Genomic DNA, 57,671 nt, shown 5'->3' on the forward strand with positions numbered 1-57,671 from the left:
CTTCAGCAACTAAAGTTTGGGGCTGCGATGTGACTACTGATGTTGAACGCAAAACAATCAACGCTAGCGCGGAATACCTTACTATCTACGGTCGGATTCCCGCAGGAGGGGACTTAGGGATGCTAGATCAGCTAGTACCTGGTACCTACACTGATATTGTTCAAGTGATTGTCTCCTTCTAGCATGCGCTTTCCCTGCGGATGGCGGCGAGCGCTGCTGGCCGCCGTTATTGCCCTTGGCATAACTTCAAGGGTGGGGGCACAATCCTCAGAATTTTATCTCAATGCGGTGCAGGTATTTCTCTCACCGCGTCAGCGAACGGTATTGTTGACCCTAACCAATACAGGGCAGGTGCCGATTAACTTTGAGATTAGTGTCCGCCGCTGGCAGCAAACCGCCGACGGTCAAGAGGAGCTAACGGAAAGCGATGGCAATGTCGTGGCTTTCCCCGTCTTGCTGTCGGTACCGCCGGGAGAACAGCGGAGTTTACGCGTTGGGGTACGGCAACCCGCAACCACGCAGGAGCAAGCTTACCGCCTCTTGGTGACAGAATTGCCCCCGGCCAATGTGCCAGGAACTAAAGGGGCTGCCATTCGCCTTATCAAGACTCTGAGCCTGCCGGTTTTTGTCCAACCCGCCAATATCCAGCGGCAAGGCGAGATTGTGAATAGTCGCGTCGAAGGGGGCAAATTTAGTTTTGTACTGCGCAATCGTGGCAATGTTCACATTCAAACCCTTGGCTTCACCGTACAGGGGCTGAATGAGCAGGGCAGGATTGTTTTCGAGCGGACGCTAGATTCTGTGTATGTGTTGGCCGATCGCGATCGCCCCTTTAGGAATATTCCTCTGCCGCAGACCAACTGTGCCCAAGTGCGCCAACTCAAAGTACAGTCTGTGGGCACCAACCCCTCCCTTACGACCGAAATTTCAACTCCCAAAGGCATTTGCGCTTAGTAGCCTCCTGATGGCTGCTCCAGTCTCTGCCCAAGCAGAAGTCTCTGCCATTTATACCCTTGAGGTCAATCGCGTTACCAAGGGGGATGTGATTGTTTTGGTGCGTGGCGACGATGTGCTTATCCCCTTGCAAGATCTAGTGAATGCCGGTCTGAGGGAGATTGGCGGTCGCCGCGAAATCATCCAAGGCATTGAGCATGTCTCTTTGCAGTCGTTGGCACCGGAGATGACATTCCAGCGGGATAATGCCAACTTAGTGCTACGGTTACAGGTGGGGGCAGCCCAGCTGCCACAAACGGTCATTGACTTTAACCCGCGCAATGAACCGCCGGGGATTCGCTATAGCCAACCCTTAAGTGCCTACCTCAACTATGGCGTTTTCTGGGATAACTTTGAACAACTGACAGCTGCCAGTGAGGTGGCGATTAGCTTTGGTGGCAATGCCCTCACCTCAACACTCGGGTTGACTGCCGATGGTAACCTGCAACGGGGACTCACCGCTTTTACATTGAATAATCGGCGCCATCTCACCACTTTGACCTTGGGGGATGCGTTTATCAGCAGTGACCTGTTGGGGGGGGGTGGCCTTTGGGGCGGCATTGTTTGGGAGCGCAACTTTGGCCTCAGCCCTTACCTGATTCGCCAGCCCGCCTTTGACTTTCGGGGGGAGGTCCTCACCCCCAGCAGGGCAGAAATTTACTTGAATAATGTGCTAATTCGGCAGGTGACGTTACCGCCGGGGCCGTTTATTCTCAAAAATTTGCCCACCTTTAGCGGCTTTAATCGCTTGCGGATTGTGGTAACGGATGCTGAGGGCAATCAACGGGTCTTTAGCCGCAATTTTGTCCAATCGTTTACGTTATTGCGCCCCGGACGATCGGAGTTTATTGTGGCTGCCGGTGCCGAGCGGGAAAATTTTGGCACGGAGAATTTCAGCTACGGAGATCAGGGGCAATTTTTGGCGGCCTATCGGCAGGGCGTTTTGAATAACCTGACCCTGGGGGCACGTCTGGAAGGCAATGGCAATCTTTTGAATGCGGGCTTGAACCTGAGTACGGCAATTCCCATTGGCACGCTAGATTTGGCGGCGGCGGTGAGTACCACTGAGGGAAAATTGGGGAGTGGGGTTGCTGTCGGCTACTACTATCCGGGGCGGGTGGCCCTTGGCGGTGGGGTGCGCCTGCTCAGTGGCAACTATGTCAATACTGGCTTGGCTTTGGGGGACGATCGCCCGCAATTCGAGGGCTTTGCCAATGTCACCCTGAGTCTGGGGTCGCGGGCAACCATCAGTGGCCAGTACTTTTTTACCAACCCCCGCGATCAAGTGGTGCGGCAACAGGCAACAATTCTGGCCCAAGTGCAACTCCGTCGCAATCTCAGTCTATACCTCCAAGGTTCGCGCTTCGTTTCTGGCAGTGATCAGCCAGTGAACCAATTCAGTGTTACGTTTAACTACTTTCTGAACAATGCGGTGACAATTAACACCGGCTGGCAGCAACAGGGAAATCAGGGGGTTCCTTTCCTCAATGTCTCGCGATCGCTCCCAGCGGGCGTCGGCTATGGCTATCAGGGACAGGTGCTTCAGGCCAATGAGCAGGTCTTTGCCAGTGGCAGGTTCTTTTACAATGCCCCTTGGAGCCGCTACCAAATTGGCTACGCGCAGGCAGGGGATACGGGACAGGCGCAAGTGGTGGTGGAAGGGGGATTCGTCACAATTGGCGGTGAGGTCTTTGCCACACGACCGGTGCAGGGGAGTTTTGTTTTGGTGGACGTGCCCAATGTGGCGGGTGTGCGCACCTACTTAAGCAATCAGGAAATTGGTCGCACGAATCGTCGCGGTAAAATTTTGATTCCAGACTTGCTGCCCTACTACGGCAATGCCTTGCGGATTGAGGATCAGGATATTCCCATTGATTTTGCCATTGGCCGCACCGAGCTACTGATTGCACCGCCTTTTCGTGGGGGAGCGATCGCCCGCTTTGATGTCCGCCCCAGTCGCAACTATGTCGGTCGGGTGGTGATTTTGCGAGGTAGTGAGCGGATCATCCCCAATTTGGGACAACTCACCCTAGAACGCGACAAGGAAAAAATCGTATCGCTCCTCTCACCAAGGGGAGAATTTTACTTTGATACCCTAGAAGCAGGAACCTACACTGCTGAGGTGGCCTACGAGGAACTGCGCTGTACGTTCCAACTGACATTGCCCCCTAGTGACGATCTCTTTACGGATGTCGGAGAAGTCTCATGTTCGCTGCCCGACTTGCCACGATAGGATGCATCACTGGCCTTAGTTGCCTTGGCGGTTGGGTAGCCGCCCAGGCTCAGGGGGCCGGTTGTCAGTTTCAAAGTGTGACCGGGTTGAACTTTGGTAGCTATGATCCTTTTTCGCCAGTTCCCCTAGATACGACTGGTCAAGTCCAGTTTGTCTGTGTGGGTGGCTTTAATATCCGCTCCGTAACGGTTCAACTGAGTCAAGGGAGCAGCAATAGTTTTACACCGCGGCAAATGAGCAGTGGGAGCGATCGCCTGAACTATAACCTTTACCTCGATGCCAACCGCAGCATTATTTGGGGCGATGGCACTGGGGGCACCCAGCAACGGGGGCCTTTTATTCCCGGCAACAATGTCCTCAATACGCTGACGATCTACGGTCGCATTCCTGCCCAGCAGTGGGTTGCCCCTGGCCTTTACACTGATTCGTTGCGGGTGACGATTATTTTTTGATGTTTTAGAGGCGTCTAGGGGGGTGGGTTGAGTCGCGCTACCAACGTTTCAGGATGCAGCGCTGAGAGAACGACAATCTCCCCATCCAAGACCAGTACGGCACGCGTCCGCCGCCCGTGGGTGGCGTCAATGAGGTGATGATGCTCCCGTGCTTCGAGAATCAGGCGTTTAATCGGGGCAGAGTCGGGGCTGACGATCGCCAGCAGTCGCTGCGGCGAGACATAGTTGCCAAAACCAATGTTTAGCATTCCGCCCGATGGTAGTCCTGAAGTGCCCGTACCCCGAGGGTTGAGGTTTGCAGGGTTTTAATGGCGGCAGCCGTCGCCTTGGCACCAGCGATCGTCGTCACAATCGGAATCTTGTAGGCAAGGGCAGTGCGACGAATCAATTGGGCATCAGTACGGGCTTCTTGACCCGAAGGTGTATTCAGAATCAGGTGAATCTGCTCATTTTTGATGGCATCGAGGACATGGGGACGCCCTTCATGGAGCTTGAGGATGAGTTCAATATTGCTCAGACCCGCCTCGAGCAGAGCATTGCGGGTTCCTTCGGTGGCAATAATCCGAAAGCCGAGAGACTGCAACTCCTGGACCACGGGCACAATCGCTGGCTTGTCGCGATCGCTCATCGACACAAAAACGGTTCCCTTCAAAGGTAACTTTTGATTGGCCGCCAGTTGAGACTTGGCATAGGCAGCACCAAAGGTCATATCAATCCCCATCGCCTCACCGGTGGAGCGCATCTCGGGCCCTAGCACCGTATCGGTACCGGCAAATTTTTCAAAGGGCAGAACCGCTTCCTTGACAGCAACATGGTTGGGAATCTTCTCATCGAGGAAGTTGAGTTCCGCGAGGGTTTTGCCTGACATTAGCCGGGCAGCAATTTTAGCAAGGGGAATGCCGATCGCCTTGGAGACAAAGGGCACCGTACGGGATGCCCGCGGGTTGGCCTCCAAAATATAGACCTGCTCCCCTTGTACCGCCAGTTGTAGGTTCATCAGCCCCACCACTTTGAGTGCCTTGGCAAGGGCAATACTCCACCTGCGAATGGTCTCCAACACGGTAGGAGAGAGGGATTGGGTGGGCAGGCTACAGGCAGAATCCCCAGAGTGAATCCCTGCTTGTTCGATGTGTTCCATAATCCCGCCAATCACCACGGTACCGGTGGCATCAGCAATGGCATCCACATCCACTTCAATGGCGTTTTCCAGATACTTATCAATGAGAATCGGTCGCTCTGGCTCCACCTGCACCGCTTCGTTCATATAGCGTTCCAGTTCGGCATCGGAATAGACAATTTCCATGGCACGACCGCCGAGCACATAACTGGGGCGCACGACCACGGGGTAGCTAATGCGCTGGGCAATACTCAGGGCTTCGGCATAACTGCGAGCAGTGCCATTGGGGGGTTGGGGGATATTCAGCTCCCGCAAAATTTTCTCAAAGCGTTCGCGGTCTTCGGCAATATCAATGGAGTCAGGGGAGGTGCCCCAGATTTGCGTTCCGAGGCGATCGCCATGGGTTTCGAGGTACTGCTGGAGGGGTAAGGCGAGTTTCAGCGGCGTTTGACCGCCAAACTGAATAATGATGCCAACGGGGCGCTCCACCTCAATAATGTTGAGGACATCCTCCTTAGTCAGGGGTTCAAAGTAGAGGCGATCGCTGGTGTCGTAGTCAGTGGAAACCGTTTCAGGGTTGGAGTTGACCATGATGGTTTCATAGCCATCGGCCCGCAGCGCGTAGGAAGCATGGCAGCAGCAGTAATCAAATTCAATCCCTTGGCCAATGCGGTTCGGCCCTGAGCCAAGAATCATGACCCGAGGCTTGCGGTGGGGCAGCACTTCCGATTGCGGGGGCAGTAATTCAACATCACCGGTATCGGGGTTAATTTGCTCTACAGGTCGCTCATAGGCGGAGTAGTAGTAGGGGGTATAGGCCTCAAACTCGGCGGCACAGGTGTCCACGGTTTTATAGACGGGAGCAACACCGAGGGATTGGCGATAGGCACGCACCTGATCATCGGTGGTTTTGGTGGCGTAGGCAATTTGGGCATCACTAAAGCCCTGTTGTTTCACCCGCCAGAGATCATCGGCAGTGAGTTGCTCTAGTTTGCTGCGCTTGAGGAATTTTTCCGTTTCTAGGAGTCCCTGCATCTGCCGCAGGAACCACGGATCAATGGCCGTCAGTTCGTAAACCTCCTCAACGGTCATCCCCAAAAGGAAGGCGTGGCGAATGGCAAAGATGCGATCGGGATTGGGGGTGCGCAGTTTCCCCCGCAGTTGTTCAAGGCTAGGGAGTTTTTCAGGGCGATCGCACCCCCAGCCGGCGCGTCCTGTTTCCAGCGATCGCAGGGCTTTTTGCAGTGACTCTTGGAATGTGCGGCCAATGGCCATTGCTTCACCCACGGACTTCATTTGGGTGGTCAGGACTGGCTGGGAGCCGGGAAACTTCTCAAAGGCAAAGCGGGGAATTTTGGTGACCACATAGTCAATGGTGGGTTCAAAGCTGGCGGGTGTTTTCTTGGTAATGTCGTTGGGGATTTCGGGCAGCGTGTAGCCCACGGCCAATTTCGCCGCCATTTTGGCAATGGGGAAGCCGGTTGCCTTAGAAGCGAGTGCTGAGGAGCGTGAGACGCGGGGATTCATTTCAATGACGATCACTTCCCCCGTTTCCGGGTTAACGGCAAACTGAATGTTCGAGCCGCCGGTTTCCACACCAATTTCCCGAATGATCTTGATCGCGGCATCCCGCAGCCGCTGGTATTCTTTGTCCGTCAGGGTTTGGGCGGGGGCAACGGTGATTGAGTCGCCGGTGTGGATCCCCATGGGGTCGAGGTTCTCAATGGAGCAGATGATGACCACGTTATCGGCCATGTCCCGCATCACTTCCAGCTCGTATTCTTTCCAGCCAATCAGGGACTGCTCAATGAGGATTTGTGAGACAGGACTGGCCTCGAGACCCGCAGCGGCAATTTCTTCAAATTCCTCTTGGTTGTAGGCAATGCCGCCCCCAGTGCCCCCTAGGGTAAAGGCGGGGCGAATAATCAGGGGATAAACCCCAATCTCTTGGGCGATCGCCCGGGCCTCTTCGAGGGTATTGGCCAAGCCAGAGGGACACACCCCCACACCAATTCGCTGCATTGCCTCCTTAAAGAGCTTGCGATCCTCGGCCATCTCAATGGCTGGCAACTTAGCCCCAATCAGTTCCACCCCATAGCGATCGAGAACCCCCGATTTTGACAGTGCTACCGCCAAGTTCAGGGCAGTTTGTCCCCCCATTGTGGGCAGTAGGGCATCGGGGCGTTCGGCGGCAATCACCTTTTCCACCATTTCCGGGGTGAGGGGCTCAATGTAGGTGCGATTGGCGGTCTCAGGATCCGTCATGATTGTGGCGGGGTTAGAGTTAATCAGGATCACCTCGTACCCTTCCTCGCGCAAAGCCTTACAGGCTTGGGTTCCCGAATAGTCAAATTCACAAGCCTGGCCAATGACAATGGGACCCGAACCAATAATGAGAATCTTTGAAATATCAGTACGACGAGGCATAGGGACAACGCAGCCAAATAGTTTGAATAACGCCTTTCCTATCCTACACTTCCGCCTGCGATCGCGCCTGTCCTCCCCTGTCAAGAATGACTAACTGAGAAGCCTTTGGGACAGTCAGTGTTAGGGTTTACTCACATTGCAATTGGTGGAGCTTTAATGTCAAAAAAAACTCACGTACGTCTGAAGGTCTTTCAACGCTCCCTAACTTTAGAGGTGATTCTCTGCATTATTGCCGGCACGATTTTGCTGGGCATTGCCCCCTGTACAGCGATGGTACTGATGTGGGGGTTAGGGACTGACGTTGGTGATGGTGGCATCGCCACAGGAATTACCGCCTCAATTCGGGTTAGGTGTGGCAGATCCAGAACGCACCGCTGCCAGGGTTTCCGCTTGGTAGATTGTTCCTGTTGACTCCACCAAACCGGCAATGCACAACTTGACGTTGCGGTTATGCTGCACAAAAACCCGAAATCCGCCCTTGTTGGTGCCACTATCTGTCGCGCCGGACAAGGGATTGGTGCAGTTGGGACTCGTGTTGGCAATGCCATCAATCAACGCATTGGGAGTAGCGTCACCAATTTTTTGGCGATAGAGAATCATCGGGCCTCGCCACACCACATTACTCGTCTTGGGGCGGGTGTAATAGGCCACACGGGTTGTACTGGCCAAAGTGCCGTTTTCCTGCTCCTCGAGGTTATCCGCTGGTTTTTCAACAAACATCACCAATTGGTAACCCCCACTGGGAATTGTCCAGTTTGGGGGTGCCGTTGTTGAAATACGGATTGCTGAGCGAATATCATCGGAGATAAAGTCGAGGGCACGGCTCAGGTTCATGCGGGTAATTGCCTGCTCTTCAATACGGCGATTGTTTTGCAGAATGACCACCATTGCCCAACCACTCATGGCCACAACAATACCGCCAACGGCAGCCGCCACTAGTAACTCCGTCAGTGTAAAGCCGCGATTACTTCTGCGCCAGTCCTGCATCTCCCTGCTCCTTAATTGCGCGCTTGACAGTTATCGGCAGTTGTGCCTGTGGTGTCGCTTTCTCGATAGTTGCCCGTGCGCATAATCCCCAAGCCCAAAGACACTACCAAACAGCGTTGAAGCGTCGGTATACTAGTGGAGGAAAGAACAATCGTGCCCGTACTACTGGTGCGTCCCTGAAAGCCAAACCGTATAGACTCAGTACCCGTTCCTCGACGCAGGGTTACATTTTCCAGTTGGCGGGGGCCATTGGGCAGACATTGGGGTGGATTGCCCACGATAGTGGGATTGATGCCTGTGTTAATCGTCACTCGACAGGCTTGGTTGCGGCGCATTGCCTCCCGCTGTCCTTCCCGCAGTGCCCCCTCTAGGCTTTCGAGGGCTTGGTTGACTCGCTGCGTTTCCAGCCAATACAGAAAGCTTGGAATGAGAGCCACCGCTAAAATAGCTGCCACCGTTAGAACAATCAGGATTTCAATCAGGGTCATGCCCTGCTCACGGACAGCGGAAAAACGCATTGGGCACCACCTCGGTTGATAGTTGAGCAACGACGCGGTTGTTACTATTGCGCACAGAATAGGCCAGTTCTAGGGTTTGGAAAGGTGCCTCAGGACGGGTGGCGGGTGTGCGCGTCATCGTAAACGTCTCATTGACAATGGGGCGACTATTATTGCTGCTGTTCAGGGGCGAAATCAAGGTTTGCAGATAGGCACCAAAGCCACCATCAATGCCATTGGTTTCATTGGCTTGAATCCGACAGCGGGCATAGACACGAGTACCCGCCCCCCGATAGTACCCTACTGGCGAGTCCAAGGTAATGGTGTTGCCGGAGATGGAGACAATACGGCGTGTGCCCGAGTCCGAACCAATGAGCACGCGATCGCCCACTCGAAACCCATCCGTGGGTGAAGTGACTGGACAGGCACCCCCGGCACGATACTCTGGAGGCATGGCTTGATCGTAGTCACTTTCACCGGGTTGAATGAGTGCCAGTGTTAAGGTGGTGTGATTCCCTTCGGCAGGCACTGCCAGCTTGCGTTGGGCAAACTTGGTTTGGCAGAGATCGTAGGCAACAATTTTGACATTTTCGAGATCATCTTGAATCCAGTTACTGGCCTCGGCAAATTTACGGGCATCCGCTTGGAAAAAGGCGGCGACAACAATAGCTTGCATCGCCGCTAGGGTAAAGAGGCTAATCACCAGAATGGAAGCCAAGACCTCCGCAAGGGTAAAGCCTTGGGAACGTTGCTGCACCAGCCAGTGGAAATAGACCTTACTACGAGTCATCAACATTGCCTCCGCATTTAGTACTGGGCTAGGCGGTTCCAGTTGCTCGCTTCGGTGGTGCGTGCCACAACAATTGAAGCTCGGCCATAGTCGCCTCCCAAGGCTTCCGGTAGGCGATCGGGCACCCTGAGTTCAGCATTGTTGGAGCTGGAACCATTCCACGTTTTTGCCCAAACCGCCCCGAAAATATCTGGGTCACGACTGCCACCATTGATGCCTACCTCCGCATCGGGTGCATAGACAAAAACACTCCCTACTCTGGAACCACCACTAAGGGTGAATCTTTGGTCAGGTCTCGCATTGGTTGGATCTGGCGGGTTACCATAGATGCGTAGGCGATCGGGCGTGCCCACATTATCGGGAAGTCCCATATTAGCGCCGGTACCGCAGGTGGAACTATTGGGGCTACAGGTGTTGTCAATCCCTGCATTACCACTAAGGGAGATATTGCCGCTGACATAGAGGCGAATAGCATAGCGAGTTGTATTAAATGTTACCCTGCTGTTACCACTGAGGTTAATGTTGTTAATCCGATAGACATAATAGACTTTCTCTGGATTCACAATTTGCTCCCCGGGCCGTAGGGGATCAGGGATAAAGAAGGGAATGTCGGGGTTAGGGTCAACATAGGGGCGATCGCTGCTTCTGGGAAAGTTACTGTCATTGTTAATATTTCCGATGTCATAAGCGCCGTTACTATACCCCCCTACCACCTGTAGCGCTTGCTGAAAGTCAGCGACTTGACTGGGGGGTAACCAGGGGGGCAGCTGGCTCAAGGGAACCCCCGTATTCACCACATTGGGCGCTTGAGGAAAGGGGGGCAAATTAATTTTGTTAATGGCGATTGTTCCTTCAATAATTGCGTTATTGAGCGCTCCCACGGCACTGCGCAATCCGTCTCGCGTCGGCTGGCCATTTTGACACTGGGCTTGAGGGACAACACACCTGGCCGCGTTGGTGCAGATCACGTTGCCGTTGACGGTACCAAAGATATCATTGTTGCCGAGGTTAATGCCTTCAGCCAACAGTCCAGGAAAGTTAGCGGGCACACTGCGATCCGTAATCACCATCTTTTGCAAGATGAAGGCATTGGCTGGCGAGTTATTGGGCAAGCGACCTTCGATCAACAGGTGTCCTGTTTGCGTTGGCGCATCGTAGAGATAGGAGAGAATACGGTAATTGCCCTGCACAGGGGTACCAATTGTGCCGCTCAGAACAATCGTATTCAGGTTATCAAGGGTAAAGCAGGGGGGGGCATCAGCACCCAGGCTCTGGGCTGTCCACTCATTGACAGCGGGCACATTCAGACCCGTGGTATTGGGCTGACCCACTTTTGTTGCATCCGCTGCGCGACTGATCAGGTAGGGGCGAGGAGGATTAAAGTTCGTATTCGTGGCGGGGTTATAGGTGCGGCGCAGCAGAATCTGGTAGTTGCCATTGAGTAAGCCAAGGGTACGCGCCATACCGCCTTCAGCCACCGCAAAGGCCTGCTGGGTTTGTTTTTGCAAGCTAGCAGTGCTCACATCCAATTGCGATCGCGAAAGCAGGGTCAGGGCAACCACAATCATGATCAACCCCATGCCCAAGACCAAAGGCAGAGTAAACCCCCGCTGCCGATACCCCGGACGGGGATAGCGACGTTTCAGTGAGCGCAGCAGTTGCTTCATCATTGGTTTATCCTCTATTGATATCTTGACCACAAGAAGTTCGTTGCTGCGGATGCGGAGTTGAGTATGCCCTCGCTTCTTGGCTTTTATACACGGCTAATATAGTTTAGCCGCAAACTTGAGAGAGGTGATGTAATCTCGCTCACATCCATGGCCCTATCCCCATTGTAGCTTTCCTCGGAAGGCCACATTTCAAGAGTATTTCAGTATGAAATGGTCCATCTAAGCCCAAACCTGATCCAATTCACTAATACTAGGCTTCAGCGTAAATAAACTTAAATAAATCTCGCATAAAGGAGCAACCTCTTGAGGAGACATGGGTACTCACGCTTTAGGGCTTGGTTCAATTTGCAGCAAGCACACACCTCCCTCTCTACCGAGGCCCTGGCGGCATTGACCACATTTCTAACCATGGCCTACATCTTGCCGGTCAATGCACAAATTCTCTCCAACGCCATTTTTCTTGAGCAACCCCAAGATTTGCAGGCGGAGTTGGTGATTGCAACGGCAGTATCGGCAGCAGTGGCTAGTATTCTGATGGGGATTTGGGCGAATTACCCGATTGCCTTGGCTCCCGGCATGGGCATCAATGCCTTTTTTGCTTTTGCGGTGGTGGGTCAGATGGGGCTGCCTTGGCCCTTAGCGTTGAGTGCCGTACTCCTCGAGGGCATGGTGTTTGTGCTGCTGACCCTAACGGGGGTGCGATCGCTGATTGTGAATATGATTCCTATGTCCTTGAAGGTGGCGATCGCTGCCGGGGTGGGGCTATTTATCGCCTACATTGGCCTTAGCAACGCGGGAATTATCATCGCTGATGCCGCTACGAAAACTAAACTCACCACCTTTCCCACATGGCCACCCATCCTCGCTGCCCTTGGGATTCTTTTGACGACCTTTCTCTGTGCCAAGGGAATGCGGGGGGCGATTTTTTGGGGGGTGATGATTACTGCCTTAGCTGCATGGCTAGTGGGGGCAGCCCCTTGGCCGACGGGTTTGATCCAATGGCCGCAATGGCCATCCCATCTCTTTGGTCAAGCCTTGGTGGGTTTTGGACAATTGCAACCGCAGCAGTTGGGGTCTTTTCTCTTGGTCACCTTGGTACTGCTTTTCACCGATATGTTTGACACCGTAGGCACCCTTTCGGCGGTGGGGGTACAGGCGGGGTTTCTCAATCAGCAGGGACATTTCCCCCGTGCCTTGGGAGCCCTTATGGCGGATGCAGTGGGAACCATTGTTGGCGCCCTCTTCGGCACCTCCACCGTGACCACCTATATTGAATCGGCAGCAGGCATTGCTGTGGGGGGACGAACCGGGCTGACGGCGCTGATGGTGGGGGGCTTGTTCTTGCTCTCACTGCTGTTTTTGCCGATTACGACCGCTATTCCCAGTTTTGCCACGGCGCCGGCTTTGGTGCTGGTCGGTGTCTTTATGGCGCGATCGCTCCCAGACATTCCTTGGTCTGACCTCACGGAAGCGATTCCTGCTTTTTTGGTGGTGTTGGTGATGCCCTTAAGCTACTCCATCAGTGAGGGTCTAGCGGTGGGATTTATTAGCTATCCAATCGTGAAATGGGCCGCTGGCAAAGGGAAAGAAGTGCATCCTGCCCTCTGGGGATTGGCGGTTATCTTTATAGCCCACTACTTTTGGCGTTAGACAGGATCTAGGATAGGATGCTTCTGAACTGATTGGAAACACACTACCTATGGATCTCAAATCCCTGATTCGCGATGTCCCAGACTTCCCTAAGCCGGGCATTTTGTTTCGGGATTTAACCACACTGCTGCAAAATCAGGCGGGGCTGCGCTACGTCATTGACCAATTGGTGGAAAAACACGCCAACGATGGCATTCACTATGTGGCCGGCATCGAGTCCCGGGGATTTATTTTTGGCGCCCCCTTGGCCTATCGCTTGGGGGCCGGCTTTATCCCTTTGCGCAAACCCGGTAAACTGTGTGCGCCGGTCTATGCTGTGGAGTATGAGCTAGAGTATGGGCGCGATCGCCTCGAGATGCACCAAGATGCCATCGAACCGGGGCGGCGGGTGTTAATTGTCGATGACTTGATTGCCACAGGGGGCACAGCAGCCGCAGCAGCGGGTCTAATCCAGAAAGCCCAAGCCGAACTCCATGGCTTTGCCTTTATCGTCGAGCTGACGGACTTGGGGGGACGGCAAAAACTGCCCGATGTGCCAATTACTACCCTTGTGACTTATTAAGTTAATTAAGTGTGACTGACTAGGACGTTACCACGTCACGTGATCGCGCAAGCGTTCGAGGAGCTTTGGCCCAACCCCGGGGACGGCATCTAAATCCGCCAAGGATTGAAAGGGCTTCTGCTCGCGGGCACGGATAATTTCAGCCGCTAGTTTTGATCCGACCCCCGGTAGGGTCTCCAGTTCGGCGGCGGTGGCCGTGTTCAAATTCACCCGTGCGGTAGGCGCGCTGGCACGATTGCCTGAAGAGGGGGCAGGTCGGGTGGCAATCTTACCGCCGCAGGCGGTCAACTGCTGCTGAATGCGATCGCGAATATGCTGCGGCAGACCTAGACGACTATTGCTATAGAGGCGCTCAAACTCCCGTTTGTAGTGAGCCGCTACAGTGGGATGCTCAATCACCAGCAAGAATTCATCGTTACCGCGATTGGCCGCCTCTGACCAGTTGTGGGAACCCACAATCACCGTGCGATCGTCAACCACGCCGTACTTGTGGTGCAGTTTATCCCCCTCCGGCAGTAGGGGGGTGCCCACCGTTTGAATGGGCTTTTGCCAGGGGCGGTTACCCGCTTCGTAGTAACAGTTGCCTCGACGAGCCTGGGCAGTGTTTGCCATTGCCACTCCCATCATATCGAGGGCTTCGCTAAAGTCGCGGTAGATAAATCCTGAGTCAATGAGGGTGCGAATGCTAACCCCTTGGTTATGCCGTTCCTCAAGCACGTAGGACAACTCCTGATCGGAGAAGACAAAGAGCGCCATATCAATTTTTTGGCGACTGCGATTCAGAGTTTGACCAATGAGGCCGTTTGTAGAAGCCGCCCAAGGTTGCGATCGCGGGGTTGGCGAAAAGCGGACCGTGACCATGGCATCGCCCACAGCTACCCGTTGAGGGGGGCGCACCGGCTTTTTGACCCCAAAGCGACTATTGGTCTGACCACCGGGACCATCGCCCCACATAATGTTAAATTCCTCAGTAAATAGGCGTGCCACAGCAGGGCTATCAATCACCAAGAGCGAGTTGGCATTGCCACGGGTATCGGGTCGTCCCAAGTCGCCGTGGACATCACTGAGGGTAAAGTTCGCCGTCGTCGCAATCACTTGGCGATCGTCAATCACAATAAACTTGTGGTGCATGAGCATACTGCCTTTGGAGCCATCGGCAGTGTCATCAATCCAAGGGATCTTGGCCTCGTTGAGAATCGTCTGCACATCGCGATCGCTGAGTTCGGCAGCACTGAGTTGGCCATCCCCGTTGGTATCCACAAGCGCTTTCCAGTCGTTATAGCGCTCCCGCATCCTTGGATCCATCGCACTCACTTGGGCAGCACTGTATTTTGCCCAAGGAGCAGTGTAGGTATTCTCCATTACCACCCGTACCCGTACCCCTGCCTGCTGCCGTGCTGCTAGAGCCTTGGCCAGATTCGGTAGGCGAAACTCCTGCACCGCCACATCGATGGTCTTTTGAGCCTTGGCAATCTGCTCAATCATGATTGCCTCAAGGTCTTCCCCTTCACGGGTATAGGGGCGATAGGGTTCTTGGTAACTGTGGGCTTGGGAGTGATTCATGTGTACCGCGATTTGCGGATGTTGAGGCAGCGGGTCTAGGGAGGGGCGGATAATCGGGTGCGATCGCAATTGAGTGAGCACCACAGCCGCAATCAACAGCCCCAATAGAAACAACAGCAGATACACACCGTGTCGCCGCCATTTAAGCTTTTGCCACAACACGCTGACTTCCCCAATGCCTGTCCTAATTCTAGGGCTATCTTTTTCGCCTCAATGTGTTCTGCGCTGCATCGGTTGCCAAAGGCGCTGCTTGGCTAAGATAGAGGCGATGCTCTTGCTGGCCTGCCATGATCACAGTGCTGGTGTTAAATGCTGGCTCTAGTAGCCTCAAAGCCTGTTTGTATCGGTTAGCGCCTGAAATGGCGGCAACGGCTGCCACACCCCCCGCTCCCCTTTGGCAAGGCCTCCTCGATTGGGGACAAAACCCGACCGTGGCGCGGCTCAAGGTCACAACCGCCGATCAACGCTACGAAGCCAGCCTAACCCACCCAGAGGGGGGAATTGCAGGCCTACGGGACTGGCTCAAAACTCTCCTAGACACCCTCACCAGCGGCTCAACAAGGCTCCTAGAAAGCCTTGCAGAAATTACGATGATCGGTCATCGAGTTGTCCATGGTGGTAGCCGCTACCAAGTACCGGTGCGCGTGGATGCGCAGGTGAAAGCAGCGATTACCGAATTTAGTGAATATGCGCCCCTCCATAATCCAGCCAACCTACTGGGGATGGAATTAATGGCCGACATTTGTCCCCAAACGCCCCAAGTGGCTGTGTTTGATACCGCGTTCCATGCCCAACTGCCAGCGGTGGCGCGCACCTATGCCATTCCCTATAAACTGACAACTGCCGGTATTCAACGCTACGGCTTCCACGGCATTAGCCATCAATACGTGAGTGAACGGGCGGCCACCCTATTGCAGCGTCCCTTAGCAGCGTTGCGCCTGATTACCTGTCACCTCGGCAATGGCTGTTCCCTCACTGCGGTCAAGGGGGGAGTCTCCGTGGAGACGACGATGGGCTTTACACCCACGGCAGGAGTGATGATGGGAACGCGCTGTGGCGATCTTGATCCGGGGATTTTGCTCTATCTGCTGCGGCGCGGCAGGACGGTTGAAGAACTGGATCGACTGGTGAATCGCCAATCGGGCCTATTGGGGGTCTCTGGGATCAGTAATGACTTGCGGCAGATTTTAGCGGCCATTGATCAGGGAAATATCCAAGCCCAGTTGGCCTATGACTGTTTTATCTACTCCCTGCAACGGGGGATTGCGAGCCTCCTGCCGGCTCTTGGCGGCCTTGATGCGTTGGTATTCACAGCAGGAATTGGTGAAAATGCCGCCGGTGTGCGCCGCGATGTCTGCCGAGGGCTAGGTTGGTTGGGAATTGAGTTAGATAGCGCAGCTAACGAAGAGGGCAAAGGCGATCGCGACATTGCGCTGTCTACTGTTGCTGTACGGGTTCTGGTGGTTCAGACCCAAGAGGATTGGGCGATCGCTCGCGCCTGTGTGCAACTCTTATAAGCTGAATTTGCTGAAGAAAACATCAAGATTTATGCCCTAGCTTCCTGCCCTCTTTGAAAAAATTGAGGTGGGCACATGAGTAATTGTTCAGCCCTAATAAACTGATGCCGTTATTTGGCGATCGTGGTGACTTTCCCCAAGGGCGATCGGTCAAGTTTTGCATAAAGCCACTTTGCAAACCATACCAATGCATTGGAAAGAGCCGATGCACATTGGTTATGATTGCTTTAGCCACACAGGTGTTTCCATAACCCTGTCAGGTAGGGTGTGGCCTTGTTCTCGACTTCACTCTTCACGCCATATCGCTAATGCAAACTTGACCGTTCACTGGTGGGTGATATTGTGCTGGGAAATCTATTTGCAAAACCAAAGCAGGGCTTGGGGATTGAACTCACCCCAGAGCGGGTCAATATCGTGCAGCTTCAGCGGCAAAAGCAGGGCCTGAAAATGACGGCCATGGCCTCAGTGCCCCTCAGTGAAGGCGCCATTGAAGAAGGCCGCATCATTGACACCACCGCCGTTGCCGATGCCATCCGTCAAGGGATTGAGGATCAACGCATCAAACAAAAAGAGGTGATCAGTGCCATTCCCATGAATGAAGCCGTGATTCGCCTGATTCGCCTGCCTGCGGAATTACCCGACTATGAATTACGGGAAGTGGTTCTCATGCAGGAAGCCCCACTGTACCTTCCCTTTCCTCGTGAAGAGGCCGATGTTGACTATCAAAAGCTGGGAACCTCCCTTGATGAAGATGGCATTGAGCGGGTAGAAATTTTGCTCGTGGGCACGCCCCGCGAAGTCACCGATGCCTATATCAATGCCTTTACCCAAGCGGGTTTACAACTCACAGCCCTTGAAGTGACCAATTTTGCCCTCATGCGTACCCTGCGGGATTCACTACAGCAATTTGTGGGCGAAGCAGCAGCAATTATTGATATAGGCGACGAGGGCACAGAAATCAGCATCGTCAAGGATGGCATTCCCCAGTTCAACCGCAAAGTGCCCATTGGCAAAGAACGGATGCAAGAAGCCATTAGCCGCGCCATGAACTTGCCCCCTTCGATGGGCGTTGACCTGCTCGAGAATCTGACCGTTCCCCTAGAGCCGATGGATGTGACCGGAGCACTCAACCCCAGTGGTGCCGCTATTTTGCGAGTGCTCTCCGATCTCGCAGACGAAATTCGCCGCTCCATTGACTTTTACCTCAACCAAGGGGAGAGTCTAGAGGTGTCGCAGTTGCTGCTTGCAGGCCCCGGTGCCAGTATTGGTCAAGTGGATGAGTTTTTTAGTCAGCGGCTCAACTATGCCACTACTTTGGTTGACCCCATTAGTTTGCTGGGACTACAAACCCCCGAAGAAATTCCCCTCGAAAAACGCCCTGCCCTCGGCACGGTGATTGGTCTTGGTCTGCGTGGCGCTTAGGAGCATCCCCGATGTACTCAATTGAGATTAACCTCCTCAAAGAACGTCCCGAAGTGGGGGGCATGGCTGCTACCACAACCTCAGCAGCCGGAATAAACAATGTGCCGATCATTATTGGTGGTGTCGCTGCCCTCTTCTTTGTGGGGCTAGCTCTCCTCGGCTCGGTGGGTGCGAACCTCTGGCTGCAACAACTGACGAATAAGCAAAAAAGTATTCAGGATCGCCTCGCCGCCATTTCCCCAGACCTGCAACGTATGGATGAAATTAAGAAAGAGCAGGAGCAGGTTGCCGCAGAAACCAAAGCTCTAGCCACTGTGTTCAATCAAGTCAAACCTTGGTCGGCGGTGATGCGCGATATAGCCATCCAAACCCCAGCAGGGGTAGAAATTCGGCGGATTAGCCAAGCAGGAGCAACACCGCAAGAGTTGACAATTGAAGGCACAGCCATATCCTTTGATGCAGTCAGTGACTTTCTCTTGCTCTTGCAAAATCGCTCTCCCTTCCTTGATGGCAAGGCTACCCAACTCGTTAAGGCGGAGCGGACAAATCAACGGGAGGAAGAGACAACCGCAAGGATTTCCTTCAGCATCAAGACCGCGATCGCCAGCGTGCCGGCCTCGGAACTCCTTAAAGAACTTGCCGCCAATGGTGTTGAAGGACTGGTGGCGCGGATTCAATTTCTTAAAGAAAAAGGAGTGGTACAGCAATGACTCTAACTGGCGATTTTGGCGGCCCCCCAATTGAAGAACCCGCACCAAATTATCCGACGGTCTTTGGTATTACCCTGACCCCTGTGGTTAGTGGGGGACTGATTGCCCTCGTCGGTTTGGGAGCAGCGGTATATCTAGGGAGTCTTCTCATTGCCCCCAAGCTTGAGGAAGCTGCCAAGCTACAGGAAGAAATTAGCCAAGAGGAAAACAACCTCTCCCAGCGGGAAGCGATCCTTAAGCAACTCAATGATGTAGTAACAGGTTTAGAGCGAGCCAAACAGGAAAACCGTGATGTGCGATCGCTCTTTGCCACTCAGGAAGCCCTAGACACCCTTCTCCTTGACATTAACCGGCTCATCCTCAAAAGCGGCGCTCGACTCAATACCTTTGAACCCGATAGTGCAGCTTCAGGAATTGTCCAAGATGGCTCCCTTGGCCCCGAATTAAATGCCAAACTAAAAAGGCAGGCTACCAATATAACAGTTCAAGGACCATTTCCCAGCATCATCCAAATCATGCAAGAAATTGATCGGCAACAGAATTTCCTGGTCATTAACAACCTGACGATGGAAGCAGTTGCTGATAAGCCCGGTGAAGTGATTGCCACGTTTAAGCTTATGTCTTATGTACCCCTAACCCCTGAAGAAATTGCCGCTCTGGCACCACCACCCCAAGAGGGGCAGCCCCAAGGAGGTGAGCAGCAAGGACAACCGCAGCAACCACAACAGCAATAGCGCATGGCAATCAAAGAAGCAACGTAGATTGCTTTGGGACTGAGTTGCATTCTCTTTTCGTACGTTTGGTGGCATTTGTGAGGAGTCAAGCATCGTGAGTCAGCTTTTACATCGTCTCGGCTTAGGGGTGGCCACAACGGCCCTCATTGCTGCAGGTCAAACGCCTACTTGGGCGGCTGCAACTGAAATTACGGGCATTCGCCTTGTGACCGCTGCTAACGGTATCCAGCTCCTTTTCAACGTGCAGGGAAATGTACGGCCAGCGGTTTTCACCGTCAACCGAGGTAATGCCTCCATTGCCGACATTACCAATAGCCAACTGCGCCTACCCCAAGGGGGGGCCTTCCGCCAAAATAACCCTGCCCCCGGTATCTCCTCCGTCGAGGTGGTGCAACTGGACGCCAGAACCATCCGCGTCATTGTGAATGGCATGAGTGCTGCCCCCATTGGTGAAGTCATTCGCGAAGGACGTGGTGGCCTGCAAATTAACTTCATTACGGCTCAAACGCCCGCTGGTCCTCAAGTGTCCCCCAGTGGTCAACCCATGGCCATGCCCCCGGGCCCTAGTGCGGTGCCGCCTTTTCTACCGCGCCCAGTGCCACCGCCTGTTGGCGATATGCTCATTAGCCCGGTCAATGCCGATCCCGATGTGATTCAACTGGGCACCAATCAACGGATTCCCCGCCTATTGCTGCGGGAGGCTCCAGTGCGGGAGGTTCTTTCCCTCCTGGCTCGTGCCGCCAATATGAACGTTGTCTTTCCCGAAGGCAATGGAGAAGCGGGTGGTGTAGCCATCTCCCTCGATATCGAGAATGAATCCGTTCAAGACGTATTCAACTACGTCTTGCGGGTCACCAACCTCAAAGCCAATCGCCAAGGCCGCACCATCTTTATCGGTCAATCTTTGCCCCCCGATGCCCAAAACCGCATTGTCCGCACAATCCGCCTCAATCAAATGCGCGTTTTTGGCGCTGGCTCAACCACACGGGAAATCGCCTCTCAGGCTCAAACGGGGGGCACCATTGGCTCTGGGGATACAACCGGTGGGCAAGCTCAGACAACAGCTCAAACTTCTCTCAACCGTGAAACCCGTACCCGTGAGGGTGACTTGCAGTTGGGTGCTGTGCAGCTTTTAGAAATGTATGGCGCCAACTTGTCAGATACAGGTCGGGCAGAACCCACAACCGGTTGTGAGCAGCTTCAAGTACCAGCAGCAGCGGGCGGGGTTGTCGGTCAAATTTGTCGCAGCTCACTCCTGCGGGGGCTAGAGGTCGTCGGTGACCCACGCACCAACACAGTGACATTGATTGGTACCCCTCGTAAAGTGGAAATTGCCACCCAACTAATTCAGCAATTTGATATCCGTAAGCGACAGGTGATGGTGAATGTCAAGTTTATTGATGTGAACCTGTTGCGTAACCGCAATGCCAATGCAGATTTAATTACAAACTTTGGTGGCAGCCTTTGGGGCGCAATTTTTGATCCTGATGGATTAACGATCATCCGTGGTACAACACCCAATGTTGGTGGCTTGACCCCTGAGCCTTTGCCTCCAGTCCCGGGTGTGCCAGTTGGCAATCTTCTCAGTGACTTTTTTGCACAGCTTCAACTTTCCATTCAAAATAACAACGCTACGATTCTGAGTAATCCAACGTTGATCATTCAAGAGGGAAGTGCAGCTCAAGTCAACCTAACTCAGGAGATTTTCTCTGGTATAGAATCGACTGCCCAGACAACGGGTACAGGTGGCGGTGCCGCTATCGCAGCTCAGACGGTTAGGCCGATTATTCGACCAGCGGGGGTTATCTTTAACGTTACAGTGGAGCAAATTGATGATAATGGCTTCATTACACTGCAACTCTCTCCTGAAGTGAGTGCTCCTAGTGGCACCTATTCGGTCGTGTTTCCGGGAATTGTTAACCCTTCGACAGGGACACTGCTCTCGCAGCGGCGGATGGAGTCGGGGCGGATTCGCTTGCGCGATGGCCAAACGTTGATGCTGGCGGGCATTATCCAAGATCAGGATCGCTCACTGGTAACCAAGATTCCAATCCTAGGGGACATTCCCCTACTGGGTCGGTTGTTCCGACGGGAATCTAACCAGCGTCAACGCAATGAACTGGTGGTGATGGTGACACCGAAAATCATTGATGATACGCAGAATGCGGGTTTTGGCTATCAGTACTCGCCAACGCCGGGTAGTATGCCGCCCAATATCCAAAATCGGATTTTGCAGCCGCCACAACAGGGCTTCTAAGTCTGGCTTGCCCCCCTCAATCCACTGAGAGGGGTATTTTTTTAGTTGGCAACCAGTTTCTGCCAGCCTAATCCCACAAGGGCTTGGTTGCGCCGTAGGGGGCGAGTCACCAGTTCCAAGATGTCGCGGGCATTGCCAAAGCCGTGAATCTGAGCAAAGGTGAATTCCACAGACCACTTGGTGCTGATACCACGGGCTTCAAGGGGATTGGCATGAGCCATACCCGTAATCACAAGGTCGGGCTGGAGCGCCTTAATCCGCTGGAGTTGGTTATAGTTATCGGGTTTTTCAACAATGGTGGGCAGGGGATGCCCCATCTCGGTACAAGTCTTCGTCAAGAGTGCTAGCTCGGCTGCTTGGTAGCGTTTGTCCATGTAGGGGATGCCAATTTCATGCACCCGCATACCACAGCGAATCAAAAACCGCGCTAGGGAGATCTCCAGGAGATTATCCCCCATGAAAAAGACCGATTTGCCTCGCACCAATTCAAGGTAGTCACTGAGTTTTTCCCAAGTCTCGGCTTCACGCTCCGCTAGGCCTTGGGGCTGAATGCCAAACGCAGCACAAATCTGTTCAATCCAGGCGCGGGTACCATCAGGACCAATGGGAAAGGGGGCTGTAATGAGTTGACATTTGCGGCGGCGAATCAAGGTAGTGGCGGTACGACTGAGGAAGGGATTCACACCAGCAACGTAGTAGCCCTCATCAATGACGGGCAATTCGGTATAGCGTTTGGCAGGCAGCCATCCTGAGACCTTAATGCCCTGTTTTTTCAATTCCAAGGTCAGTTGGGTCACCACGGGATCTGGCAGGGAGCCAAAGAGAACAAGGGGTGGGTGGTCGTGGTACTGTTGGGATTCAGCTTGGACATCCTCTTTTTTCTTGCCAAAGTTGAGAAGGCGTTGGATGGGGTTGCGTTCCTCTGGATCACTCACTGCTGTGGGCGTGGGGCAACGAGCGGCTATGGCCGCTAGCACCGTATCTTCTCCTTGGGTAAAGGCGTAGTCGAGACCGTTGGCACGAGCAACAACAATGGGAATGCCGATTTGGGCTTCTAGTTTGGGCGCCAGTCCCTCCAGGTCCATTTTGATAATTTCCGTGGTGCAGGTGCCAATCCAGACAATGACACTGGGGTTGCGATCGCGCTTGATTTGGAGGCAGAGGCGCTTTAGCTCTTCATAATCATTGAGTTGCGCCGAAATATCCCCCTCTTCTAGCTCCGCCATGGCATAACGGGGTTCCGCAAAAATCATCACCCCCATCGCATTCTGCAAAAAGTAGCCACAGGTCTTGGTACCAATGACCAAAAAGAAACTATCTTCAATCTTTTGGTAGAGCCACGCCACACAGCTTATGGGGCAAAACGTATGGTAATTGCCTGTTTCACACTCAAAGTTGAGGGCATTGGGAGCAGTGGCAGTCATAGGGAGAGCCTCCAAATTTAGAAACTATCGGAACTAGGTTTGATGACGTTGAGCGGCCTCCTCACCGTGTTCTTCAGCCCGATTACTGACAAAGGGCTTGGGGGGTAGTAAGCGAGGTTCTGGGGACAGTTGAGCAGGGTTATCACGATTGGCCAGTTCTTCGTCGGGGTTGAAGTTCAAACCAAGGGCAGAAATAATGCGATCGGGATCGTTGCTGAGTTCGACAATGACGGGCAGGGCATCCAGTAGGCGTGGTTCCAAAGCCGTCAGCACCCCCAAAATAAAACTTGAGGAGGGGCGCCGTTGACTGCGATAGGTACTCCAAATCGCCAACCGGACAATCCAATGGCGGTTTTGTTGGTAGTAGGCCAGCCACTTACTGCGTGCAGTTTGCCGTAATTGTTCAGGGTTCATACTCACTCCAGCGAAGGGGTTCCGTGGAGTATTCTAGGGGAGTTTTAGACCGCTGCCAGTGGCCGTTCTAACCCCTGTGGGTTTAAGTAGAAGTCAGATAGCAGAGCAAAGAGGTCGCGATCGGGGGCATCCTTGGGCACCACACCCTCAGGCCGAGCCAAAATTTGATCGGCAATGTTCAAGTAGTAGTCACAGACATAGTTGAGGCTGGGATCGCTTTCAGCCATCTCAAAGAGAGTTTTGCCCTTGACCCGCGACACCCGAATATCCTCAATCAGCGGCAGCACCTCAAGGATGGGCATGGGAACTGCTTCCACATATTTTTCAATGAGATCCCGCTTACTGGTGCGATTGCCAATAAGACCGGCGAGGCGCAGGGGATGGGTGCGCGCTTTTTCACGGACGGAGGCGGCAATGCGATTGGCTGCAAAGAGGGCATCAAAGCCATTATCCGTGACAATCAGGCAATAATCGGCATAGTTAAGGGGGGCAGCAAAGCCACCACAGACCACATCCCCCAGAACATCAAAGAGTATGACATCGTATTCATCAAAGGCATTGAGTTCCTTGAGCAGCTTGACGGTTTCACCGACAACATAGCCACCACAGCCTGCCCCGGCCGGGGGGCCACCTGCTTCGACACAATCCACACCGCCATAGCCTTTGTAGATCACATCCTCTGGCCAGACATCTTCGTAGTGGTAGTCCTTGGCTTGGAGCGTGTCAATAATGGTGGGAATCAGAAAGCCTGTCAGGGTAAATGTGCTGTCGTGTTTGGGGTCACAGCCAATTTGCAGAACTTTCTTGCCTCGACGCGCCAGCGCCACTGAGATGTTGCAACTGGTGGTGGATTTGCCAATTCCGCCTTTACCGTACACTGCAAGTTTCACGTTGACTTTGCCTCCTAAGTAATGGAGCGACACGATGACCTAACTGCTATTCTCGGCCAGCGATCGCTAGAAGTCGCAGCGGTCAATAAAATTATTTTTATGTAATAAAATTTTAAGTTATTTGAGAATGAGCAAGGCCTTTTTTCAAGTTTGGTAAGTCTCTTAGGAAAATATTGATCCTTTAAGAAGTTATTTTTCGTTTTTTTGCTGTTAGTTTTGGATTTAAATAAAACAAAAATACAAAAATCCCCCCCGCCAAGTCATCCCCTGACCGATTGAACCTAAAGCTAAAGTTTGTCTGCCCAGCGATCGCGCCAAAAGAAATCTGAAAAAAAGAAACCTTGCTCCTAGGGGGCGATCGCCCGCATCGTTGTAAAGAATTATTAAAAATATCGAAAGTAAATGATTTGTTACAATTTAGACGGTTGCATTGCTTTGAGCGCTACTTTCTCTCGTTTTCTCTAGGAAGTGGTTAGAATTTGAGGGAAGGTGATTGTGCTACAGCGTTTTTCTCTGCCAACGGGCAAAATTGGCTCCTTGGAAAGGTAGGGCATCGTTAAGCTGTAGGATAGCCTTCACTCCGCTGTTGATACTGCCCGTAAGAATGGCCAATGAACAAAGATCAGTTTGCCATGAGTGACAACCCCTACGAAAAGCTGCAAGTGCCGGAAGACGCTTCTTTCGAGCAGATTAAAGAAGCACGGGATGCGCTATTAGCAGCTCATTCGGGGGATGAACGGCAGCGTACCGAAATTGAAGCAGCCTACGATGCAATTTTGATGGATCGGCTGCGGCAACGCCAAGAGGGCAAAATCAAAGTGCCCGAGCGCATTCGCTACGCTGAGCAACTCAATGAACCGGCGCCAGCTAAGCCAAATCGCATTGCGAATCATCCTGCCCTTCAGTGGTGGCAGCAACAGTTGGACACCCCCAACCTGCGGGGCATTGCCATTACCTCAACGGTCTATGGCGTTCTGATGGCGATCGGGCTGTCTCAGGCCAATCCCGATACCTTGGCATTGGTGCTGTCCCTGGGGGTTGGCTTTAACCTAGTGTGGCTGCAACGCAAAGAACAACGCCTTGGCCGCGCCTTTTTGATCACCCTGCTTGCCCTCATTTTGGGCGCCGTGATTGCCGTAGGTATCTACCAGCTTGGTCTGCCGGGGGTTTTCCTCAATGTGGATCAACTGGTGGGCATTGGCATTTTTGTCACCTTTTGGCTCACCAGCAATTTCCTGCGCTAACTGCGAATTTGAATCGGCATCACCAAGTATTTCATCTGCGCTTCCCCAAGGGGCAGGAGGATCGCGGGCTGAGTTTCGCCGTTGAGTTGCAGTTGCACATCTGAACTATTCATCACTTTCAGTCCTTCGAGAAGATATTTGACATTGAAGGCCACCTCCATCGACTCCCCAGAAATCTGAGCCGGCACATTTTCTTCACCACTTCCCAATTGCGGAGCCTCAGCGGAGAGTTTGAGTTCTTGGGTCTCGGCATCAATGTTGATTTTGACGACGTTATTCTTTTGAGCCGCAAGAATCGCCACCCGTTCTAGGGCATCCGCTAGAGCCGATCGCTCAACCGTGACCTGGCGAGCAAAGGTTTTCGGAATGAGTTGGCGGTAATTGGGGTACTGACCCTCCAACAGACGGCTAGTAATGCAAGCATCATTGCCAATATCAAACACCACTTGGGTAGGGTCACAGCGCAGCGCTACATCCCCATCCTGTTTCGCCATCAGCCGCTCTAGATCCTTGAGAGATTTTGCGGGAATCGTAATCGGCGAGAGGGCTTCCGGTACAGGCTGTTCAGTCACCGTAACGGCGAGGCGGTGGCCATCGGTCGCCGCAAACTCAAGGCGATCGACCTCAAAAGTCACGTGCAACCCTGTCAGAATTTGCTTGGTTTCATCGGTGCTCGCCGCAAATAAACTCCCCTGAAGTCCCCGCCGCAATGCCTCTGCGGTCAAGGTTACAGGTGTCACATCCTCTAATGTGGGCAGGGCAGGAAATTCCTCGGCACTCATCCCCTGAATCTCAAAGAAACCGCTGCCATAGTCGAGGATCACCCGCGTATCTTCCGCCGTAATCTCAATATCGCGATTGGGCATCCGCGACACCATCTCACTAAAGAGCTTGGCAGAAACAGTAATTGCCCCCGGCACCTTGACCTCTGCATCGAGCCAGATTTGCATCCCCAAACTGAGATCAAAAACGGAGAGTCCGAGGCGGCCACCCTCAGCTTGCAGGAGAATATTTGCCAAAATCGGGTGCGACGGATTGCTAGGGGCAACGCGACTCAGGGGGGCAAGCTTACTACTGAGAACCGATTGTGAACAAACAACTTTCATGGTCTACTCCACGGCAGAGGCAGATGCAATGAAGAGGCAACGGAGAGAAGGAAAAACGCGGCTCGTTCTTGGCCGATCTATTAGCATACTATGCAATCTATTACTGGCATCGCTTGGGTAAAAACCGCCGTACTTTGCTGAGGAAAAACTCTAGCTCCGGTAGATCTAGGGGCGAGATAGCCGCCGCAAAAACAATCAGGCTGACACTGCCGGCGATCGCCAACTGCAACAGTTGCACCCCCAAGCCTTCCCGCCCCCAGAGCAATTCCAGTCCTTTAAGGGCACCCCAACCTGCCCCACCGCTGAGAACACTGGCTAGGGCAATTCCCAACAACGGCACAATTAGCTCCCCCCAAGGTAGCCCTCCCAAACGACGGTGCAAAATCCAAGTCAGGGCAATAAACGATACGGTATTCACCCCAACAGTGGCCATTGCCAAACCGACAGCACCAAAGGCTTGGGTAAAGAAAAAGCAAAACAGGGCATTAAATCCCAATCCCCAGAGGGTGATGTAGAGCGGTGTGCGGCCATCCTCTAGGGCATAAAAGACGCGGACAATGACATCGCGGGCAAGGTAGAAAAACATACCAATGGCATAGACCAATAGTAGGGCCGCCACGAGTTGGGAGGCCTGAAAATCAAAGGCACGCCGCTCGTAGACCACCCGCACTGCCGGCAATGCCAAAGCTGCCATCATGCCACCGAGGGGCATCATACTCAAGGCAGTGAGTACCAAACTCTGGCGAATGCGTTCCTTGAGATCCGGCCAATGTTCTGGCTGTGCCAACTTTGAAAAAATGGGCATATAGGGCACAAGGATTACATTGGAGAGAATCCCTAAGGGCGTCAGAAATAGGAGTTGGGAGTAACTCAAAGCCGAGGCAGCACCCACAGGCAACTGGGAGGCAAAGAAAAGACTGATATAAACGCTGATCAAGAGCATTCCCGACGATAGGGTAGCAGGCCCCATGAGTTGAATTAACTCTCGCACCTCGGGACGATTGAGATCAAAACGTAATCGCAATGTGCCCATGCCAGCTTGCCATTGGGCAGGAATCTGTACGAGCCATTGCAGTACCCCTCCCGCTAGGGTTCCCCAAGCGAGCACCGCTGGGCCAAATTGATCGGCAAAGAACCAAATGCCAATAATCACCGCCAAGCTGGACAACAGGGGACTAATGGAAGGCAACCAGTACTGATCCGCAGCATTGAGCGTGCCAAAGCCAATGCCAATCAAACCCGAGAGTACGGCCAAGGGCGTCATAATCCGAAACTGCTCTGCGGCTAAGGCTTGAATCTCTGGACTGGCACCGGGGGCAATGAGTTGAATCAAGGGGTCAGCCAGCACCATCAAAATTGCGGTCAGCACCAGCAATAGGGTACCTACAACGGTGGTAATGGTTTCCACCAGGGGCGCGACTTTTTCGGGCGGTTGCTTGAGAACCACACTGATGATCGAACTGTGGAACGGGCCATTGATCCCTCCCAAGAGCACAAAGAGAAACCCCGGAATCACATAGGCATAACTATAGGCATCCACTGCGGCGCCAACACCAAATTCGGCGGCGATCGCCTGCTGGCGAACCAGTCCCGCGACTTTACTCAACAGCGTAGCAACGGCAACAATGGTGGCAATGTGGGCAAGCGAACGCGATTTCTTTTCCACAGTGGTGGCAATCCTAATGAAACTGGCTCATTTCGGGGTGACTCTCGCAATGATCGTACCAGTTACAGCCCTTTTCTAAAAATATGCCGCCTGTCTCAGATTAGTTTTCACTGTTTTCAGCGTGTTTAATCCTTTTGATGAGGACTGTCTTAACACGCGTTGAAGACCTGCTCGATCGCTATTAGTGCCGAACACAAAACAAGGGCTGGTGTTTACTCAAGTATCTTATTGATGGTGACCGAACTGTTCCTCAATACGATGCGGTTCTAATTGATGAAGCGCATAGTTTTGAATCCCACTGGTTTTTAAGTGCTTTATTAGTAACCAAGGGGGTGTCAATGGGACATTTGTGATTGTGTGATTGTCCCTGATACTGCTCAATCTTTAGATAAAGAGCAAGTCAATATCAAGTCAATATGTACAAAACTTTGAACATCAGTAATTGGACTCAACTGGGAATTTGGGCACGGGGGCGATCGCGCTATCTTCGGACGAACTTTCGCAATACCCAAGAGTTGTTAATTTGGCTTGGCACATGATTAAAAATCAGCGGGGAAATTTAGCTGAATCAGTTTGATGATTGTTACGCAGATAAGCAAGAACAAGTATTGCTTTTGCAGCGTGAACTGTATGTTGCCATGACCCGTGCCCGTAAGCAGCTATTTTTAGTGGCCTCAGATCAGGCTAAGGTCAGTGGGGAACTTCAGTAAACAGGGTTGGTTAAAGTTGGGAAATAGTTTCAGCCTTCGCGAAGATCGAGAGGCAGCAAAATCGTAAAGCAAGTACCTTGACCGACTTCGCTAGTAACCTGAATCTGACCTCGATGGGCCTGAACAATGGATTGGGCGATCGCTAGCCCTAAACCCGTCCCCTCGGACTTTGTGCCCTGAAGGCGATAAAAGCGATCAAACAGGCGGGGCAGCTCACTGGCGGGAATCCCCGGTCCATTATCGGCAATGACTACGCGGTAGAATTTGCCCTGCTGACCCAACCTCACCTGAATCTGACCTCCCGCAGGGGTATATTGCACGGCATTACTGAGGATATTCGTTAACAAGCGGCTGAGATGATCGGGGTTGCCCCAAAGGCGATAGGCTGCCGCTTCCGAGGTCTGGGGATCCGCAAGCTCCAACTCCAGTTGGAGGTGCTTTTGCTCGATCAGGGGCGTCTGCTCCTCAATCACCCCCAGTAGAAGGGCATCAAGGTGGCAGGGCTGGGCCTGCAGGGGAATCATGCCGCTATCTTGACGAGTTAGAAAGAGCAAATCATCCACCAAGCGGCCGAGGCGGCGACTAAGGCGTTCAATGACTAGGAGTTGTTGGCGTTGAGTTTCCGGATCCGCAGTGGCTAAGGCAACTTGGACATTGGTTTGAATGAGGGCCACGGGGTTGCGCAATTCATGGGAAGCATCGGCGGTAAATTGCTTCAAATAAGCATAGGACTGCTGCAAGGGGGCGATCGCCAGCCGTGACAGAAACCAGCCACTAATACTCACCAGTGTCAGCGTGATGGTAATGCCGACCAACAGATCCCAGAGTAGAGCCTGACTCGGTTGGGTCACCTCGAACCAAGGATGGCTGACCCGTAAATAGCCCAAGAGGCGATCGCCCACCACTAAGGCCACTGTCATCTGCCGTAGCCAACGATCCTCGCCTACCTGTACCGTTTCTGCCGTCCGGCTGAGATGCAAGGGCAGATCCAGGGGTTCTGAAAACGTGCTCCAAGCCAACTGCTGATCTGGGGTAAACCCCTCAAGGTCAATGTGATCCTCCTCCAGCACCGCAAGGGGACTACTGCCTAAACTGGTTTGCCAATCAATGGCTTCCGCCGTACCCGTGTCAATAATGAGAGAGCGACTCACCACCTCAACAACGTGGCTGAGGGTGTCATCAATGCGCTCAATCAGCGTTCCCCGCACATAGAAAAAGAACCCCGTGGCAAAGATAAGGAGCAGGAGTGCCGTCACCCCCACATACCACAGTGCAAGGCGGTATTGAATCGCACGAAGCATCAAATCAAGAATACGGATGGGAAACGCTGACCCCCAGTTCCTGCCAAATGGCATCTAGGAGAGGCTCTAACCCCTGACGCGCCACCGCAGAGATGGCAAAAACCCGTTGACCCACATAGGCAGCGAGGGTCTCTTGAATAGCCGTAATTTGCGAAGCCTCTAGGGCATCAATTTTGTTCAGGGCAATGATTTGCGGGCGATCGCCCAAGCCGTGGCCATAGGCCACTAGTTCATCGCGAATGGTTTGGTAGGCAGCCACCACATCCTCAGCCGTGGCATCAATCAAGTGCAGCAGCAGACGTGTGCGCTCAATATGGCGGAGAAACTCATGCCCCAACCCCAGACCCGCATGGGCACCGGCAATCAGACCCGGAATGTCAGCAAACACAGTTCCATCGCCATTGGGTTGGCGCACCACACCTAAATTGGGCACCAAAGTTGTAAAGGGATAATCAGCAATCTTCGGTCGCGCTGCTGACAGTACAGAGATCAACGTGGACTTACCCGCATTGGGTAGGCCAATAATGCCCACTTCCGCCAGTAGCTTGAGTTCCAACCGGAGATGCCGCTCTTCCCCCTCCAAGCCCGGTAGGGCATAGTCTGGTGCCCGTTGATGATTGCTAAGGAAGTGCTTATTCCCTAACCCCCCTTTGCCGCCCTTGGCCACCAGCAGCATTTGACCGGGGGTGGTGAGGTCTCCCAGTAATTCCTCCGTTTCTGCATCCCAAACCATCGTGCCGCAGGGCACTTCTATCACTAAATCCGCACCACAAGCACCCGTACGGTTATTGGGCCCGCCCCGTTGGCCATTTTCCGCCTTGAACACATGGGCATAGCGAAAATCCAGCAGCGTTTGTAAATTGGAGACTGCCTTGAGAATCACCGAGCCGCCATTGCCCCCATTTCCCCCCGATGGCCCCCCCGCAGGTACATACTTTTCACGGCGAAAGGCAACCATACCGTCGCCCCCTTTCCCAGCTTTGACATGAATTTCCGCGAGGTCAATAAATTGCATTTTGGCCGCAATGGGTTGCGTATGAGTTGGATATTTGTGTATTCTATTTTGCCAACTTGTTGACAGTTCTTTTCACGGGGGTAGCTCGGACTCCAAAGGGTGAAACTCCCTATCGAAGACGCTTGATGTACGTCATGGGAGAAGAGAGCTATATGGTAGGCTTAAAGGAATTTTAGTGTGCCGAGGCAATAGTGTCTATTCGATGGCAACGCCGACGAGGGCCCGCGCCGCCTGAAGAAGGGGTTTTATTTTGGCGACTGGTGTTGTGGCTAGGGGTTGCCTTGATCTCCGGCAGCCTAGGGGCACTGTGGGGGCTATTGAGTCAGAGTACACCACTCATGCAGCGATCGCTCAGCAGTCGGGAATGGCAGGTGTTTCAACGGGGCGATCGCTGGACAGGGGCAAGGCTCCATCAACCCTTGAATTTACTGCTCATTGGCTCCAAGGTCTTAACCTCCCCACCCGACCCCAACCTTACCTACCATGCCCTACTTAATTCCGTTGAGGGGCTATCGGACTCGCTTCTACTGGTGCGCTTTGACCCAGTGCAGCAACGTTTAGTAGTGCTGTCAATTCCCCGCGATACACTGACCTTTATCCCCGGCCGGGGGGATGCCAAAATTAACGAAGCCAATGCCCTCGGCGGACCTGCACTGGCGGCGGAAACCGTGAGTGATTTGCTAGGGGATGTGCCCATCGATCGCTATTTGAGCATTAACGTTCAAGGCCTTGAGAAACTCATTGATGCCCTTGGGGGGGTGACGCTGGATGTACCCACAGCCATGCGCTATCGGGATGACAGTCAGGGCCTCTACATTGATTTGCAGCCCGGACGACAACACCTGAATGGCAACCAAGCCCTACAATTTCTGCGCTTTCGCTACGATGCCCTTGGCGATATTGGCCGTGTGCAGCGACAACAGATGTTTTTGCGGGCATTGATGGAGCAAACGGCTCGCCCCGAAACCCTTGCCCGTACGCCCCAAATTCTCAGCATTATTCGCGAAAACTTGGATACCAATTTAACGGTTGAAGAACTGATGAGCTTGGGGCAATTCCTCACTAGCTTGCCGCGATCGCGGGTGGAGTTTCTGATGCTGCCGGGGAACTTTAATGGCAGCACCGATGAAGTGGAAGTGAGCTATTGGTTGCCTGATTACCAACGGATTGCTTGGCTGACGGATCAGTATTTCCGTGACGCCCCTACTGCTGATCCGCGCGAAACAGGTTTGACGACCCCCGCCCAAGTGCAGATTGCGATTCAAAATACCACCCTGCCAGAATCATTGGTCATGCACCTGAGTCAGCAACTGCAAACCGCCGGTTACCCCGATCCTTTGGTAGCAGGGCCATTGCCCCAGCCAATCCCGATTACGCGCATCATTGCTCAGCAGGGGGATTTGGCAGCAGCCCGTCAAGTGCAGTTGTTCCTGGGATTTGGCGAAGTGCGGGTGGAGAGCACGGGTGTGCTAGCATCGGATGTAACCATTCAACTGGGCGAGGATGCCCGCGATCGCCTGCAATTGAGACCCACAAAATCTCTGTGAATGAACCCTACGTTATTGGTGTTGATCTTGGTGGCACGGCCATCAAAATGGGGTGCTTTAGTCCCAAGGGGGATTGCCTCAATGCCCTGACGTTGCCGACTCCTCAGCCCCCCCTTCCAGAACGGGTGATTAAAGCCATTGTGCAGGGAATTAAAGAACTGGATGGTGAGGATCGGGCGTTGGCGATCGGGATGGGGATACCGGGGCCGGTGGATGCCACTGGTCGCATTGCCCGCCGTGCCATTAACCTTGACTGGTACGAAGTGCCTATTAGTGACAGCCTCGAACCTCTGACGGGCAAACCCACGGTGATTGGTAACGATGCCAACTGTGCTGGCCTCGGAGAAGCATGGCTAGGGGCGGGGAGTCAGTTCAAGAATTTCATTTTACTGACCTTGGGGACAGGGGTTGGCGGTGCTATTATCCTCAATGGCGATCTCTTTGTCGGTCGGGATGGCGCTGCCGGCGAGTTGGGGTTGATCACCCTCGACTACAATGGACCTCCCTGCAATAGTGGCAATCGCGGTTCCCTTGAGCAACACGTTTCCGCCCAAGCCCTGCGGCGGCGGTGGGGCTGTGAACCCCATGAGATGGCAGAGCGGGCCAACAATGGCGACCCTGAGGCGATCGCCCGTTGGCAAACCTATGGCCGCGAATTAGCCGCTGGCATTGCTAGCCTTGTGTATGTCCTCACCCCCGAAGCAGTGATTATTGGTGGGGGGATTAGTGCCGCCAGTGATCTCTTTTTTCCCTCGATGATTGCTGAATTGGAAGAGCGAGTGCTGCCGACTTCCCGCAATCACCTCCACTGTTTGCGAGCGACCCTTGGAAATCAGGCGGGCATTGTCGGTGCAGCCAAACTAGCGTGGAAATACGTGAAAGGCCATCTCTAAGTCGCCTTCGCTAGGATCTAGGATCAAGTTAAGTTATTCTGCTTGAACCAACCGTGATGACTTCTACGACACCCGTGGGCAGCTCGCCGCTGCTGCTCAATGTCCGCAATGCAACTGGGGCGCGCTTTTGATTCCTCAATGGGCTATGATTTTACAGCTTTGGGGAGGCAAACTCTCCCCAGAGGTCCTTGGATGGCTCAGTTCTGCCGAGGGGGCGTTGATCTCACGGGCTAGATCCCCATTGTACCAGATTTCGTTGCTGAGTTGCGATCGCCTTCGGATCCGATTGACCACTTACGCGCCAAAATGCAGGAATATCAGCGACTAGGGGTGCGCTTGGGGCTGTTGATCAATTGCCAAGACCGCCACCCGACCGTCCCCAAGAGGACGTGGTTGTTCTGGACGCCCCCGAGGTCGTTGATTGTAGCGAAGTGATGCCGGGGTTTTTGCTGCCGATGGCGCGGTTGTGGACTTAGAGGCGCTCGACAAATTTTGCTAGTCGCGTCAGACCTTTTTCAATGGTGGCTAAATCCGTGGCATAGGAGAGGCGAATGTGATCATCCATGCCAAAGGCTTTACCGGGAATTGTGGCCACTTTTTCCTCCTGCAGCAGGCGATCGCAAAACTCTACGGAACTTAAGCCCGTTTCGCTAATATCCACAAAGAGATAAAAGGCGCCTTGGGGTTTGAGACAGCGCAGCCGAGGAATCTCAGAAATGCGTTCATACATACAGGCACGGCGATCGCGGAAGGCAGCCACCATCTCAGCCACACAGGCTTGACTTCCCTCTAAGGCGGCAAGGGCACCATATTGGGCAAACGTACAGACATTTGAGGTGCTGTGGCCTTGAATCTTCGTGGTTGCCTGAATGAAGTCCGCTGACCCCGCAATGTAGCCCACGCGCCAGCCCGTCATGGCATAGGCCTTGGCAAAGCCGCTACAAACAATGGTTCGCTCAAAGGCGGCCTCACTCACAGCCCCAATGCTCAGGTGCTCAGCCCCATCGTAGAGAATCTTCTCGTAAATCTCATCAGACACCACCCACAGTTGATGCTGCACAATCACTGCCGCCAGCTCACGAATTTCCTCGGGGGTATAGACCATGCCCGTGGGGTTGCTGGGGGAGTTGAGGACAAAGAGCCGCGTTTTTGGCGTAATCGCCTTCTCCAGTTGCGCCGGAGTAATCCGATAACCGGTTTCCGGCGTCGTTGCCACAATGACCGGCGTGCCACTAGCCAAGTGCACCATCTCTGGATAGCTCACCCAGTAGGGGGCAGGAATAATCACCTCATCGCCGGGATTGATCAGGGCTAGCATCAGGTTAAAGAGCGCCTGCTTGCCGCCATTGGTGACGAGAATATTTTCAGCACGATAGGGCAGGCGATTATCGTTGTTGAGCTTGGTGGCGATCGCCTGCCGCAGAGCCGGTTCCCCTGCCGCCGGACCATAGCGGGTTTTGCCTTGATCGAGAGCAGCTTTCGCCGCCTCCCGAATGTGGGCAGGGGTGTCAAAGTCGGGTTCGCCCGCACTAAAGCTACAGATATCCTCTCCCGCCGCGCGCATTGCCTTGGCTTTGGCATCAATCGCCAGCGTTACCGACGGCGTGACCCGCATCACCCGCGTTGCCCAGTCCATCCTTTGTCTCCTGCACTACTTTCCGTATTGTGGCACTTTGGCAGGGGATCGGCGAATCAAATATCGACCGTTCACGTTGAGGTTGCCAGTGTAGGATACCCCCAGGGGAATTCGAATCCCCGTCGCCTCCGTGAAAGGGAGGTGTCCTAGGCCTCTAGACGATGGGGGCAAGACTCAGCATTAGTTAATGTAGCGAATACCCTGAGCGTTTGTCAACACCTTGGGAAATTTTTGCATCGCAGCCGCTCTTAAGGAGAAAATGAGGGCGAGTGACTGAGGGACTTGCTGTGGAACTTGCTGGCCTGCGTTCCTTCTCGATTGTGATGCCCGCCTACAATGTGGTGACCCAGCGGGGAGAAACGGTCTTTCGAGAAACCCTTGAGAGCATTGCCGCCAGTTGCCGCTACCTCCAACAGCACTTCCCCTACGCCACTGCGGGGGAATTCATCCTGATTAGCGATGGTTCAACGGATCACACCTGTGATGTGGCGACGGCAGGATGGCCGAATACGGTGCCCCTACAATTGGTGGGCTTGCCGACGAATATTGGGATTGCGGCAGCGCGGAACATGGGGGTGCGCTTGGCCAAGGGGGAGGTAATTTTTTTCTGTGATGCCGATGATCTCTACCGCCCTGAGCATTTGTTTTTAGCTCTATCGGTGTTGAATCAGCCCTTACCGGAACCCTATGCCCCAGCGTATTTTGGGGCGGTGCGCACAGGGGTCTATTGTCGCGATCGCCTTCATCCCTACTGGCACAGGAGCCTCGAGCAAACGCTGGTGCTCAATCTCGCCGTGCGCCGCGAAGTCCATGAGTTTATTGGCGGCTTTCCCGAAGAGGAGGTATTTCGCCAATTTCGCTATGGGGCTGAGGATGTGGCCTATGCCCATTGGCTGCACCAGTTTTGCCACACTGCCCGCCTCCAGCAGCAGACCGTTGAGTACCGCCGCTTTCCCAATAGTTTCTTTGACCGTCAACTCAAGAAATTCCAAGCTGCTCCCGGCACCGTGGCCGATGATCTTGATGCGAGCGATCGCCAGCAGGAGGCGCAGATTCAGCAGATTATGGCCAAACGACTTCAGGAATTGCAGGCCAAGGCGGCTCAACTGGTGGCCTAGGCTTTTTTGTGGCGCTGGACAATCGTCGCGGCCAGTTTCTCCGGTACTTCTTGAAGATGGTCAAATTGCCAATGGAAGCCACCTGTGCCCATCGTCAGCGATCGCAACTCCACCACAAAGTCATGCATTTCCGCTTGAGGTAAATAAGCCTCAATTTGTTCCCAGCCGGGCCAACCCTCCTTACTGCTGTAGCCCAAAACCTGACCACGCCGCCCCGTCAACGCCTGCATCACCTTAGCCGTAAAGGCTTGGGGCATCCACACCTGCACCGCCATGATTGGTTCTAGGAGTTGCGGTTCACACTGGGGAATTCCCGCTTGCATGGCGAGGCGAGCCGCTTGGCGAAAGGCCTGCTCAGAGCTATCCACAGAGTGGTAAGAGCCATTGGTGAGGGTCACCGCCACATCCACCATCGGAAATCCCAACGGTCCTCGGCTAAGAAATTCCCGCACCCCTTGCTCGACACCGGGGATATATTGCTTGGGCACAACGCCGCCGACAATGGTTTCACTAAATTGGAAGCCGCTGCCGCGTTCTAGGGGAGCAATATCGAGGTACACATCGCCAAACTGGCCGTGGCCACCGGTTTGATGTTTATAGCGGCCATGACTGTTTTTCGTGCTGCGGCGAATGGTTTCCTTGTAGGGGACTTGGGGGAGATGGGTTTGCATCGGTAGGTTATATTTGCGGCGCAGGCGATCGAGGGCAATCTGCAAGTGAATGTCACCCTGTCCCCAGAGAATAATTTCATGGGTATCGCCATGCTGTTCCCAGCGCAGCGCCGGGTCTTCCTCAAGGAGTTTTTGCAGCGCGCTGGTGAGCTTCACCTCATCACTGCGTTTACTGGGGGTAATGGCCAAGGCATAGACAGGTTCTAGTTGGGGTGCATAGGGCAAAGGCACCGCCTGACCACTGACACTGAGGGTCTCACCGGTACGAATGCCCTCTAGCCGCGCCAAGAGAACGATGTCCCCCGCTGTGGCTTGTCCTAGGGATTCCAGTTGTGTACCTTGGCCACGGTAGATGCCACCTACGCGCACCCCATTCAAGCTCATACCATCGGTCAAGGTACCCTGCCAGACCCGTACAAGGGAGAGCTTGCCGCCTCCTTGGGGTAGATAGAAGGTCTTCAGCACTTGGGCGAGAGGCTCTTCACCGTTGATCTGGCGATGCGCAGCAGTTTCTGTGGCATCGGGTGCTTCGCGATCGAGGGCTGCCAATAGGGGACGCACACCGTAGTCCGTTTGCGCACTGCCAAAAAAGACGGGCACAATTAAATCGGCTCCCAACTCCCAGCGCAGATCCGCCATGATTTCACTTTCCGGCGGCGCAATATCCTCAAGGAGTTCCTCCAAGAGGTGATCATCATAGTTGGCTAGAGCCTCCAGTAGCTCCGCCCGCGCGGCCTGTTCAACGGCTTGTAATTCGGAAGGAAAGGGAACTAAATCCGCCGCTGCCCCCGCATGGTAGTGATAGGCCTGCTCCGTCACCAAGTCAATGTAGCCCAGGAGATCATCTCCCTGCCAAATGGGGTACTGGTGGGGTACAAGGGGACGACTGGAAACTTGGCGATAGGCGGCGAGGATCTCCATGTAGGGATCATGGGCACGCTCCATCTTGTTGACAAAAAGGATATGGGGAATCTGCCAGTCATCGAGGAATTTGAACAGGGGAGTTAGGGTAAAGGCGCGATCGCTGAGGGGTTCACAGACAACGATCGCCATATCCACCCCCACGAGGGCATTGAGGGTTTCTTGGAGCAATTCCACCGAGCCGGGACAGTCGAGAAGCGTCAGCTCCAAGTCCCCATACTGGGTATGAACGACATTTAGTTCCACCCCCATTTGGCGATCGCGAGCCTCAGGACTGGTATCTAGAAGACTACTCGCCTTACTACTCGTGGCGCGGGTAAGGCGCAAAATGCTTTCTGCAAGGGTTGTTTTGCCGCTGTTGTAGCTGCCCACAAGGGCAATGTTGCATCGTCTCGCCATCGCACACCTACCTTTTGATTTGCCATTCGAGTCAAAATTGTCCAGAATAGAGCCTTAGTTTGCCTTAACTAGATCTCTTAACCCTTGGCGATCGCCCTTGGCGGAATTTGCAGTATCTCTTAAGAGAGCTGTAAACAACCGTTAAGTTGAGGTTAATGTTTGCGAGGAGGACTCACTGACGATGCGCTGCAATTCTCTTTTGTGGGCTAGCATTGCCAGTCTTGGCCTTTGGATAGCATCGCCAGTACATGCCAATAGCCAAGTCAGCACACTGATGCAAGAAGGGCGACGGCTAGTGGAAGCAGGAAACTATGCTCAAGCCTTGGCCATTTATCAGCAACTGCTCCAGAGCGAGAGCCTTAATTCCCGCGTGCATTCTGCCATTGGCTACATCTATGCCCAGCAGGGACAATTTGCCGAAGCCGCCCGTGCCTACCAACGCGCTATTGAGCTGGATCAACAAAACGCTGATTTTTACTATGCCCTCGGCTACAGTCTGGGGAGGATGGGGGAAAACCACGGGGCTGCTGCCGCCTACCGCCAAGCCATTCGCCTCGATAACCGTAATGCCCAAGCCTATGAAGGATTGGCGGTGATTCTTGCCCGCATGGGGGATCCCCAAGGCGCGATACAGGCCTACCGCTCCGCCCTCAGTCTTGCCCCCCGCAATTGGGCGGCTCAAAAGGGATTAGGCGTTTTGCTGCTCCAACAACGCAATATTCCTGAAGCCCTCAGTTGTCTGCAACAGGCGGCAGCCCTTGCCCCCAGCAATGCCTCGATTCAACTCAACTTGGGGATGGCCCTTCTGGCCGCCGGCGATCCTAGCAATGGCTGGCAAGCGATTGATCGCGCGGCTAACTTGGGTCAGTGGGATGCGGATCTGCTGCAACAGGTGGCTGAACTGGCTGCTGCTGCAAATCAAGCCGAGCGAGCCATTCAAGCCTACCGCCGCCTGATCACCCTGCAACCCGAACGGGTAGCCACCTACTTCAGTTTTGGGGAGCTATTAATGCAGCAAAACAATCCCCTTGAAGCTGCGGCGATTTATCGTCAAGCCACACAGATCCATCCCAAGAATCCCGAAGGATTTTACCGCTTGGGCAAAGCCTTGACAGCCCAAGGGCGGCGGCAGGAGGCCCACAGTGCCTATCAAGTGGCTTTGAAGCTGTACCGTGAGCAAAATAACCGCCCAGGGGCAACCAAAGTCCGAGATGCAATGCGGCAGCGCAATTAGCGACTAAGCCCCTTGTCCCAGATTCATGACCACCTGCTGCAATTCAGAAATGAGAGCACCGGGACGGCCATTGAGGATATTTTGGTTCAGTCCCTCTAGGCCTTGGCGCAGGTGATTGAGGCGATCTTGGACAGGTTGTAAAATTTCCCGCAGCAGATTCGCTTGGCCGCGTTTGGCAGCGATTAAACGTTGCTCTTCAATCAGTGCCTGTTCTTCTTGACTGAGTTGATCTTTTTGCTGCTGTTGCAGTTTGCGCCGCTCTTCGAGGTCGTGGCGCAGACTTTCGAGATCGGTATAGGCCTGCTGCAATTCTTCCGCGAGTTGATTGACAGCCATACTGTACTCTTGAAACTGGCGCTCCAGTTCACTGAGGATGGGAATGAGGCTAATGCCCTGTTGGGAGGCGGGATCCTTGCGCGCCTCTAGCACTTGTTTGTGGATTTTGTAGATCGCTTCTTTTTCACGGATATTTTGCCGCTGTCCTTCAAGAGCTTGATTGAGCAGATTACAGCGCTGGCGTTCGTCCTCCAGTTCGCCTGCCAGTTGCAGGCGATCGAAGTCACTGGCTTCTTTGACTTTTTGCTCCAGTTCTGCTAGGGACTCCAGAGCCATTTTTAGCTCTTCTTCTTGATCGTTAACAAAGGCAGAAGCACGTTTGAGATCATTGCCTCGGTTGGCCACTTCTTTTTCGAGTTCCTCCATGGGCATTTTCATCAGGGCATTCACATCCACTGCCTCTGTGAGATCACTGACCATGGCTTGGCGCATTTGCTGGATCATTTCCTCCTGTTGGGCAAGGAGGTGACGTTCTTTTTCAAGAACGGACTGTTTGTAGCGGCAGAGTTCCTCCTGCAGGGCAATGGCCCGACTGTCTTGCCAAAACTGTTCTTGAGCGGTGCGCCACGTCTCCTCCTTTGCATGGAAGGCTTGCAGTTGCTCCTCTAAGGCGGCTTGCCGTTGACTCACCTCCTGCTCCAGTTGCTCCAATTGCTGCCAGTATTGACTCAGCAAGGCCTGCTGCTGGTCTAAAATTTGAAAACATTCCGCGATTTGGGGACGGCTACCACTGTTGAGGGTCTCTGCCAACTGCTGCAAAATCGAGTCCACTTGGCGAATTTGTTCTGGGGATAGGCCAACGCTGTGGCTTGATTTGAGTTGTTCCCAGCGCTGCTGCTCTTGATGGACTTGGTGGCGTAAATTTTCAAGGGCTTGCCGCTCTGCTTGAATCCGCTGTTCCTCGGCGGTCAATTCTTCTCGCAGTTTGTTGAGTTGTGCTAATTGCTCTTCAGCGCCGGCCAGTTGCGCCTCTAGTTCTTGGAGTTCTTCTTTGCGCTGCTCAAATTCCTGTTCCCGTTGGTTGAGGGCTTGCGCTTGATAGGAGAGGGATTGCTTCCAGCCTTCAATTTCTTCCTCTTGACTTTGGAACCGCTCACGCATCCGTGTGAAGCCGTGCAAAATACCGGTGAGACGGCGGGCCGCTTCGTCCACGTTTTGAACTTGGCGGTTGGCGGCCATTTCCACAAAGACCAACACACCATTGCCGTAGTCACGACTGTTGTCAAAGGGAATCGTTTCTTCGTTTTGGGGAACAGGGTGCCAATAGCCCGACTGCTCACGCATCAACAACTTCAACTCGGATTTCGTCCCCATGAAACCCGTTTTTTTAATCACCTCGGCGAGATACTGCACAGCCCTTGACCTCTACCCTAACGCTGAGACTGACACACAACTAGAACATACAACAACCGTAACAATACGCATGAGGAATTTAAGCTAACGCAAGATACAACTTTTCGTCTGTCCGCGATCGCTGGAATCCAGAACCCTATATTTTTATTAAACACCCATCGGCAAGCGTTCGTCAGTGGCCTGAATCACTAGGTTGGGGACGGGAGAATTCCCAGGGCCAAGGTGGTTGAACTATTGGTCATTGTAGCGAAAGGAGGGCTGCCACCCGCCAAAAGTCATTAATCATCACTGGCAGCAGGCATCCAAGGTTGTTGCGGCAAAAAGGCGCGATCGCGCGGCAGGGGGGCAATGGGTTCTGTGAGGGTAAAACGACCACTGTGGATCCAGTCTTTGAGGACTTCGGCAATGCGCTGACCAAAGTAAAGACTTGTCAGGGGAGCGGTTTGCACAGTTTTGCCTTCAATCTTGATTTTGCCCGACTTGAGTTGGGCATAGTTGACCATGCCGAAGGTAGGACGCACGCGGCGGGGAATTGAAAAGTCAATAACCGGCGCCACCACTTCTTCATCGCGAATGGCACAGCGGGCAATGACCTCTTGATCCAACACCGGCAGCGGAACCCCCACCCCCAACATCAGGGATGCCCCATAGTGCTTGAAATAGCAACCGCGCACCCAAAAGGGATCCATCTGTTTGGCATCACCAATCAGGGCAAGGGTGGCCGCTGGACCAATGGGGGTGTCGTTGGCCAACCGTTTTTGCAAGGGGAAGTGTTGGGTGCCTTCCCACGCCACATAACCAATGCCGCCGCCGAGGAAAATGCGCGTGCCAATCCCCACCAGTCGCAAGTAGGGATCATTCAGTAGAGGCGAGAGGGCACCGCCACAGGCATAGACGGCGTTCCCCAGTTGCGGTTGCAGGGGACCAAGGTAGGTATAAAGCGGGCGATCGCCACCATTCACACCAACAATAAAATTTTGATAAAGATTGCGGGGGTTGTAGAGATAGAACTGATTGATGGTCTGTTTGCTGATCACAGTTTCTAAACTGGCGCGGGGATAACAATCCGTGACATAGCCCACTGCCCGTAGGGGAATGGCTTTACCCGCAATCAAATCGGCAATGACATGGCCACCCCCTCGCTCCCGCAGACTGTCGGCTTCGCCCGCTTCAGAATTGGGGTCAAGGGATTGGGCTGCCCCCAAGTACAGATCGACCGCACCAAAACCACTGTAGGCGGGAATGCCATCGAGCCAGCACTGCCGCAGTTTAATCGGCGGATCCGTAGGTCCTAAGTTAATGATCGCCCCCGAGGACTCCATGGGCTCAAAGGTACCCGTTGTCACCACATCCACTTGGCGGGCGGCCTCAGCAATGCTCAGGCTTTCAAGGCGGGCTTTGAGTTCTGCCAATGTCCAAACCGTGGCCTTGCCCGCTCTAATCTTTTCATTAATTTCGGCAATCGTGCGTTCCACAGGCGTTACCGCAGATCCTCAGGATGGCGAATTTGCCAACTGCCATCGGGGAGCCGTGAGACTTTGCCCCCAAGGCGTTCAATATTCTCTATCGCCGTTTGCCGCGAGCGATCGCTGACCGCATTGACCAGTGCCCAAATCCACGCATTGATCTGTGCCATCCGACTATCGGGATCCCGCCGTAGGGTTTGTGCCAACGAGCGATAATACTCTGCTGCGGCGCGGACTTGGGGATCTGGATTCATTTCTGCCCAAGTCGCCGCGCGATCGTAGGACTCTGCTGCCGCTCGCCCCTTGCCCAAAAAGAGCAATTCATCCATCGCCCGAAATACCCATGCCAAGTAGGCCGTCGGTTGATAGGCGGGATCCATCGCCGCCAGACCCCGATCCATCAAGGCCACAGAAGTTTGCGGCTGTCCTGCATACACCGTAATTGCCGTTGAGAGATAGGGATAGGTTTGAGCAAAGCAGGGGTCTTTAGCGATAATCACCTCAAAGAAAGCAGGTACGTCCTCGTAACCCGTGACTTGGCGGGCAGCGGAATCACCAAAAAACTGCAGAAATTGCAAAAATGCCCAATCGGCAACTAAATTGTCAAAACCAAAGGAAGGGAGATTTGCCAAAAGCCGCATTTGAGTAATCGTTTGGGCATTCTGGCGCTCATATTCGGCATCGGTGAATTGTTCTGCCGTTTGAGCCTGTAACTGACGCAGGGCATCCTGCTGCATAAAGGCAACAATCCCCAAGGCCACAGCCGTCAGACCCAGCCCCACAACCTCTGACCAGCGCCGTCTATTCATGGCTCACCCTCAAGCCAGTTAGGGATTTTTGTTGCTTGCTTCTCCCGGTTCAGTAATCCGTTGAAAGAGATACCCCGTTCCCCGTGCTGTCAAAATTAATTCTGGATTACTGGGGTCTTCCTCTAGCTTAGCCCGCAAGCGGGAAATGTGGACATCCACCACCCGCGTATCCACATGGCGTTCTGGCGTGTAACCCCACACCTGCTCAAGAATTTCTCCGCGTGAGAAGGGTTCCCCCGAGCGACCCACCAGCAATTCCAAGAGCATAAATTCCATGCCCGTGAGGCGAATGCGCTCATCCCCCTTATAGACTTGGCGCTTGTTGGTATCAATGCGGATATTACCCACCTGAATCACCCCAGAGCTAGGAATGCCAGAGGTGCTGGTTTTCTCAATGCGTCGCAGCACCGAGCGAATGCGGGCTTCCAACTCCTTGGGGGAAAAGGGCTTGACCACATAATCATCGGCGCCCAGTTCCAGCCCCGTAATGCGATCGGCGACATCGCCAAGGGCAGTGAGCATAATGATAGGGACATCGGATTCCTTGCGCAGTTCTTGACAGACGCCATAGCCATCTAGTTTGGGCATCATCACGTCAAGCACTACTAAATCTGGCTGCTCCTGCCGAAATGTGGTCAGGGCTTCCTCGCCATCGGCGGCAGTGACGACGGTATAGCCAATCATTGACAGCCGAGTTTCTAAAATCCGGCGAATACTCGCTTCATCATCAACAACGAGTATCTTTTCTTTGTGGCTCTCCAAAGTAACGGACACTCCTACTCAATGAGGACAGTAATGGATAGAAATTAAAATGTGAATTTTTTGTACTCTATCATTTTTTTACTGGCTATAGAAAGACTCCCAGCCCTGACTAGGACGGGATTTTGCGGGTCTTTCAGACTTGAAAATCTTTAACATATTTTAACGTGGTCTTACCCAACAAAAAAACGGACACCCCTGCAAGAGCATCCGCTAGTGTATTGATTCACAAGTGGTTAGTCGCAGCGTTTCCTAGTCGCGGTGGCTTGGCTGAATCCCCACCAATGAGGGCGAGAGACTCGACCAAGATTGCTTCACCAAGTCGGCATCGGCCTTGACACTGCCAATGTAGTTGCCCGCTGGCAGCGTGGGGAAGCGTTTGTAGGGCACGACATCTTCGCCAAAGTAGCGGCTGTACTCAGGGCTATTCACCATCGTTTCGACAGCAGCCTTGAGGCCTTGATCCGCCAAGATTTTGTTGTATTGGCGAATTTCCGCTTGGGTGGCCGGAGCGCGACCGAGGAGGTGACGGAAGAGGAATTCAATCACCTTGGTGTTGGGATAGGGGGTGTAGAAGCGGTTGCGATAGATCTCCGAGCTGGCCAGTGTACGCACAAACTCGCGGACGGTAATTTCACCGTTGCGCAGGCGGCTCTCGAGATCAGGGCGGCGGAACTGGCTGGGCACTTGGCCACTGAAGACATCCATCACTTGGCAGTAGATGGCATTGATCACCAGTTCCACCTCAGCACTAGGGGCACCCACGGTCATGCGGAAAATGCGAGCAGGACGGCGACGGGTGGTACCGACCCCCACTTCCACCGATTGACCATCGCCATTGCGGAAGGAGCGTCCCAATTCGATAAAGCGAGGTTTGCTGGGATCCGCTTGACGCGCTTTGGCCTCTTGCTCGGCGATCGCCCGACTGAGGAGCGGCAGCTTCGTGTTATCGAGGCGAGGTTTCACCGGTGCGAAGCTAGGCACGACAATCGCATCACTTTGCTTCGTGAGTTGATTGTGCAATTTCTCGGTGTTGGGGAAGTTGGCCGCCGGCAAGGTGGGGAAGCGACGATAGGGCACCGTATCCTCGCCAAAGGCTTCAGCATATTCAGCACTACTGACGAGGGCTTGGACAAAGGCCTTTAAGCCTTGGGTGGCAAGAATTTGGTTGTAGCGACGAATTTCCGCTTGATCAAGGGGCGCCCGACCCAAGAAGTGCTTGGTGCCCAGTTCGATGACTTTGGTGTTGGGGTAAGGGGTGTAGAACTCCTTCTGATAGAGTTCCGAGCAACCCAAGGCCTCGATGAACTCCTTAAGGGTGATCTCGCCGTTGCTGAGCTTCGATTCAAGGGCGGTAAATTCATCGCGGACAATGTAGGGGGCAACATCCCGCTCAAAGATTTGGCGATAGGCCGCCTGAATCACCAGTTGTAGATTTTGCCTGTCATTGAGATCCGTGAGCTTGAAGACCTTGGTTTGGTCGCGGCGCTTGCTCACCCCTTGATTGGCACGGAACTGAATTGCTGGCTCGGTTCGCAGTTCGGTCACTGCCCCCAGTTCGACAAAGCGAGGCGTTTCTTCTTTTTCAGGGGGTACGCCAGTTTCACCAATCGTGCCAGTGCGGAGGGATCGCAGAGCCAGACCTTGGGGCGTAATGTAGCGCTCGTAGGGAACTGTGTCCTCGCCAAAGGCTTCGCTATACTCTTGGCTGTCAATGATGGCATCCACCAAGCCATAGAGACCTTTCTTCGAGGCAATGTCGAAGTAGGCATTCATCTCTTGGCGACCATAGGTGGGACGACCCAAGAGGCGACGGTGAATATATTCAATCGCCTTCGTGACGTACAGCGGTGTCCAGTAGAGGCTGCGGAAGAGGTTCGATTTGGCCAAAATCCGCACAAATTCACGGACAGAGATTTCACCATTTTCCAGTTTGATCTCGGCCACCTTTTGGCGCTGCCCTTCATAGACATCGCGGCCAAAGACTTGCAGATAAGCGGCACGAATCACCCGCTGGGTCGAACTTTCAGCAAATTTAACACTATCGCCGCCCGTGGCGATCAAGCGTTTGCCAATGCGGGCATTGATGCTGGGAAGCTGATCCAGTTTGAAGACTTTTGGCCCTAGGCTGCCGGGGGCGACCCCACGCGCTGCGGGATTGCTCACCTGATTGTTGATCCCTGGCCCGCGTGTAATGAGAATGCGGCGGGTGTCTTTGTTGAAGGGTTGGGGGCGAGCACTGGGGTTTTTCTTCTCTTTGGGGAAGATGGCACCAAACTGAATTTCCAAGGGATCGTTGCCGGCACCGTAGGGGTGTTGATCCGGCAGCGGCTGATCCTGAGCGGCAAAGGTGGTGATGAATTGCGGGACTTTGCGGAAGGGAGCACTGTACTTGAAGAGATCCTGTTGGGCACCCCAGTTGCGGCACTCTTGAGCCTCTTGACCCAAACCCCGCAGATAGGGCACCGTCTCTTCACCAAAGTAGTCGCTGTATTCCTTGGAATCCACAAGGGCATCCACCAAGGCAGGAAGACCACCTTTGGAAATAATGGCAAAGTAGGTTTGCACTTCCTCGCGGCTCGACGGCCCACGACCCAAAATATGGCGGAAGGCCAGTTCTAGGGCACGGCTGTTGATATAGGGTTCGTAGAAGTTTTTGCGATAGAGGGGCGACTTGGCCAGTTGGCGAATGAACTCCTTCATGGAGATGGAGCCATTTTTCACCTTAGATTCCAGGTCAGAGATGCCCAAGCCGTAGGCACGGGAGATGTCGCGTTCAAAGATTTGCCGATAGGCGGCTTTGACCACTTCGTTTTTCTCGGCAGCGGATAACCCCGGCTTCATCACAAATTTGGGACGGCGCTCGGCGGCATTGAAGTAAATTTGGGGTAGTTGCAGACCTTGGAGATCGGTAGAGTTGCGCTGCCGCACTTTATCGGAGGGGGCAGGGGCAATAAATTCGTTGATCAAGACTTCAAAGTAGGTGTCCACAATGCCCTTGGCTTCGGCGTCTTTTTCAAAGTAGCTGAGAGCCGCGCGCCGCATTTCCTGTAGGGCAGCAATGGTAGCATCGGTGGAGCAAGCAGCCTCAATGATTTCCCGCAAGCCGCGCGTATTCACCGCCAGAATGTTGGGATCCCCAGCCACAATGGCGTAGGTGGTATAGCGCAGGAACCAATCCAAGTCGCGCAGGGATTTTTCCATGCGAGCAGGGCCATAGCGGGCAATGTTGATTGGTTTGAAGCCCACGGGTGCACCGCCACCGGAGGCACTAAAGACGGAGCGCAAGCCCTCTAGAAATCCACCACGGGTGTCCACATAGGTTGCGATTCCCAGCTTCATGGCTTCTTTGAGGTCAATAGCTTCGCCCCTGGCCCCAGTAGTGAATTGGGGGGCTTCTTCAGTTTGGGGACGGGAGAGGAAGGCCATGGGGGAACCACCGACAAAGATGCGGTTGGCAGCACGGGAAACAATGATGTCGGCGTTGCGGGTGAGGGTGGTGGCAATTTCAAGGCGTTTTGCCCCGGAGCGCAGGTAAACAGCGAGTTCATCCAGTTCACCGCGATTCAGGAAGCGATCCTGCTGTTCGGCTTGAATAATCGTTGAAACGGGGACTGTTTGATAAAGTTGCGGGCGGGCAACCGAGCTTCCACCACTTGCTTTGACAACCATGGTTACTAAGAGGCTCCCTTTACTTTTAGTTAACGCGCTAACTTAGATTAGAACGATTCGGGGGTAGCTCAGCATTTTTTTAAGAAATGTATAAATTTATGGGGATTTGTCGGCGATCGCCCCCCAGCTTTATGAATTTTTGTAATATTCCTTGACGGCTGCGCCCGACCACAACCGATCGCTTAAAAGTGCTGAAAGAGTTGATCGGGCTGCAGGGGCAGCAATTCACCATTGAGCTTGAGTTGCACCCTCTTTTCAGGAATAATTTCCCCGACAATAGCGGCTTGGTCACCCGCTGCCCTACAGAGATCTTGAGCCAAGTCTGGGGCAAGGCACAACACCAGTTCAAAATCTTCACCGCCATAGAGTGCCCAGTTCAACGCTTGGGGGCGATCGCCATAGCTCACCATCGGAATCTGCTCTGCCCAGAGAACTGCACCCACGCCACTGGCTTGACAGAGTTGCAAAACAGCAGCAGCGAGACCATCACTACTATCCATGCCGGCTAGGCGTGGCGGGGGCACCTGTTGACGCAGCCATTGGACAATATCCAATCGCGGTTGGGGACGTTGATGGGCTTGGATCCATGTTTGCCGCAGTTCTGCGGGCACGGTGCTGGCCCACTGGGGATACAAAAGGCACTCGAGACCAGCGCGAGAGGCACCATGAACACCCGTCACGACAATGACATCCCCCACCCGGGCGCGATCGCGATAAATAATCCGCTCTGGCGGCGCACTGCCCAAGACCGTGATGCTGAGACTGAGAACGCTAGAGCGACAGGTATCGCCACCGACAATACTGGTGCCGTAGGCTTGAGCACAGGTAGCCATCCCTTGGTAAATGCCCTCAATCGTTGCCACAGGACAGTTGCGAGGTGCCGCGAGACCCACCGTTAACCCCAAGGGCAATGCCCCCATGGCCGCAAGATCGGATAAATTGGCAGCCAGCGATCGCCAGCCCACATCCACCGGCGTCATCGTTACTGGGGTATCAGTCATGCCTAAACTAAAGTGCACCCCCTCAACCAGCACATCGGTACTGACAACGAGTTGCTCTCCAAGGGGTAGCGACAGAACCGCTGCATCATCGCCAATCAGTTCCCTGTGGCAATAGGGGCGCAGGCGGGCAATCAATTCCAGTTCGCCACAGTCGGCGAGGGTGAGCATCACTAGTCAAACATCCGAAAATAGGGGGGGCGAATGGGGGCGCCGGGTTCTTTTTCGAGATCAAAATTAATCACATCCCAGCGCTCCTCTTGGCTAGCGGGGGGGCTAAACTCAACGGGCAAACCAAACAAGCGCAGCATTTGGGGATCCGTGGGGCCTCGCCAAGGGGTGCTGCGTTCGAGGTAAGAACAAAAGAGATCGCGATAGCGCTCGGCAATAATGACTTTGGTGGCACGGTAGCCTTGGGTGTAGAGGCGATCAAGGGCATCGTGAATTTCAAAGCGAATCCCGTCGGCGTGGGTGTGCTGGCGATACCATTCGCCTTCCCAGAGGCGCCAAATACGACCGGATTGCAGGTGAATCAATTCCCCGGTTTTGGCATCCGCTTCAAAAGGACCGTGGCGCGGGCACAGGTACGTATCGGTGAGGGTCAGGGCGGGAATGACTTGCCGACAGTGGGGACAACGAATTTCAGGACCAAAGATCGGGTAGTGAGAGCCGGATGAGATCATGGACAATTACCACACAGCGGCAGCAAATCCACCGCGATCGCCCCTATTATAGCGAGTGGACTTCAGGAGCGGAAAACAAGGCGCCGTTCCCCCTCAAGTGGGTGGTTTGGGCTACCCTTAAGGGGTGGCAGATGCCAAGATAAAGAAATGTGTAAATTGGGATTGAAGTGTCAAGAATGATCCTTGGGGATGAACAGCGGGACATTTTGATTATTGGTGGCGGCACCATGGGGCTGGCGATCGCCATCGAATTGGCATTGCGGGGGGCACGACCCACCGTTCTCAGCCGCCAGTTTCGGGAAGCAGCACTCCATGCCGCAGCGGGAATGTTAGCTCCCCAAGCAGAAGGTTTGCCAGCAGGTGCCCTGTGGAACTTGTGTACGGCGAGCCGCAATCTCTATCCCAGTTGGATTGATAAGCTTGAGCAACTTACGGGCATGGATGCGGGCTACTGGCCCTGTGGCATTTTGGCACCGGTGACCGATGAGCGGCAGCGCGATCGCTCCCACCCCATGGAACCCGACAGCCGCTGGCTCGATGCGTCTGAGCTGATGAACTATCAACCGGGCTTTGCGACGAGCGTGCTAGGAGCCTGGTGGTTTCCCCAAGATGGTCAGGTGAATACGCGCAACTTGGCCAAGGTCTTGGTGAGTGCCGCTCGCATTCTAGGAATCGAAGTGATTGAGGGCATTGGTGTCCAGCGGTTTCAGCAAACCCCCCAAGGGGAGATTACAGCGCTAGAGAGCGATCGCGGGCGTTGGTCTGCAGGGATTTACATTCTGGCCACAGGGGCATGGGCACAAAGCCTCCTTCCCCTACCCGTCACCCCCCGCAAGGGACAAATGTTGGCACTCAAACCAGCGGGGCAACCCCTGTTAAACCATGTGATCTTTGGCGATCAACTCTATCTCGTACCGCGTCGCTCTGGCAACGTGGTGGTGGGCGCCACCAGCGAGGATGTCGGTTTTCAAGAGGGAACCACGGTTGCTGGCCTGCAAGCACTCCTGAATCGTGCCACCGCCATTATTCCAGAATTGGCCAGTTACGAGGTCATTGATACGTGGTGGGGCTATCGTCCAGCTACCCCCGACGATTTACCGATTTTGGGAGAAGGGCCAGCGGCCAATCTTTACTTGGCAACGGGGCATTACCGTAATGGCATTTTGCTTGCCCCGATTACAGCCAAGCTGATGGCCAACTTGATCCTGCACCAGACGGGCGATCGCCACCTGAAAGCCTTTTCGTGGCAGCGATTTCAAGCTCCGTCAGCAACCAGTGCCTAGGCAGTGACCAACTCAGGGCTGGGGCGTTTGCTATTGCGGATACCGGCGATCGCGGCGGCGTAGTCGGGGGCATTAAAGACGGCTGAACCGGCCACAATGGCATTAGCGCCCGCTTCGAGGACTTGCCACGTGTTATCTACCTTGAGACCACCATCCACCTCAATCCATGGGTCTAGGCCGCGCTCGTCGCACAGTTGCCGGAGTCGCCGAATTTTTGGCAGCACTGCTGGAATAAACTTCTGACCACCAAAGCCGGGGTTGACACTCATAATCAAGACGAGGTCGCAGATATCAAGGACGTACTCAATGAGTTCAAGAGGGCTAGAGGGATTGAGTACTACCCCCGCCTGTTTGCCCAGTTCGCGGATTTGACAGAGGGTGCGATGCAGGTGAGGCGAGGCATTGTGTTCAGCATGGACAGAGATAATATCCGCCCCCGCCTTGGCAAAATCGGCCACGTATTTTTCTGGCTCGACAATCATTAAGTGCACATCGAGGGGCTTTTGGGTCAAGGGGCGAATTGCCTCAACAATCAATGGCCCAATCGTGATATTGGGAACAAAACGACCATCCATCACGTCCACATGAATCCAGTCGGCTCCCGCCCGATCCACCGCTTGGATCTCTTCACCCAAACGACTGAAGTCCGCAGAGAGAATAGAGGGAGCAATCACGACGGGCTTAGCACTCATGACCGATTGATTCCGTAAATAACGTTACAGTTGTTCTCAGTGTACCGAGCGATCGCCCCCACAGCAACTCTGCGCTGCAAAGACCACTTTAGCAACTGCCTATGCATAGCCACTGCCAGCCAACGGTACATTTTATAGTAGGCAACAGAGAGCACGTCTGCACCACCAGACCATCATCCAAGGGTGAGACACCAAATGTTCAAGCAACGCACCAAGATGATCACCATTGTAGCCGGGTTGCTGGCCTCAGCAATCAGTAGCTGTGGCTTCATGGTCACTGAAACAGAAATAACGGATCAACCCATTGCTCCCCCCACATCAGCTCCGACGACACCTGAACCCACCGAACCCAGCGCTGCTGGATCTGCAGTTGCCGCCTTAACCCCACCCACCAACCCCAAAACCTACATTGAGGGACTCTCGAATACGGGTCGCCCGAATCCTTTTGAGCCTGTTCCGCTACTAGACACGGGTAGTGTTGAGAATGGCGGCAGGGAAAATGGTCCCACAGTTGAAGGAGGGGGCAAGGGCGCTTCTGGAAGAGTGGACAATCGTGGTACCGCCAGCCGACCGACACCCCCCCCGCCACCGCCCCCACCCGTTGACGCCCAAGCTGTGAAAGTTTTTGGTGTGGCTGCGGTGAATGGTCGTCTCCAAGCAATTATTCGCTCACCCAAAGAGAATGTCACCCGTACTGTGCAGGTGGGGGATACGATCGCCGGCAATGTGCTTGTTCGTGGGATTGATGCCTATGACACCACACCCGCAGTGGTTTTGGAGCAATTTGGCCAAACCGTGCGCCTCACGGTTAGTCAGCCCACTACTGCCCAAGGGGCAACGCCACCAGCAATCTAGGGCTAACTGTGAATCCGAGGCAAGGGGTAGGGCGTGCTGAGAATTTGACTTTCAAGGGCAGCCAACTGCTGCAATCGCTCTGCCACCACCGCTGGGCCAAAGGACTCATAGGCTAGATACCAATAGGTGCCATAGTGGCGTGCCTCAGAGGTTACTAAGCTAGCAAAGAACTCCGCTAGCTCCCGATCTGGGCAGTGCTGAGCCAACAGTTGCAACCGTTCGTGACTGCGGGCTTCAATCAACGCGCAAACCAATAGGGTATCCAAGAAGCGCTGGGGTTCCCCCTGGCGGACAGCGGCATTCAAGCGGGAAGCGTAGGGGGGCGCACTTAGGGGCGCAAGGGCAATGTGGCGGCGCTCGAGTTGCTGATTGACTTGGCGAAAGTGATCGAGTTCCTCTTGGGCAATATCGGTGAGGGCATCCACTAAGGGCTTGTGGGAAGGATAGCGAAACATGAGATTGATAGCTACACCAGCCGCTTTGCGCTCACAGTGGGAGTGATCGAGCAAAATCGTATCTAGGTGAGCGATCGCTTGCTCTACCCACTCAGGACGGGTAGGTTGCACAAGAAACTTAATGCGAACGGGTATCTCAATCACGGCGGCGCTGGATGGTGAGCACAGAACAGTGGGCATTGTGGAGCACATAGTTGCTGACACTACCGAGGAAAAATTCACTCAAGCCCTTGAGACCCCGCCGCCCCAGCACAATCAAATCACTTTCCCAATCTTTGGCCAGATCACAAATGGCACGACCCGCATCCCCCAAGGCTTGGGTAAATTCTGTGGGCACCCCCTTTTCAGTGGCAATTTGGGTGAGGTTACGCAGCATATCCAAGCCTTTTTGCTCAAAGTTTTCCCACTGCTCCGCATAGGCACGCATCACTTCCTCGTGGAGTCCCACATAGACTCCCGACGCCAAGGGGGTGGCAAAGATCGGGTCAGGATAGGATTCATTCGTGGGCGAGAGGACATGAATCAGCATCATGCGGGCTTGGTAGCGCTGTGCCAAATCCAGCGCGCTTTCAAACACGTGTTCTCCCAGTTCACTGTCGTCAACTGCGACGAGAATTTTTTTATACATACTGCCCTCCAAACGCCCTGTGGTTCGCCTACAGCCTTTTTTACAGCCATTGCCTATAACTGAGAGCTACTTGCCCCCCTTCCTAAAAGCTGATCAGGTCTCCTCAACCGTATAAGACTGTACTTATAGCTTAGAGGATGGCCAAAGGAGTGAAGCCTAATATTTGTAACGTAGATTACTTTTGGGCAACCGTAATTGCCATGAGTCCCCCCAGCAGAGGGTAGTGTTTCACGCTTTCAAAGCCCGCTTGTTGAATCAGTTCCCGGAGGGTAGGGGGGGTGGGAAAGGCCTGAATGCTCGGCCACAAATAGTCATACTCTGCTGCCAAACCATACTGACGTGCGGTAGGCACTACCCACTGTTGCAGGTACCATTGCTGAAATTGCTGGAGTGCTGGCGTTTGGGGATGGCTAAAGTCGAGAATTACTGCCCGCCCAGCGGGGACAAGCAGCCGAAACATTTCCTTGAGGGCTTGGGGAATATCTGCCACATTGCGCAGCCCGTAGCCGATCGTGATGCCCTGAAATGTTTGATCCCCAAAGGGTACTGCTAAAGCATCTCCTTGGAGCCATTCAATTTGGGGATAATGGTCACTGCGTTGGCGGGCGATCGCCAGCGGTGCCGCAGCAAAGTCTAACCCCACCACCCACCCCTGCCGCCCCACCCGCCGCGCCAGCATACAAGTCAAATCGCCTGTGCCACAGCAGAGATCCAAAGCCGTTGCCCCTGCGGGGAGTTGGAGCCAGTCCACGGCCATCTGTTTCCAGACATGGTGAAGGCCAAAGCTCAGTTGATCATTGAGGCGATCGTAGAGGGGGGCAATGCGCTCAAACAGGGCTTGGATATCAGTCATGGTTTAGCCTTAGCGCTGGCGACGCTGACGCAAATACTTCGCCTCACGGCGCAACTGCTGAAAGTACTCCGTTTCGGTAATTTCTGCAACCTGCTGCCGCCGTTTTTCGTGATCAATTTCTACCCTTAGCTTTTCGATTTGCTGCTGCATCGCTTGCTCACGCTGTTTACGCTCAGTAATGTCTTGCACTAATCCTTCATAGTAGGAAATCTTGCCGTCGGTATCCAAGACGGCTCGCATATTCAACTCAATCCAAATGATCTGGCGATCGCGCCGATAGGCCTTGAATTCAAAATGCCCCGTTGCTGCGCCAGTCGCAAAATGAGTCAGAATCTCATCGCGGGTGCTGGGTACCACATAGATTTGGTCCGGAATACTGGCGACGGTCTCCACCATTTCTTCAGGAGAGTCAAAGCCAAAAATCTGGGCCATAGCGGCATTGACCCGAATAAACCGATTGTCGGTTGAGGCTTGAAAAATCCCCTCAAGGGCATTCTCAAAGATACTACGGTAGTTTTCCTCAGCAATGCGCAGTGCTTCCTCGGCACGAATGCGATCGCTAATATCAATGCCGACCGCAACCGTATGGGTACCCTGCATATACTTCTGTAAGGCCACAAGATAAAACATGGTTTGACCATCGCGCTTAACAGAGATCACCCGTGAGGCAAACTGTTCAGGAGAATCAACAAATGCCTGCATAAAGGCTGTCAGCTCCCCATCGTCACGCAGGAAGCCCAAGGGACGCCCAATAAAAGCCTCTGGCGGCAGATTCAAGGTTTCTGCCAACTTGCGATTCACCCCCTTATAGATGCCCTCGGCATTAATCCACGAGATCGTACCAGGTACAGCATTGAGGACTGCCTCAAACTGTTCATTGGCCTCAATCAGTTCATCGCGAATCTGCTCAAGGGAGTGATTTTTTTGGGCTAACTCCTCAAAGGAGATACGCAACTGGCGTATCATGGCATTAAAGGAATTCGCCAGTTCCCCCACCTCATCAAGGGAGTGCACCTGAACCAGTGTCGTCAAATCCCCTGCCTGCACGCGGCGGGTTGAAGTCGCCAAGGATTGAATGGGTTTGACAATGGCATTGGCCGTGAGATAGGCCCAAGCACTGGCCAACAACAGGGCGCCAAGGGTGATGGTGAAAGCCACCAACCGTTTCTGGGTGGCCATAGTATCAATCCACGCTTGGGACTTCCCCACAAAGGCGATACCAATGGGCGGTGGATGCGGCAGATCGAGCTGCTGGCGAAAGTCCTGTAAGGGGCTGTAAATGCTTGTGTAGGGAGCGCCGACAATATTGGTTGTGCCGACAAACCTTTTGCCTTGATTCAGAACTTGAGTTGCCACTTCGCGAGCCGCGCGGGTACCAAGGGCACGAGTCTGACCATCTGTATAGGGGACATTGGTGGCAATGCGCAAATCTTGCGCAAAAATCGTCGCTACTGTATCAACCACAGACCATTCCGTGGTGCTATCCACAACATCAGGCATATTGTTGAGCAAAACGCCCGTCAGGATCAGACCCAAAAACTGGTTATTTTCATAGAGGGGTTTTGCAGCGAAGGCCAATAGGCCAATATTGCCCTCCTCAATGGGATAGGTACCTGCAGGGGCTGGCCGCTGCTGGGGGGGTAGAGTTGCGATGGGTTGAGGACGCAACATGATCTTGGCTTGCGGGGCTAAGCCCAGTTCTTGTAACTGTTCACGATTGAGGAGCACCAGACCGCTAATCATTTGCTGGCGATCGCGAGCCACTGGAAACATCGGTAAGTGAGCAATACTGCTGGCTTGATGTGGGCTGAGACGATAATAGGAATGGGTTTCGGGGGTTAAGTCGAGGAGTGCCTCCCCCGCTTTGGCCAAGACCATTGTTTGCTGTGCCAGTACCTTACCCCTCGCATCGGTCACCAGCATCAGGTTCATGGGGCGTTCAGTTGTGTCCACTTCCCTAAGAATCTCTTGGATAGTGGCGGGATTTAGAACTGTGACAAGGGATTGACCCACATGTTGTGACTGCATCCCACTGTGAATTAAGAGAGCTTGGATGCGAGCCTCATAGGTCAAGTTGTCGATTTCCCACTGCAAATCCTTCAAACTAGCGCGCAGTTGCTGACCGAGCTGATGCTCAAAGCTCCGGTAGCTGACCTGAATGAGCGCTTCAGTAATGATCACGGCTGGAAAGAGCGCCGCAAGAGCTAAGGCTAAGGTAAATTTCCAACGCAGACTTAACCGCTGCCATGGGATCGAGAATTGTTGAAATAAGGCTCTTGCGGAATTTTTCATCAAGATTGATACCAAGGCTACTGCAACTGCCGCAATTGTCACCGTCCAAGCTTGAGCGTTGCTGGCAGTACACTGATCTTAGACGACATTAAAAACGGTAACGGAATTCAATAAAGCCTGTGCCCTGACCACTGGTGCTTACCTGTCCGCCAAGGCGAATCTGCTCTGTTACCTGAAACCCAAGGTTAAACCGCGTCGGATCATTGGGGGCGGTTAGCAACTGCAAGAGGGAGACTGAGGTAAAACTGTTCACTTGAAAACCCAGTTCAGCCCCCACGGCAAGGGTTGGGGCTTGGCTTTGGGCTTGGCGATCGGGGGGCACCACGGCTGGAAAAATCCGAAAGGAAGTGCGGTTACCCGTGGCCTGATCAATCAATGCCTGCAGGTTGTTGAAAAGAGCCGATCCGGCAAGACTAGCCACCGCCACTTCTCCCCCCACTTGGTTGAGATTTGCGATTGAGCCACCGCCCATCAAGGCAAGGAGTTCAGTCGTGCTGCGGGAAGGGGTACTGGATAGCTCAAGCACTGCGGGCAAATTGGTTTGGAACTGACTGGCACGACCATTAATGCGGGCAGTAATGCGAACGGTATTCAGCGTCCCTAAACGGGTGTCCGTTACGGAACCCACATCGGAGAGTCGCGTCACGGTGCCGGGGGTATAAACTTCGGTGGCAGTGGCAGCAAGGGTGAGGTTGAGTTCGGGATCCAAGCCATTGGCGGGGGTAAAGAGCACATAGTTATCCGCTCGCCGCTGGAGCAAAAAGAGG

General features: G+C 53.8%; 49 protein-coding genes, 1 tRNA gene and 1 pseudogene (1 of these 51 running past the window's edge). 21 read left to right on the forward strand and 30 right to left on the reverse strand.

Annotation, left to right across the window (positions count from 1 at the left end; genetic code table 11):
- From IGQ15_RS09925 to IGQ15_RS09940, 4 genes are all read left to right on the forward strand, one after another.
- The coding region (locus IGQ15_RS09925; protein WP_297051323.1) for a spore coat protein U domain-containing protein at positions 1–182 on the forward strand (182 nt) is incomplete at its 5' end.
- 1 nt (position 183) lies between these two features.
- Positions 184–954, forward strand: a complete 771-nt coding sequence (locus IGQ15_RS09930) for a fimbria/pilus periplasmic chaperone (RefSeq protein ID WP_297051325.1) — start codon at positions 184–186, stop codon at positions 952–954.
- A 10-nt stretch (positions 955–964) separates the two neighbouring features.
- Positions 965–3,226 (forward strand): fimbria/pilus outer membrane usher protein, encoded by a 2,262-nt coding sequence (locus tag IGQ15_RS09935; RefSeq protein WP_297051327.1) that lies wholly within the window; start codon positions 965–967, stop codon positions 3,224–3,226.
- The gene (locus IGQ15_RS09940) at positions 3,199–3,678 is read left to right on the forward strand and encodes a spore coat U domain-containing protein (RefSeq protein ID WP_297051329.1); all 480 of its coding nucleotides are present in this window, start codon (positions 3,199–3,201) and stop codon (positions 3,676–3,678) included. The genes IGQ15_RS09935 and IGQ15_RS09940 overlap by 28 nt, the downstream gene beginning before the upstream one ends.
- A gap of 14 nt (positions 3,679–3,692) precedes the next feature.
- Here the strand turns inward: IGQ15_RS09940 and IGQ15_RS09945 are convergent, their stop codons facing one another.
- The 6 genes from IGQ15_RS09945 to IGQ15_RS09970 all read right to left on the reverse strand — a co-directional run bounded on the left by IGQ15_RS09945 (position 3,693) and on the right by IGQ15_RS09970 (position 11,166).
- A complete protein-coding gene (locus tag IGQ15_RS09945) occupies positions 3,693–3,926 on the reverse strand; it encodes a DUF370 domain-containing protein (protein ID WP_297051331.1) in 234 nt (77 codons plus the stop codon).
- Positions 3,920–7,222 carry a carbamoyl-phosphate synthase large subunit gene (gene carB / locus IGQ15_RS09950; protein ID WP_297051334.1) on the reverse strand — a complete coding sequence of 1,101 codons (3,303 nt, stop codon included), beginning with the start codon at positions 7,220–7,222 and terminating at the stop codon, positions 3,920–3,922. The genes IGQ15_RS09945 and carB overlap by 7 nt, the downstream gene beginning before the upstream one ends.
- Before the next feature lie 336 nt (positions 7,223–7,558).
- Entirely contained in the window at positions 7,559–8,209 is a 651-nt protein-coding gene (locus tag IGQ15_RS09955) for a prepilin-type N-terminal cleavage/methylation domain-containing protein (RefSeq protein ID WP_297051336.1), read from the reverse strand.
- A gap of 11 nt (positions 8,210–8,220) precedes the next feature.
- Positions 8,221–8,727 carry a GspH/FimT family pseudopilin gene (locus IGQ15_RS09960; RefSeq protein WP_297051338.1) on the reverse strand — a complete coding sequence of 169 codons (507 nt, stop codon included), beginning with the start codon at positions 8,725–8,727 and terminating at the stop codon, positions 8,221–8,223.
- A complete protein-coding gene (locus IGQ15_RS09965) occupies positions 8,705–9,496 on the reverse strand; it encodes a type II secretion system protein (protein WP_297051340.1) in 792 nt (263 codons plus the stop codon). The genes IGQ15_RS09960 and IGQ15_RS09965 overlap by 23 nt, the downstream gene beginning before the upstream one ends.
- Before the next feature lie 17 nt (positions 9,497–9,513).
- Positions 9,514–11,166: a hypothetical protein gene (locus IGQ15_RS09970; RefSeq protein WP_297051341.1), complete on the reverse strand. Its 1,653-nt coding sequence runs from the start codon at positions 11,164–11,166 to the stop codon at positions 9,514–9,516.
- Between the two features lie 345 nt (positions 11,167–11,511).
- On the opposite strand from IGQ15_RS09970, the gene IGQ15_RS09975 reads away from it, so the two are divergent.
- A complete protein-coding gene (locus IGQ15_RS09975) occupies positions 11,512–12,816 on the forward strand; it encodes an NCS2 family permease (protein ID WP_297051343.1) in 1,305 nt (434 codons plus the stop codon).
- A 49-nt stretch (positions 12,817–12,865) separates the two neighbouring features.
- On the forward strand, positions 12,866–13,378 hold the full coding sequence (locus tag IGQ15_RS09980) for an adenine phosphoribosyltransferase (RefSeq protein ID WP_297051345.1): 513 nt from the start codon (positions 12,866–12,868) through the stop codon (positions 13,376–13,378).
- 27 nt (positions 13,379–13,405) lie between these two features.
- Here the strand turns inward: IGQ15_RS09980 and IGQ15_RS09985 are convergent, their stop codons facing one another.
- A complete protein-coding gene (locus IGQ15_RS09985; protein WP_297051347.1) occupies positions 13,406–15,103 on the reverse strand; it encodes a DUF655 domain-containing protein in 1,698 nt (565 codons plus the stop codon).
- Positions 15,104–15,228: 125 nt separating this feature from the next.
- Here IGQ15_RS09985 and IGQ15_RS09990 point away from each other — a divergent pair, with 125 nt between their 5' ends.
- The 5 genes from IGQ15_RS09990 (at position 15,229) to IGQ15_RS10010 (ending at position 21,581) form a co-directional block, all read left to right on the forward strand.
- Positions 15,229–16,458, forward strand: a complete 1,230-nt coding sequence (locus tag IGQ15_RS09990) for an acetate kinase (RefSeq protein WP_297051349.1) — start codon at positions 15,229–15,231, stop codon at positions 16,456–16,458.
- Between the two features lie 342 nt (positions 16,459–16,800).
- On the forward strand, positions 16,801–17,880 hold the full coding sequence (gene pilM, locus IGQ15_RS09995) for a type IV pilus assembly protein PilM (protein ID WP_363315841.1): 1,080 nt from the start codon (positions 16,801–16,803) through the stop codon (positions 17,878–17,880).
- Positions 17,881–17,891: 11 nt separating this feature from the next.
- Complete coding sequence (locus tag IGQ15_RS10000; RefSeq protein WP_297051350.1) at positions 17,892–18,590, forward strand: PilN domain-containing protein; 699 nt, start codon at positions 17,892–17,894, stop codon at positions 18,588–18,590.
- Positions 18,587–19,324: a pilus assembly protein PilO gene (locus IGQ15_RS10005; RefSeq protein ID WP_297051352.1), complete on the forward strand. Its 738-nt coding sequence runs from the start codon at positions 18,587–18,589 to the stop codon at positions 19,322–19,324. Before IGQ15_RS10000 ends, IGQ15_RS10005 begins: the two co-directional genes overlap by 4 nt.
- A 94-nt stretch (positions 19,325–19,418) precedes the next feature.
- Entirely contained in the window at positions 19,419–21,581 is a 2,163-nt protein-coding gene (locus IGQ15_RS10010; RefSeq protein ID WP_297051354.1) for an AMIN domain-containing protein, read from the forward strand.
- 41 nt (positions 21,582–21,622) lie between these two features.
- On the opposite strand, the gene IGQ15_RS10015 is transcribed toward IGQ15_RS10010, so the two are convergent.
- The 3 genes from IGQ15_RS10015 to bchL are packed head-to-tail and all read right to left on the reverse strand — an operon-like array spanning position 21,623 to position 24,309.
- Positions 21,623–23,005 (reverse strand): ferredoxin:protochlorophyllide reductase (ATP-dependent) subunit N, encoded by a 1,383-nt coding sequence (locus IGQ15_RS10015; RefSeq protein WP_297051356.1) that lies wholly within the window; start codon positions 23,003–23,005, stop codon positions 21,623–21,625.
- 33 nt (positions 23,006–23,038) lie between these two features.
- Positions 23,039–23,419, reverse strand: a complete 381-nt coding sequence (locus IGQ15_RS10020) for a DUF5331 domain-containing protein (protein ID WP_297051358.1) — start codon at positions 23,417–23,419, stop codon at positions 23,039–23,041.
- Positions 23,420–23,463: 44 nt separating this feature from the next.
- On the reverse strand, positions 23,464–24,309 hold the full coding sequence (bchL, locus tag IGQ15_RS10025; RefSeq protein ID WP_297051359.1) for a ferredoxin:protochlorophyllide reductase (ATP-dependent) iron-sulfur ATP-binding protein: 846 nt from the start codon (positions 24,307–24,309) through the stop codon (positions 23,464–23,466).
- 611 nt (positions 24,310–24,920) lie between these two features.
- Between bchL and IGQ15_RS10030 the strand changes: the two genes are divergently transcribed.
- Positions 24,921–25,553 carry a CPP1-like family protein gene (locus IGQ15_RS10030; protein ID WP_297051361.1) on the forward strand — a complete coding sequence of 211 codons (633 nt, stop codon included), beginning with the start codon at positions 24,921–24,923 and terminating at the stop codon, positions 25,551–25,553.
- On the opposite strand, the gene dnaN is transcribed toward IGQ15_RS10030, so the two are convergent.
- Both dnaN and murJ read right to left on the reverse strand, forming a co-directional pair.
- Positions 25,550–26,659, reverse strand: coding sequence for a DNA polymerase III subunit beta (gene dnaN, locus IGQ15_RS10035; protein ID WP_297051363.1), 1,110 nt, complete (start codon positions 26,657–26,659; stop codon positions 25,550–25,552). The two genes, IGQ15_RS10030 and dnaN, sit on opposite strands and share 4 nt — an antisense overlap.
- A 100-nt stretch (positions 26,660–26,759) precedes the next feature.
- Positions 26,760–28,325: a murein biosynthesis integral membrane protein MurJ gene (gene murJ / locus IGQ15_RS10040; RefSeq protein WP_297051365.1), complete on the reverse strand. Its 1,566-nt coding sequence runs from the start codon at positions 28,323–28,325 to the stop codon at positions 26,760–26,762.
- A 416-nt stretch (positions 28,326–28,741) separates the two neighbouring features.
- Here murJ and IGQ15_RS10045 point away from each other — a divergent pair, with 416 nt between their 5' ends.
- A complete protein-coding gene (locus tag IGQ15_RS10045) occupies positions 28,742–28,864 on the forward strand; it encodes a hypothetical protein (protein WP_297051366.1) in 123 nt (40 codons plus the stop codon).
- Positions 28,865–29,064: 200 nt separating this feature from the next.
- Here IGQ15_RS10045 and IGQ15_RS10050 read toward each other — a convergent pair whose 3' ends face one another.
- Positions 29,065–30,336: a HAMP domain-containing sensor histidine kinase gene (locus IGQ15_RS10050; RefSeq protein ID WP_297051368.1), complete on the reverse strand. Its 1,272-nt coding sequence runs from the start codon at positions 30,334–30,336 to the stop codon at positions 29,065–29,067.
- A gap of 4 nt (positions 30,337–30,340) precedes the next feature.
- A complete protein-coding gene (gene cgtA, locus IGQ15_RS10055) occupies positions 30,341–31,351 on the reverse strand; it encodes an Obg family GTPase CgtA (protein WP_297051369.1) in 1,011 nt (336 codons plus the stop codon).
- A gap of 191 nt (positions 31,352–31,542) precedes the next feature.
- Between cgtA and IGQ15_RS10060 the strand changes: the two genes are divergently transcribed.
- From IGQ15_RS10060 to IGQ15_RS10075, 4 genes and pseudogenes are all read left to right on the forward strand, one after another.
- Positions 31,543–32,898, forward strand: coding sequence for an LCP family protein (locus tag IGQ15_RS10060; RefSeq protein WP_297051371.1), 1,356 nt, complete (start codon positions 31,543–31,545; stop codon positions 32,896–32,898).
- Positions 32,895–33,791, forward strand: coding sequence for an ROK family protein (locus tag IGQ15_RS10065; RefSeq protein ID WP_297051373.1), 897 nt, complete (start codon positions 32,895–32,897; stop codon positions 33,789–33,791). Before IGQ15_RS10060 ends, IGQ15_RS10065 begins: the two co-directional genes overlap by 4 nt.
- A gap of 264 nt (positions 33,792–34,055) precedes the next feature.
- Positions 34,056–34,100 (forward strand): annotated as a pseudogene (locus IGQ15_RS10070) (hypothetical protein); the annotation flags it as partial.
- 44 nt (positions 34,101–34,144) lie between these two features.
- Positions 34,145–34,267, forward strand: coding sequence for a hypothetical protein (locus tag IGQ15_RS10075; protein ID WP_297051413.1), 123 nt, complete (start codon positions 34,145–34,147; stop codon positions 34,265–34,267).
- Here the strand turns inward: IGQ15_RS10075 and IGQ15_RS10080 are convergent.
- Together IGQ15_RS10080 and IGQ15_RS10085 are read right to left on the reverse strand one after the other, a co-directional pair.
- A complete protein-coding gene (locus IGQ15_RS10080) occupies positions 34,264–35,427 on the reverse strand; it encodes a pyridoxal phosphate-dependent aminotransferase (RefSeq protein ID WP_297051375.1) in 1,164 nt (387 codons plus the stop codon). The two genes, IGQ15_RS10075 and IGQ15_RS10080, sit on opposite strands and share 4 nt — an antisense overlap.
- 96 nt (positions 35,428–35,523) lie before the next feature.
- A tRNA-Glu gene (locus tag IGQ15_RS10085) sits at positions 35,524–35,596 on the reverse strand.
- A 100-nt stretch (positions 35,597–35,696) separates the two neighbouring features.
- Between IGQ15_RS10085 and IGQ15_RS10090 the strand changes: the two genes are divergently transcribed.
- Positions 35,697–36,545, forward strand: a complete 849-nt coding sequence (locus tag IGQ15_RS10090) for a glycosyltransferase family A protein (RefSeq protein ID WP_297051377.1) — start codon at positions 35,697–35,699, stop codon at positions 36,543–36,545.
- Here IGQ15_RS10090 and IGQ15_RS10095 read toward each other — a convergent pair.
- Positions 36,542–38,536, reverse strand: coding sequence for an elongation factor G (locus IGQ15_RS10095; protein ID WP_297051379.1), 1,995 nt, complete (start codon positions 38,534–38,536; stop codon positions 36,542–36,544). The two genes, IGQ15_RS10090 and IGQ15_RS10095, sit on opposite strands and share 4 nt — an antisense overlap.
- Positions 38,537–38,810: 274 nt before the next feature.
- On the opposite strand from IGQ15_RS10095, the gene IGQ15_RS10100 reads away from it, so the two are divergent.
- Positions 38,811–39,770, forward strand: a complete 960-nt coding sequence (locus tag IGQ15_RS10100; protein WP_297051380.1) for a tetratricopeptide repeat protein — start codon at positions 38,811–38,813, stop codon at positions 39,768–39,770.
- A 3-nt stretch (positions 39,771–39,773) separates the two neighbouring features.
- Here the strand turns inward: IGQ15_RS10100 and hmpF are convergent, their stop codons facing one another.
- The 7 genes from hmpF to IGQ15_RS10135 form a co-directional block, all read right to left on the reverse strand.
- Complete coding sequence (gene hmpF / locus IGQ15_RS10105) at positions 39,774–41,459, reverse strand: pilus motility taxis protein HmpF (RefSeq protein WP_297051382.1); 1,686 nt, start codon at positions 41,457–41,459, stop codon at positions 39,774–39,776.
- Positions 41,460–41,737: 278 nt separating this feature from the next.
- Positions 41,738–42,934, reverse strand: a complete 1,197-nt coding sequence (locus IGQ15_RS10110) for a homocysteine biosynthesis protein (protein ID WP_297051384.1) — start codon at positions 42,932–42,934, stop codon at positions 41,738–41,740.
- Between the two features lie 5 nt (positions 42,935–42,939).
- Entirely contained in the window at positions 42,940–43,734 is a 795-nt protein-coding gene (locus IGQ15_RS10115) for a hypothetical protein (RefSeq protein ID WP_297051386.1), read from the reverse strand.
- 18 nt (positions 43,735–43,752) lie between these two features.
- Positions 43,753–44,496, reverse strand: coding sequence for a response regulator transcription factor RpaB (gene rpaB, locus IGQ15_RS10120; protein ID WP_250683711.1), 744 nt, complete (start codon positions 44,494–44,496; stop codon positions 43,753–43,755).
- Between the two features lie 249 nt (positions 44,497–44,745).
- A complete protein-coding gene (locus tag IGQ15_RS10125) occupies positions 44,746–48,165 on the reverse strand; it encodes a phycobilisome rod-core linker polypeptide (RefSeq protein WP_297051388.1) in 3,420 nt (1,139 codons plus the stop codon).
- Positions 48,166–48,347: 182 nt separating this feature from the next.
- Positions 48,348–49,337: a thiamine-phosphate kinase gene (gene thiL, locus IGQ15_RS10130; protein ID WP_363315843.1), complete on the reverse strand. Its 990-nt coding sequence runs from the start codon at positions 49,335–49,337 to the stop codon at positions 48,348–48,350.
- Complete coding sequence (locus IGQ15_RS10135; protein WP_297051390.1) at positions 49,337–49,846, reverse strand: TIGR02652 family protein; 510 nt, start codon at positions 49,844–49,846, stop codon at positions 49,337–49,339. The genes thiL and IGQ15_RS10135 overlap by 1 nt, the downstream gene beginning before the upstream one ends.
- 176 nt (positions 49,847–50,022) lie before the next feature.
- On the opposite strand from IGQ15_RS10135, the gene thiO reads away from it, so the two are divergent.
- A complete protein-coding gene (gene thiO, locus IGQ15_RS10140; protein WP_297051411.1) occupies positions 50,023–51,129 on the forward strand; it encodes a glycine oxidase ThiO in 1,107 nt (368 codons plus the stop codon).
- On the opposite strand, the gene rpe is transcribed toward thiO, so the two are convergent.
- Entirely contained in the window at positions 51,126–51,821 is a 696-nt protein-coding gene (gene rpe, locus IGQ15_RS10145) for a ribulose-phosphate 3-epimerase (protein WP_297051392.1), read from the reverse strand. The genes thiO and rpe overlap by 4 nt on opposite strands.
- A 195-nt stretch (positions 51,822–52,016) precedes the next feature.
- Between rpe and IGQ15_RS10150 the strand changes: the two genes are divergently transcribed.
- Positions 52,017–52,676 carry a hypothetical protein gene (locus IGQ15_RS10150; RefSeq protein ID WP_297051394.1) on the forward strand — a complete coding sequence of 220 codons (660 nt, stop codon included), beginning with the start codon at positions 52,017–52,019 and terminating at the stop codon, positions 52,674–52,676.
- A 2-nt stretch (positions 52,677–52,678) separates the two neighbouring features.
- Here IGQ15_RS10150 and miaE read toward each other — a convergent pair whose 3' ends face one another.
- From miaE to IGQ15_RS10175, 5 genes are all read right to left on the reverse strand, one after another.
- The gene (gene miaE / locus IGQ15_RS10155; protein ID WP_297051395.1) at positions 52,679–53,311 is read right to left on the reverse strand and encodes a tRNA isopentenyl-2-thiomethyl-A-37 hydroxylase MiaE; all 633 of its coding nucleotides are present in this window, start codon (positions 53,309–53,311) and stop codon (positions 52,679–52,681) included.
- On the reverse strand, positions 53,268–53,759 hold the full coding sequence (locus tag IGQ15_RS10160; RefSeq protein ID WP_297051397.1) for a universal stress protein: 492 nt from the start codon (positions 53,757–53,759) through the stop codon (positions 53,268–53,270). Before IGQ15_RS10160 ends, miaE begins: the two co-directional genes overlap by 44 nt.
- A 175-nt stretch (positions 53,760–53,934) precedes the next feature.
- Positions 53,935–54,612, reverse strand: a complete 678-nt coding sequence (ubiE, locus tag IGQ15_RS10165; RefSeq protein ID WP_297051399.1) for a bifunctional demethylmenaquinone methyltransferase/2-methoxy-6-polyprenyl-1,4-benzoquinol methylase UbiE — start codon at positions 54,610–54,612, stop codon at positions 53,935–53,937.
- 9 nt (positions 54,613–54,621) lie between these two features.
- Positions 54,622–56,904, reverse strand: coding sequence for a PAS domain S-box protein (locus IGQ15_RS10170; RefSeq protein WP_297051401.1), 2,283 nt, complete (start codon positions 56,902–56,904; stop codon positions 54,622–54,624).
- Positions 56,905–56,992: 88 nt separating this feature from the next.
- Positions 56,993–57,671, reverse strand: the end of a protein-coding gene (locus tag IGQ15_RS10175) for a translocation/assembly module TamB domain-containing protein (RefSeq protein WP_297051402.1). The gene runs 4,031 nt beyond the window's last position; only the last 679 of its 4,710 coding nucleotides appear in the window; its start codon lies off the right edge, out of view; the stop codon is at positions 56,993–56,995.

Origin of the sequence: Thermosynechococcus sp. M98_K2018_005, from assembly GCF_015295825.1 — a bacterium.
In the GTDB taxonomy this organism is placed as follows: domain Bacteria; phylum Cyanobacteriota; class Cyanobacteriia; order Thermosynechococcales; family Thermosynechococcaceae; genus Thermosynechococcus.

What these genes read in the sequence shown, in the direction of transcription:
- IGQ15_RS09930 (WP_297051325.1), top strand. Translation starts at nt 184, where the DNA reads ATGCGCTTTCCCTGCGGATGGCGGCGAGCGCTGCTGGCCGCCGTTATT.
- IGQ15_RS09935 (WP_297051327.1), top strand. Translation starts at nt 965, where the DNA reads ATGGCTGCTCCAGTCTCTGCCCAAGCAGAAGTCTCTGCCATTTATACC.
- IGQ15_RS09940 (WP_297051329.1), top strand. Translation starts at nt 3,199, where the DNA reads ATGTTCGCTGCCCGACTTGCCACGATAGGATGCATCACTGGCCTTAGT.
- IGQ15_RS09945 (WP_297051331.1), bottom strand. Translation starts at nt 3,926, where the DNA reads ATGCTAAACATTGGTTTTGGCAACTATGTCTCGCCGCAGCGACTGCTG.
- carB (WP_297051334.1), bottom strand. Translation starts at nt 7,222, where the DNA reads ATGCCTCGTCGTACTGATATTTCAAAGATTCTCATTATTGGTTCGGGT.
- IGQ15_RS09955 (WP_297051336.1), bottom strand. Translation starts at nt 8,209, where the DNA reads ATGCAGGACTGGCGCAGAAGTAATCGCGGCTTTACACTGACGGAGTTA.
- IGQ15_RS09960 (WP_297051338.1), bottom strand. Translation starts at nt 8,727, where the DNA reads ATGCGTTTTTCCGCTGTCCGTGAGCAGGGCATGACCCTGATTGAAATC.
- IGQ15_RS09965 (WP_297051340.1), bottom strand. Translation starts at nt 9,496, where the DNA reads ATGACTCGTAGTAAGGTCTATTTCCACTGGCTGGTGCAGCAACGTTCC.
- IGQ15_RS09970 (WP_297051341.1), bottom strand. Translation starts at nt 11,166, where the DNA reads ATGATGAAGCAACTGCTGCGCTCACTGAAACGTCGCTATCCCCGTCCG.
- IGQ15_RS09980 (WP_297051345.1), top strand. Translation starts at nt 12,866, where the DNA reads ATGGATCTCAAATCCCTGATTCGCGATGTCCCAGACTTCCCTAAGCCG.
- IGQ15_RS09990 (WP_297051349.1), top strand. Translation starts at nt 15,229, where the DNA reads ATGATCACAGTGCTGGTGTTAAATGCTGGCTCTAGTAGCCTCAAAGCC.
- IGQ15_RS10000 (WP_297051350.1), top strand. Translation starts at nt 17,892, where the DNA reads ATGTACTCAATTGAGATTAACCTCCTCAAAGAACGTCCCGAAGTGGGG.
- IGQ15_RS10005 (WP_297051352.1), top strand. Translation starts at nt 18,587, where the DNA reads ATGACTCTAACTGGCGATTTTGGCGGCCCCCCAATTGAAGAACCCGCA.
- IGQ15_RS10015 (WP_297051356.1), bottom strand. Translation starts at nt 23,005, where the DNA reads ATGACTGCCACTGCTCCCAATGCCCTCAACTTTGAGTGTGAAACAGGC.
- IGQ15_RS10020 (WP_297051358.1), bottom strand. Translation starts at nt 23,419, where the DNA reads ATGAACCCTGAACAATTACGGCAAACTGCACGCAGTAAGTGGCTGGCC.
- IGQ15_RS10030 (WP_297051361.1), top strand. Translation starts at nt 24,921, where the DNA reads ATGAACAAAGATCAGTTTGCCATGAGTGACAACCCCTACGAAAAGCTG.
- dnaN (WP_297051363.1), bottom strand. Translation starts at nt 26,659, where the DNA reads ATGAAAGTTGTTTGTTCACAATCGGTTCTCAGTAGTAAGCTTGCCCCC.
- IGQ15_RS10045 (WP_297051366.1), top strand. Translation starts at nt 28,742, where the DNA reads ATGTACAAAACTTTGAACATCAGTAATTGGACTCAACTGGGAATTTGG.
- IGQ15_RS10050 (WP_297051368.1), bottom strand. Translation starts at nt 30,336, where the DNA reads ATGCTTCGTGCGATTCAATACCGCCTTGCACTGTGGTATGTGGGGGTG.
- cgtA (WP_297051369.1), bottom strand. Translation starts at nt 31,351, where the DNA reads ATGCAATTTATTGACCTCGCGGAAATTCATGTCAAAGCTGGGAAAGGG.
- IGQ15_RS10080 (WP_297051375.1), bottom strand. Translation starts at nt 35,427, where the DNA reads ATGGACTGGGCAACGCGGGTGATGCGGGTCACGCCGTCGGTAACGCTG.
- IGQ15_RS10095 (WP_297051379.1), bottom strand. Translation starts at nt 38,536, where the DNA reads ATGGCGAGACGATGCAACATTGCCCTTGTGGGCAGCTACAACAGCGGC.
- IGQ15_RS10100 (WP_297051380.1), top strand. Translation starts at nt 38,811, where the DNA reads ATGCAAGAAGGGCGACGGCTAGTGGAAGCAGGAAACTATGCTCAAGCC.
- IGQ15_RS10115 (WP_297051386.1), bottom strand. Translation starts at nt 43,734, where the DNA reads ATGAATAGACGGCGCTGGTCAGAGGTTGTGGGGCTGGGTCTGACGGCT.
- IGQ15_RS10125 (WP_297051388.1), bottom strand. Translation starts at nt 48,165, where the DNA reads ATGGTTGTCAAAGCAAGTGGTGGAAGCTCGGTTGCCCGCCCGCAACTT.
- IGQ15_RS10135 (WP_297051390.1), bottom strand. Translation starts at nt 49,846, where the DNA reads ATGATCTCATCCGGCTCTCACTACCCGATCTTTGGTCCTGAAATTCGT.
- thiO (WP_297051411.1), top strand. Translation starts at nt 50,023, where the DNA reads ATGATCCTTGGGGATGAACAGCGGGACATTTTGATTATTGGTGGCGGC.
- rpe (WP_297051392.1), bottom strand. Translation starts at nt 51,821, where the DNA reads ATGAGTGCTAAGCCCGTCGTGATTGCTCCCTCTATTCTCTCTGCGGAC.
- IGQ15_RS10150 (WP_297051394.1), top strand. Translation starts at nt 52,017, where the DNA reads ATGTTCAAGCAACGCACCAAGATGATCACCATTGTAGCCGGGTTGCTG.
- miaE (WP_297051395.1), bottom strand. Translation starts at nt 53,311, where the DNA reads ATGCCCACTGTTCTGTGCTCACCATCCAGCGCCGCCGTGATTGAGATA.
- IGQ15_RS10160 (WP_297051397.1), bottom strand. Translation starts at nt 53,759, where the DNA reads ATGTATAAAAAAATTCTCGTCGCAGTTGACGACAGTGAACTGGGAGAA.
- ubiE (WP_297051399.1), bottom strand. Translation starts at nt 54,612, where the DNA reads ATGACTGATATCCAAGCCCTGTTTGAGCGCATTGCCCCCCTCTACGAT.
- IGQ15_RS10170 (WP_297051401.1), bottom strand. Translation starts at nt 56,904, where the DNA reads ATGAAAAATTCCGCAAGAGCCTTATTTCAACAATTCTCGATCCCATGG.